The organism is Pantoea sp. (assembly GCF_039594315.1).
Lineage (GTDB): Bacteria > Pseudomonadota > Gammaproteobacteria > Enterobacterales > Enterobacteriaceae > Pantoea.
On sequence record NZ_JBCNNP010000022.1, the window covers coordinates 1 to 56,268 of the forward strand.

The window sequence follows — 56,268 nt, forward strand, 5'->3', positions numbered from 1 at the left end:
ACAAGAGATTGTTGACAGCACTCCTCGCTTTATCGGGACCGCCGCACCAGAATCAATTATCTATGCGTGGGACGCAGGTAATTTGTTGGGTTCAACCGTTTCAGATGAGGACGGCAATTGGTCATTTGAAACGAATCTGGAAGATGGGCAGCATGCCTTAACCTTTGGTGTGTATGAGAACGACACAACATTACCATTCGGATTTATCGTCAATTCCGCAGCAGCAATCCCCGTCCAGGTTCAAGAGGGTTATACCGACAATTTGGGCTATGACATAGGCATATGGCCCGGACAAGAAATTGTCGATAATACGCCGCGCTTCATCGGCACAGCGGCTCCAGAGGCGATCATTTATGCTTGGGATCATGGTGTTCTGCTGGGTTCTACCGTGTCTGAACTTGATGGTACATGGTCATTCACGATACCTGAACTGGCTTCAGGGGAACATGCTTTAACGTTCGGTTCTGAAGCCGAATTTGCTAGCCAACCCCTGCACTTCTCAGTGCAAGATGCCGTCATGCTGCCTGCAAGTGCGACTATCACCGACATTCTCATCGCCAGCGACTCATGGCTTTTAAGCGTCAATGAAATTGACGTTGAGGATGACGCCCCTAATATCTCCCTGACTCAACAAGATTTGTCCGTAGAGAGTATTAATGGCGTAAACGGTACCCTTGTGATGTTCTCGACAGCTTTAGAAGATCATTACGCATAAAGAGACCGTAACGTAGAGATGAAAATCTCTACATGACTGAATGTATGAGTAAATAAAGGACAGCGGTATTTTACGCTGCCCTTATTGCTTAGAAGAAGCCCAGCGGTTGCGTGCTGTAGCTCACCAGCAGATTTTTGGTTTGCTGATAATGATCGAGCATCATTTTGTGGGTTTCGCGGCCTATACCGGATTTCTTGTAGCCACCAAACGCCGCATGCGCCGGATAGAGGTGATAACAGTTGGTCCACACACGACCGGCTTTGATGGCGCGTCCCATGCGATAAGCGCGGTTGATGTCGCGCGTCCACACACCTGCGCCAAGTCCATAAATCGAGTCATTGGCGATGGCCAGTGCTTCCGCTTCATCTTTAAAGGTCAGCACACCGACTACCGGCCCAAAAATCTCCTCCTGGAACACGCGCATGCTGTTGTTGCCTTTCAACAGCGTTGGCTGGATGTAGTAGCCGTTGGCGAGTTCATCACCGACTTTCTCCACGCCGCCGCCATGCAGCACTTGCGCGCCCTCCTGCTGCGCAATCTCCAGATACGACAGAATCTTGTCGAACTGCTGCTGCGAGGCCTGCGCACCAATCATGGTTTCGGTATCCAGCGGATCGCCACGCTTGATGGTTTTGATACGCTTCATCACCGCTGCCATAAAGGGTTCGAAGATCGATTCCTGCACCAGCGCGCGTGATGGGCAAGTACAGACTTCGCCTTGGTTGAGGAAGCCAAGCACCACGCCTTCTGCCGCTTTCTCGATAAAGCTCTCTTCGGCATCCATGATGTCTTCGAAGAAGATATTTGGCGATTTTCCGCCCAACTCCACGGTAGACGGAATCAGGCTTTTCGCCGCCAGTTCCAGAATGTGACCGCCAGTAGCAGTTGAACCGGTAAAGGCGATTTTGGCGATGCCGGGATGCGACGCCAGCGCTTCGCCCGCTTCTTTACCGTAGCCGTGCACCACGTTAATCACGCCTGGCGGCAACAGATCTTTAATCACTTCCATAAACAGCGTGATCGACAATGGCGTCTGTTCCGCCGGTTTCAGCACCACGCAGTTACCAGCGCCGAGTGCGGGTGCCAGTTTCCACGCCGCCATTAACAGCGGGAAGTTCCATGGGATGATTTGCCCAACCACGCCCAACGGTTCGTGGAAGTGATAGGCAGCGGTAAATTCATCAATTTCAGCGGCGGTGCCTTCCTGCGCTCGCACGCAACCGGCGAAATAACGGAAGTGATCAACCGCCAGCGGCAGGTCAGCGGCCAACGTTTCACGTACCGGTTTGCCGTTATCCCAGGTTTCGTTAACGGCGATATATTCCAGATTCTCTTCGAGGCGATCGGCAATTTTCAGCAGCACCAGCGAGCGCGCCTGCGGTGAGGTTTTGCCCCACGCATCGGCCGCAGCCTGAGCTGCCGCCACCGCGTTATCAACATCCGCGCGGTCGGAACGTGGGAATTCGCCAATGGTCGAGGCGTTAATCGGTGAGGTGTTGACGAAGTAATTGCCGTTCACCGGCGCAACAAATTCGCCATTGATAAAGTTGCCATAACGCGATTGCAATGTGATGAGAGAACCTTGTTCTCCCGGAGCAGCGTAACGCATGGTGTTTCTCCTTGCGGGACAGAGTGGCGATTAACAACTATGAAACTTGTTATTAACATTGAGCGATCATCGCCAGACTGTCAGATCGCAAAGCGGGAAACTGTGACCGCGCCGAAGGAAATCTGCGCGTCATATCTGTTTACGACTTTTCGCCTGCACCTAAGTTTCAGCCAGGTCTGCTATGTCTAGAATTCAACCTGTGTATCATTCGCCGTCGCGCTACGGATAATTCCGAGTTTTTCCGCTTATGCCGCAAAAAGCGGAACATGCGCGAAATATGTGGTCAATATGAAGCAGGATACTAACCAGGAGAGACAGATGTTGGCTTCAGCCCTGACGTTAATGCGCGCCAAAGCGAACTTTGTTCAGCAATTTATCCGCAACCCGCGCAAAATGGGCAGCATCACGCCCTCTTCCGCCGCGCTGTGCCGCACCATGTGCGATGCGGTGAATTGGGATCACAGCTTGCGCATCGCCGAACTCGGTGCCGGTGATGGTGTGTTAACCCGCCATATACTGGATCGCATGTCGCCCGAAGCACAGCTGGATGTGTTCGAAATCAGCCCGGAATTGGTGAAAAGTCTGCGCGGTTTACCCGATTCACGTATGCAAGTGCGCGCCTGTTCAGCGGAATACCTGTCTGGAGAATATGATGTGATTTTCTCTGGCTTGCCGCTGCTGTCATTGCCGCCCGCTACCCGCGATGCGATTCTCAGTGCAGTACATGATGCGCTGGGTCCACGCGGCGTATTTGTGCAATTCCAATACACCTCGTTTACCCAGCCGAACTTGTCGCGCTATTTCACGTGGGAACGCCAGCGCGTGCTAAAAAACATGCCACCAGCATGGGTTTATCGCTGCACACGTCATTACGCGCCTTGAGCCTGCACGCGCGGCTGCGGCCGCGTTTGCTGCCAGAAACGACGCAATAATTCGCGTGACCAATCTTCACCGCACAAGGTAACGCCATCATCGCTGACGCCCGCCGGCAAGCAGGCGGTCATAATCTGCTGGGTAAATTCGGGATGGAATTGCATCGACAGTGCCTGATCGGAGTAACGCAAAATCTGGCAGTCATCCTGCGCCGAGCTGGCTAACACCTGCGCATGCGGCGGCGGCGCTAATACCGATTGTCGATGCGACAACCACGCCTGAAACTCGCCCGGCAGCGCACCCAGCCACGCATCATTTTTCGCCTGCGCACTGCGCGTCAGCGGCTTGAGTCCGCGCTCCCAGCCATTCGGGTTATCCCCCACTTTGCCACCCAGCGCATACGCCATCAGTTGATGGCCGTAACACACGCCAAGTAGCGGTAAATCGGCATCCAGCGCACCACGAATCCACGCAGCGGTGCGTTCGCTCCAGTCAGCGTGATCGGTGACCATCGCCCACGAACCGCTGAGAATCGCGCCGCTGACGCGGTCAAACGCCGGTAAATCATCACCTAAATGCGGACGCACAATCACATAGTCATTGGGCTGCAATTGCAACGCATCAATAAACCAGCGGGGTTGTTCACCAATTTGCGCCACAACTGACGGTGGCGGCACTTCGAGTTGAATCAGAGCAAGGGGTAACGCGCGGGTGTTTGTCATGCCGAACACGGTCCTCAAAATGGTCCTCTTTCGGAAATCCACTTTGACAGTAAATTTGCGTCATGTCTTATTTTTTTCCTGCATAAGCAAAGACTCAAACAAAAATAATTTCACCAGACACCTCCGAAGTCACTGGCTTCATGCCATGATTAGCCAGTAATAATCCTCGACTCTCCATGAAGGAAGGCATTGTGGCAGCGCGGCATTTTTTTCTGGTTCTGATGGTGGTTTCTATCTGGGCTTTCAATAACGTAGCGGTGAAATGGGGATTATTGGAACTTCCGCCGCTATTTCTCACCTGGATGCGCTTTGTGGTGGTGGCGATTGTGCTGGTGCCGTTTTGCCGCATCACGCGTGAACAACTGCCGTGGCTGCTGACGCTGGCCTTCACCTTCGGCTTTATGCACTTTTCTTTGCTGTTTGTAGGCATGCGTTACACCGATGCCGGGACCGGCGCGATCGTGGTGCAGCTCGGCACGCCAATTGCCATGCTGCTGGCAATGGTGGTGCTCAAGGAAAAACTGCGCTTGATTCAATTGCTGGGCATTGCGATTTCGCTGAGTGGCGTTGCGGTACTCTCCGGTAGCCCGACCATTCCAGCGTGGTGGGTGCTGTGTATTTTACTGTGCAGCGCTTTTGGTTGGGCGGTGAGCAACATGATCGTAAAGAAATCGCCGCCAATCAAACCGCTGACGCTCACCGGTTGGATCTCTTTCCTCGCGGTGCCGATTGTCGGTGCTGCCTCGTGGTTAACCGAATCCCAGCAATTCTATGCATTGAGTCACGCCGGATGGCGCGGCTGGTTTGGCATTTTGTACAGCGCGCTGGCCTCCTCGATTGTCGCTTATACGCTGTGGTATTCGCTGTTGAAGAAGTACAACGTCAATCTGATCATGCCCTATTCGCTGCTGACGCCGGTGCTGGCGGTGTTAATGGGCGTGTTCGTGCTCGGCGATAGCATGAACAGCTTCAAAATCCTCGGCGCGTCCTTAGTGGTGCTGGGTACCGCCATTGCGGTGATTAATCTGCGCAACCTGCGTATGCATGCGAGATTCCCGCGGTTGCGTCGTCGTTAAATCCGCTCTGCTATGCTTGAGTCTCGCGCGTTTCCCGGAGACTCAACATGGACTCTCAATGTGCTGCCGCGCTTTGGCAGCAAATGTGGCAAGGATTGCGTGGCACGGACCCGCTTCCCACGCCGACTTTTCTTGAACCCGATACCTTCTCATCTGCCTTTGCCGTCAGCGAATTGGCGGCCACCAGCATTGGCCTCGCAAGCCAAGCCCTGAGCGATTTGCTCGGCCACGCCACGCCGCTGAGCGTCAATGTGCGACTGGCGTCGCGCTGGTTTCAACACAGTGTCATTCCGCTAAATCGTCCGCCCGCCACATTGTGGGATCCGTTTGCCGGTGATTACGCCTGCGCCGACGGCTGGATTCGTTTGCACACCAATGCCGCTCACCACCGCACGGCGATGGAAAGCGTGCTCGGACTTCATGCCGATCGCGTGGCGTTGGCGCAAACTGTCGCAGGTTGGCCTGCCGCTAAACTGGAACAAGCAGTGATCGATGCAGGCGGATGCGCCGCACAAATGCGCAGCGAAGCGCAATGGTTGCAGCATCCGCAAGGTTTGGCGTTACAACAGGAAGCGCTGATTGACCAGCAGGCTAACGGTGAAGCACCGGTCCCCAACTGGCCAATGCCCACGGCGCGCCCGCTGCTCGGCGTGCGCGTGCTGGATTTGACGCGCATTATCGCTGGGCCAGTTGCGACACGTTTTCTCGCCAGCCTTGGCGCGCAAGTGTTGCGCATCGATCCGCCGGATTGGCAAGAGCCGACGCTGGAAGAGGAGATCACCTGCGGTAAACGCTGTGCGCGCTTGGATCTCAAAACTGCCGCCGGTCGTGAACAGTTGCGTGAGTTATTGCATCACAGCGATGTGCTGGTGCACGGTTATCGCGCTGATGCATTGGACAAACTGGGGCTGGATGCCGACACACGCCGCAAACTGGCGCCGGGTTTGGTGGATGTCAGTTTGAATGCGTGGGGCTGGCACGGACCGTGGCGCAATCGCCGTGGCTACGACAGTTTGGTGCAAATGGGTTGTGGCATTGCTGAACAAGGGCTGCATTGGAGCGGCAAGGCACAGCCGACCCCGCTGCCGGTACAAGCGCTCGATCACGCCACTGGCTATATGATGGCCGCGGCGGTGCTGGAAGGCCTGCGTCAGCGTTTAATCAATGGCGTCGGCTGGCAAGCACGTTTGTCGTTGGCGCGCACCGCGCGGCTGTTGCAGCAATACGGTGCCGCGCCCGCCAACAGCCAAAGCGGCATTCACGCTGAGCGCGATGATGTGCTTAGTGAACTGGAGATCAATCCCTGGGGCATTGCGCAGAGGTTGCGTGCCGCAGCGTATCTGCCCGGCACACCGATGATCTGCGCGACCTCCGGCGTTAAGCTCGGTAGCCACGCAGCACGTTGGCAAGATTAAGCGTCGTCGCCCGCTTCTTCATTCAACTCATCGTACATCGCCTGAATCGCTTCACGGCTCAGCGCGGCCAGCGTGCGGTAAAACGCCGTGGTCGCGTGCGCTTCCACTTTGCCAAGGAATGCGCCGCACCACGGCAACAGGAACTCATCGAACAGCGCCAGTTGCGCCGCTGATTCATCTTCTGCCGACTGGTCTTCCAACCATGATGCCGCCAGCAGCAATACGCCAAAGTGATCGGCTGGCGCTTCGCTCAACGGCATGCCGCGCTCGCTGAGAAACGCGCGTACTTCCGCTTCCTGCGGGCCATTTGGCCACTGCGATGCATAAGGCGGCACGCTGCATTCACTGCCGACAAACAGTGCGTTGTAGTCGGCGGCCAGCGCCTGCGGATCGCTATTCTGCTGCAAGCGCGTCAACAGTTCGTCCTGCTCCAGCGGCCACTGTGATTGCAATTTGCCTTCACGCAGCAGAGTGAACAGCGGCACCAGCAGCGGATCTTGTGGCTGGCGATTGAACAACGAGCCGATGACGCGGCAGAGGATGGAAAACTCATTCATGCAACAGAATTCCTTGTAGCAATAACGTTAAAAATCAGCAAATTCAGGGATGTGCTTGCCGGTGCGCGCTTCGAGGAAATCGAGCAGGCGACGCGGCGTGACATTTAACACGCGTTCTTCCGGAAAATCCACTTCGCGGGTGATACGAATGCAATGTTCGAAATGCCCCAGCGTGAAGGCGGTATGCGAATCGGAGCCAAATGCCAATTTACCACCGGCATCACGCACCGCTTCGGCAATCGCACGGCAGTTCGGTTCGCTACCTGGACGCGAATGGGTGAATGAGGAGTTATTGATCTCCAGCGCCACATCGTAATGCGCGGCGGCTTCAGCAATCGCGCGGATATCTACCGGGAATTTCGGATTGCCCGGATGGCTAATGATGTGGACCAATCCGCCCGCCATCGCCGCAATCATCGCTTCGGTGTGATGCGCTTTATCACGCGGCGCATAAACTGGCTCGTGGAAGCCGGCCACGATCAAATCCAGCGCATCCAGCATTGGACCGCTGCAATCAATTTCGCCCTGCTGATTTTTGATGTTGGCTTCAATACCACGCAGCACACCCACGCCATCAATCACGCGCGGCCAGATGCGCATATTAACGAAGTGCCAGTAGTGCGGTGCATCGGCCATATCCGGGCCGTGATCGGTAATCGCAAACAGTTTCAAACCGTTCTGTTTCGCCTGCACCACGTAATCGTGCAAGGTGCTGTAAGCGTGGGTACTGGCAACGGTGTGCATATGTAAATCAACCGGATACATCTTTATCTCCTGTCGCAAAATGAATTAATAACCGCGCTGGCGATCGACCAAGCCGTTCGGCTGTTGCCCTGTTTCCAAAGCAAGTATGGCAGCCGAAATGTAATCCATCGCCTCGCCCGGCAAGGTCATGGCAGCAGTATGTGGCGTAATTGTGACATGTGGATGAGACCACAACGGATGATCGTGCGGTAACGGCTCGGTTTGGAACACGTCTAACGCCGCTGCCGCCAGTTGGCCGCTGTTGAGCGCCGCCAGCAGATCGGCTTCCACCACGTGCGCGCCGCGCGCCAGATTGAGGAAATAGGCACCGCGCGGCAACGCGTTTAACAGGCGGCTATCGATGAGGTTAGTGGTTTCCGGCGTGGTGGGCAGCAAATCGATCAGCACTTGCGTGCCATCGAGAAACGCGTTGAGTTGCTCGCGCCCGTGGAAACTTTGCACGCCATCCATCTGCTTCGGCGAACGGCTCCAGCTGCGCAGCGGAAAGCCCCACTGCCGCAAACTTTCCAGCACGCTGCGACCTAACACGCCCGCACCAAGCACACCAATGGTGAAGTTTTCACGATTCAGTGCGGGGAGTTCTTGCCACGTTGCCTGCTGCTGCAATTGGCGGTATTCGGCAAAACGGCGGAACCAGCCCAACACGCACCAGTTGGCATACTCCTGCATCTGGCGCGCCATGCCGGTATCTTCCAGGCGGAATAACGGGATGTGCTGGTGCAGCATCTGCGGATTATCGCGCAGTTGTTTGAGGATCTCATCAACGCCTGCGCCCATGGCAAATACGCCTTTTAGCTGGCGCCCCGCCAACATCTCCACCGGCGGTGAACGCACCACCGCGTAATCGCCTGGCGCGTTATCGCCTGGCTGCCAGTGACGAACATTGGCCTGCGGCAAACGCTGACGCAATCCTTCCAGCCAGCCCTGCGGTGCCAACGACGGGTGATACCAAATAATCTCCATACGGCTCTCCTTTTTTTGCTTCAGCCTCAGGCAAATGGCGTTACAGGGCAAGCAAAAAACATTGCGCTAATACAATTTCTCACGTGATTAATTCCGGGCGCTTCACATTTCCGCCGCTGTGTGCGGCTAAGCGATGCGATAACGACTAAAGTTGACTGAGTGGTCAATGCGTTAGCACACCACCTTTTCGGACAAGGAGAAAAACCGATGATAAAAACTGCCGTATTGACGCCTGCGCGTCTCACTTTGTTACTGAGCGCTGCGCTGTTTGCCAGCACCGTTCAGGCCGACGATAACAGCCGCATGCTGAGCAATCAGCCGCAGCCACCTGATGTACGTCTGGGACCGTTATTCAACGCGGTGCAGCAGGCTAAGTTTTATCCGGATCAAAAAACCTTTGCCGATGCGGTGCCTAAATATAATCCGTCGTCGATTTTGGCGGATTGGCAGATGCAAAAAGGCCAACGTAATTTCGACCTCAAACACTTCGTTGATAGTAATTTCACGCTGCCAAAAGAGCAGGACAAATATGTGCCACCGGCCGGGCAAAGCCTGCGCGAGCACATTAACGGCTTGTGGCCAGTGTTAACCCGCACCGCGCAGAGCGCCAGCCAGTACGATTCATTGCTGCCGCTGCCGAAGCCTTACGTGGTGCCGGGTGGACGTTTCCGCGAAGTCTATTACTGGGATAGCTATTTCACCATGCTCGGTTTGGCGGAGAGCAATCACTGGGATCGCGTGCAAGACATGGTGGATAACTTCGCCACCGAATTGGATAAATATGGCCACATTCCTAACGGCAACCGCAGCTATTATCTCAGCCGCTCGCAGCCGCCGTTCTTTAGCTTAATGGTCGATTTGCTGGCGACGCACAAAGGTGATGATGTTTACCGCCAATACTTGCCGCAATTGCAGAAAGAGTACGATTACTGGATGGCCGACAGCGACAAAGTGGCGGCCGGACAAGCCAGCAAGCGGGTGATTAAACTCAGCGACGGCACGCTACTCAATCGCTATTGGGACGATCGCGATGCACCGCGTACCGAATCGTGGCTGGATGATATCAACACCGCCAACAAAGCACCGGAGCGCAATAAGCAACAGGTGTATCGCGATCTGCGTGCGGGCGCGGCGTCGGGCTGGGATTTCAGCTCGCGCTGGTTTACCGATGCGCACAATCTGGCCTCAATCCGCACCACGCAGTTGGCGCCGGTTGATCTGAATAGCCTGCTGTTCCATCTGGAGCAAACGCTGTCTAAAGCGTCAAAACTGGCGAAGCAGGATGATAAGGCGCAACAGTTTGCCGCTGACGCCGAGAAGCGTCAGGCGGCGATCAACCGTTATCTGTGGGATGACAAGCAAGGTTGGTACGCCGACTACGATTTCCAGAAAAAGCACGTTCATCCGCAGTTAACCGCCGCGACGCTGTTCCCGCTGTACATGCAAGTGGCGAGTGAAAAACAAGCCGATCGCACCGCCAAAGCAGTGGAGAAGCAGCTGCTGAAACCGGGCGGATTGGTGACCACCACGGTGAATAATGGTCAGCAATGGGATGCGCCGAATGGTTGGGCACCGTTGCAATGGGTGGCGGTGGAAGGTCTGGAGCATTACAAACAACCGCAACTGGCGCAGCAAATTGGTCAGCGCTTCCTGCAAAACGTGCAGGCCACTTACGACAAGGAGCACAAACTGGTCGAGAAATATGTGGTGGAAGGCGCGCAATTGGGCGGCGGAGGCGGCGGTGAATATCCGTTGCAGGATGGCTTTGGCTGGACCAACGGTGTGACGCTGAAGCTGTTGGATAAGTATTGCCCGAAAGATAAAACCTGTAATAGCGCCAGCGATATTCCGAATATGCCAGCGTTGAGTGCCGCGAAATAATTTCCAATTTTAAGCCGGGCAACGATGCCCGGCGTGCGCACATTTCCGTAGCGGCGCGATTTATCGCGTTCTGTTGATTTTAAGAGGTCAAAACAACGCGATAAATCGCGCCGCTACGAATCGTGCAAACCATCAGTAAATTTCTCACACCCTTCATACAAAAAACTCACACCTTGAAACACCTCGCTCAAAAGATAATAATTCTCAATATTATATTGATAGCTATTCCCACTAAAATAACAGGAACCCTCATGACCTCGCTGTTTTCCCTTAATCGTGGGCGCGTGTTGTGCGCGCTGGCGTTGGCTTTACCTGCCGCGACTTTCGCTGAAGAGTCAATTGTGGTTAGCGCGCAGCCGCAAGAGAGCGCCACTTCGCCAACGCAAGGTTATCTTGCGACCCACAGCAGCGGTGCCAGCAAAACCGATCAGCCGCTAATCACTACGCCGCAATCCATTTCGGTGGTGACGCGTCAGCAAATGGAAGATCAGGGAGCGCAGGATCTCAATCAGGCATTAGGTTATACGCCTGGTGTGTTCACCAACTTTGGCGGTGCAGCGACGCGCTACGACACCATCGCGCTGCGCGGTTTCCACGGCGGCGATGTCGATAACACCTTCCTTGATGGCCTGCGCGTAATGAGCGACGGCGGCAGCTTCAACATCCTGCAAGTGGATAACTGGTTCCTCGATCGCGTTGATGTGATTAAAGGCCCCTCCTCCGCACTGTATGGTCAAACCGTGCCCGGCGGCTTGGTGAATATGGTCAGCAAGCGGCCACAATTTGCCGAAGAAGGTCATTTCCGCTTGTCCACCGGCACCAACGCCACTAACAGCGCGGCTTTTGATTACACCAACGCGATTAACGATCAGTGGGCGTTTCGACTCACCGGTATTACGCGCAACAGCGACACCCAATACGATCATACGCGCGAAGAAAAATACGCTATTTCGCCACAATTGATGTGGCAGCCAAGCGAAGATACCAGCTTGCTGCTGCGTGCCTACTTGCAAAAAGATCCGTCCGGCGGCTATCACGGTTCGGTACCGGCAGAAGGTACACTTTACAACCATAACGGCCGCAAGCTGAGCGATGGCTTCTATGAAGGCGACAGCGCACTCGATCAGTTCAAACGCCACGAACAGATTTATAGCTACGATTTCACCCATCGCTTCAATGATAATTGGTCGGTGCATTCCACCGGCAGCTACAGCCACTCCAATACCGCGCTGGATCAGGTGTATCAAATTGGTTGGAATACGGCGAATCCAGACCTGCTAAACCGCTACTTCTCCGGCGAGCGTTCATCGCTGACTTCATGGGCCAACGATAACCAACTGCAAGCTGATTTCGCCACCGGCGCGGTACAGCATCGCGTGACGCTGGGCGCTGAATATCATCGCTACAAAAATGACATCACCGAGGCTAGCGGCTTAGCCAGTTCGCTCAATGCGTGGAATGGCGAAGAAGTGGGCACCATGCCGGACTTCGCCTGGACCGCGCAAACTCGCCGTTATTATCAAACCGGACTCTATTTGCAGGATGAGTTGCAATTGGATCGCTGGCATCTGGATCTGTCCGGCCGCTATGACCGCATCGTGTCGGAAAACGGCACCAGCCGTCGTCAGGACGATCACATCAGCGGACGCGCGGCGCTGCTGTATGCCTTCGATAATGGCATCTCTCCGTACGCCAGCTGGAGCCAGGCGATCACGCCAGCTTCCCTGACCGATCCTGCTGGCAATCAGCTAAAACCCACCACTTCTGAACAGTATGAAGCTGGTGTGAAATACCAACCGGTTGGCACGCGCGATATGTACTCGATTGCGGTGTACGATTTGACCCAGGATGATGTCGCCAATCGTAATGTGCTTGATGGCACCTACACGCCATCGGGCAAAGTGCATTCGCAAGGCATTGAACTGGAAGCACGTAATCAGCTGACGTCCCGCTTCAGCACTATCGCCGGCTACACGCTGAATCATCTGCGCTTTAAAGATTCAGTCGATGGCAACGACGGCCATACGCCGTATGTGACGCCGAACAGCATGGCGTCTTTATGGGGACATTATCAATTTGATTACGGCTTGAGCGCCGGTGCGGGTGTGCGTTACATCGGCAAGCAATGGGCGGATAACGAGAACACCACGCGTTTGCCATCGGTAACGCTGTTGGATGCCTCGGTGCGCGCCGATTTGGGTGCATGGAATTCACAGTTGAAAGGGGCGTGGTTGCAGGTTAATGCCAATAACCTGACCGATAAAAAGTATCTGGCGGCCTGCTACGGCACCGGATATTGCTATCGCGGCGCAGAACGTACGGTGATGGCCACTGTGGGATATGATTTTTAATCGCGCATAAAAAAAGCCGCCATCCTTGCAGATGGCGGCTCTCATTGAATCACTGTGCGCTGCTACGATTTAACTTTGCGATAAATCCACAGCACCACGATGGCACCAATAACCGCCACCACAAAGCTGCCAAAGTTGAAACCATCAACTTTACCGAATCCGAACAGGGTACTGATCCAGCCGCCTACTACCGCACCGACGATACCTAACACCACGGTGATGATGAATCCGCCGCCATCTTTACCCGGCATAATCCACTTCGCGATAATCCCGGCAATCAGACCAAAAATAATCCATGAAAGAATACCCATGTACTGCTCCTTACGTTATTAATCAAGGTGTTCACCGCATCAAGTATAGCCGCAATATTTTGAACTGCATCGCAAGTTAGCATCTGAAAAAATGATTAGCAGGCTAAAGCTTATCGCGCTGACGCCGATAATTGACGGATAACATTGGCAGTCGTGAATTTAACACTCGGATAAGTGGAGTAGGACGTGGGAGAAGCCGATAAAGAACAGTACCTCAAGCGCGGCACCTTAGCGGTTTTGGGCGTAATGAAAGATCTGTTGCGTTTTCAAACTCCGCTGATGGTGAATTTTTCGCGCGGCCAGTTTATCAGCCGTTTGTTGGCGTGTGATGAAGATCAGGTGATCTTCGATCTCGGCAGCAACGCGCAGGATAACGATTTAGCGCTGCAAGGCGGTGAAGTGAATATCGCCGCCGAAACCCACGGGGCAAAAGTCGAATTCGGTCTGGAAGGGTTAACCCGCGTCGAATTCGAAGGATTGCCGGCGTTTGCCGCCTCGCTGCCGCAACTGTTATGGCAGATTCAGCGTCGCGAATTCTTCCGCGTCAATGCGCCGATTGATCCGGTATTTTATTGCCACAGCCAATGGCCCGATGGCAGCACCGCGCGCTTTCGCTTGCAGGATTTGTCGTTGGGTGGCGTCGGCGTACTACTCGACGAGGCATTGCCAGAAGGCCTGAATCGCGGCGATACCTTTAAAAAGCTGCGTGTGGATTTGGCCGAGTACGGTCATTTTGAAGTGACGGCGCAATTGCTGCACATTGGTGAACGTACCGTGGTTACCAGCAAGAGCGAAACCCGCGTCACGCCGCGTCTTAGCTTCCGCTTTACTGCCATCGAGCCGATTCAGGAACGCCAGTTGCAGCAGGTGATTTTTGCCCTGGAGCGTTTGGCGCGCGATAAGGCGAACCGTTTTCAGTAAAAATCTTTGGCGCCGCACATTTCGTAGCGGCGCAATTTATTGCGCAATTTTGCAGCAATGGTAGGGCAAAAGAGCGCGATAAATCGCGCCGCTACGATACGTGCGCGATGGATGTTGAGCAAATTAATGCGGTTGATAGCGGCAACGCGCTACCGCGTCCAGCCAGCCGTGATAATTGTCCTGCATGCTGTTAGCCAGATTCTCACGCGGCATAATCACACTGCCGCCCTGCAATGCCTGCATTTCACTGCCCTGCTGCCACCAACCTAACTGACGACCGGCCAACAGCGCTGCCCCTAACGCGGAGACTTCCGGCGTCGGCACGCGTTTTAACGGCCGCTGCAACACATCGGCTTGCAACTGCATTAACCAGGCATTTTCGGTGGCGCTGCCATCCACGCACAACGCAGGCAGTTGCACGCCGCTGGCCTGTTCCATAGCAAAAAACACGTCGGCGATTTGGAAAGTGATCGATTCCAATGCCACGCGCGCCAGCACCTCGGGCGTGGCCGCATCAGTCAGACCGCATACCATGCCGCGTGCTTTGAGATCCCACCATGGCGCGCCTAAACCCGAAAGCGCTGGCACAAAATAGATGCCCTGATTGTGTTCGCTGCGCTGCGCCATGGCGGTCAATTCGCGGGGATCGCTGATGCCCAACATGCGCCCTAACCACGCCGCGCCGGAACCGGTGTGGGTGATGTTGCCTTCAAAAGCAAAGCGCAGTGTGCCGTCATGCCACGCCACGGTGGTGCTGAGGCCATTTTCGGTCAGCAACGGCGTCGCCATCGACATCATCAGTGACGATCCGGTGCCGTAAGTGGCTTTCACCACCTCTTCGCTGCCGCTGCGTTGTGCTTGCAACGCGGCGTGCGAATCGCCAATACGCGCCATAATCGGCGTGCCGGGCGCTAAACCGGGAATATCATTTAATGCCACCACGCCCTGCGTGCTGGCCGAAGGCACAATCTGTGGCAGCGCCGCACGCGGGATGTGAAACAGCGTCAGCAGTTCGTCGTCCCAGTCGCCGCTATGCAGATTGTAGAGTTGCGTGCGTGCAGCGTTGGCGTGATCGGTCACAAAACTTTCGCCGCCGCTTAATTGCCAACTCAGCCAGCAATCCACCGTGCCAATGCACAGCTCTCCCGCCTGGGCGCGCGCCATACCATTCGGCAGTGAGGCCAGCATGCCGGTGAGTTTGGCCGCCGGGAACATCGGGTCAACCGCCAAGCCGGTTAAACCAGTAATGCGCGGCGCTTTGCCCGCTATACGCAAATCACGGCAAAACGCTTCCGAACGCCGATCCTGCCAGCTCACCAACGGCGTCAGCGGCTGGCCGTTAAGGCGTTGCCAGATCAGCACCGATTCGCGCTGATTACTGATCGCCACCGCGGCAACCTGCGCGCCGTCGCACTGCGCCAAACAGCTGCTCACCGCCTGCTTTACCGCCTGCCAGATCGCCAGCGGATCTTGCTCTGCCAGGCCGGGCTGCGGATGCGCTAAGGTCAGCGGCTGGCTGCCGCGCGCCACCACATTGCCATCACGATCCACCGCAATCGCCTTGGCGTTGGTGGTCCCTTCATCAATCGCCAGTATCAACGAACCTGCCATATTTACGCTCCTGCACAGATGCGTACTGCACTCTTCACCACGCTGGCCGCATCAATCCCATGACGGGCGCGCGTTGAGGCACGATCGCCGGCAATGGCGTATTCACCATCCGCAATACCCAAACGCAACAGCGGAATACCACAGCCGCCTTCCGCCAGCACTTCTGCCACCAGGCTGCCGACGCCGCCGTTGACGTTATGTTCTTCCACGGTAATCACCGCCGGATAATGATTTAACAGCTCTTGCAGCCGTTGGGTATCACAAGGTCGAATCGATGGAATGCTGATCACACCTGCTGTGATTCCTTGTTCATGCAGTTGCTCGGCGGCGTGAACGGCCTCGTGAACCGTTGAGCCCATCGCCACCAGCACAATGTCGCTGCCTTCACGCAGCACATCAATCTGGCCAGGACGGAATTGGTAGCTTTCATCGTGCAGCTGCGGCAGATCTTTGCCGTCCAGACGGATATACACCGGGCCAACATGATCCAGCGCGTAATCAATGATTTGACGGCACTCCAGCGGGCAAGACGGCGCATAGATTTCGATGTTGCCGAAACCGCGCATCACCGAAATATCGTCGATGCTGTGATGGGTACTGGCGAGCGGGCCATAGCTGGCACCAGCATTCAGACCAAACAGTTTGACGTTGGTGTTGTTGTAGCAAACATCGACTTTCACCTGTTCGTTGGCGCGGGAAATCAGGAACGGCGCGGCGTTACAGGTGACCGCCACTTTGCCGCCAATCGCCAGGCCAGCCGCGGTGCCGACCAGCGTTTGTTCGGCAATGCCGACGTTGATCAAGCGATCGGGGAACGCTTTGATGAACGGGGCGATTTTGGCGGTGGACGTGGAATCCGCCACTACCGGCACCAGATCGATGCCACGATTAACCGCATCGATAAAAGCTTCCACCATCACCGTTGCCAGGTGTTTTGCATTACTCATCTTTCAACTCCTCCAGTGCCAATTCGATTTCTTCCCCTTTCGGCACGCGGTGATGCCACTCTGGTTTACCCTGAATAAAGGAGATGCCGAAGCCTTTTTCGGTGTGCGCCACAATCACCTGCGGTTTGCCATTACGCGGTAGGCTTTCAATCGCTTCAACCACCGATGCCATGTCGTTGCCGTTGCATTCGCTGACTTCCAAACCAAAGGCGCGCCATTTTTCCGGCAGCGGATCGGTGTTCATGATGTCGCGCGTGTGGCCCGCCAGTTGCAGCTTGTTCTTGTCGTTGATGATCACCAGGTTATCGAGGCCGTAATGCGCTGCCACCAGCGCTGCTTCCCAGTTGCTGCCTTCCGCCAATTCGCCGTCGCCGGTCACGACGAAAATGCGGCGATTGCTGTTATCTTTTTTCGCAGCCAAAGCGATGCCGACCGCCACCGGCAAACCGTGTCCCAGCGCGCCGGTATTCAGTTCTACGCCCGGCGTTTTCTGGCGCACCGGATGGCCCGGCAGATGCGAATCTGAATGCTGATAGGTCGGCAACCAGTCGGTGGGGAAATAACCCGCTTCCGCCAACACGCAGTAATAACCGCCCACCGCATGACCTTTGGACTGGATATAGATGTCACGCTGCGGATCGTTGGTGCGATCGGGCGCGCAATTCAGGATGCGGAAATAGAGCGCGGTGAGGATCTCCACCTGCGACAGATCGGCGCCGGTATGTCCGCCCGCCGGGCTGCCGGCGTTTAGCTGGATAATGCGGCGGCGTACGGCGCGCGCTTTGGCGGCCAGATCCGCCACCGAGTATTTGAAAGGATTCATAGACACCTCTGAATTTTAAAGCACTAATGAATATTTATTCACGCTTGAGAAAAAAAGGTGCAGACAATCAGCGCCTGCACCCAACCGATTAACTTTTTGCTGTGTCTTCAATCAGCGCTTTCTGCGCCACTACCGCCGCTTTTTGCTGCATGCGGCTTTGCATTTGGTCGATGATCACCGCCACGATAATCACGATGCCTTTGATCACCATTTGCCAGAATTCGCTGACGCCCATCATGATCAAACCGTCAGCAAGGAAACCGATAACAAAGGCACCAATCAATGTGCCGAGAATGGTGCCGCGTCCACCGGCCAGCGAAGTACCGCCCAGCACCACCGCCGCAATCGCGTTCATTTCAAATGAAGTGCCGTTAGCCGGATGGCTCGCCACCAATTGCGAAGAGACCACGATGCCAGCAATCGCCGCGCAGAAACCGGAGATGGCGTACACCCAGATTTTCACTGACTTCACTTTCACGCCGGAGAGTTCCGCCGCACGTTCGTTGTCACCAATCGCATATACCTGACGACCAAACGGCAGGCGACGCGCGACGTAGGCAATCACCAGTGCCAGCACCACCATCATCCAGATCGCCCACGGCAAACCGAGGAAATAACCGGCACCAATTTTGTCGAAACCGGTATTGCCGAGCAGTTCGTTGCCCTGTAAGCCGGGGAACGTTTCACCGCCGGAGGTCAGCATTGCCGTGCCGCGCAAGATATACATGGTGCCAAGCGTGCAGATGAACGGTGCGACGTTATAGCGGGTGATGATCCAGCCGTTGACCGCACCAATCAGCCCGCCAATCAGTAACACCACGGGCACAATCACCCACACGCTGGGGAAGATGGCGATGCCAAACATCGGCAGCACAATGCCTTTGGTGATCAGCCAACCGGCGATCATGCCGCACAGACCGAGCGTAGCGCCGATCGACAGATCGATACCGGCGGTAATGATGACAAAGGTGATGCCGAGCGCGAGGAAAGCGTTAATGGCGATGTGTTTCACCATGATCACCATGCTGCCGACCGCGAGGAAATCCGGCACCGTGATGGCAAAGAAGCCGACAATCAGGAACAGCGCAATAAAGGTGCGCAGTTTTAACAGCAACAGAATCAGGCTTTCGCGCGAGTTAAAGGCTTTACCTGGCGTTGCGAGCGCGAGTGCGCCGTGATTTTTCATATCAGAACCCTTGTGCGCTTGCTTTAACCAGCGCTGCCTCTTCCGCTTCCGCGCGCGGGAGATCAGCCGTCAATTTGCCGCCGGACATCACGATGATGCGATCGGCAACCGCCATGATTTCTTTTAAATCCGAGGTGGAGAACACCACCGCAATCCCCTGCTCCGACAGCTTCACCATCATGCGGAACACTTCGCCTTTCGCGCCCACGTCGATGCCACGGCTCGGCTCATCCAGCAGCAGCAAACGCGGATTGGTCAGCAACGAACGGCCAATCACCACTTTTTGCTGATTGCCGCCGCTCAAGGCGCTGATGGCAACGTCTGGTGACGAGATTTTGATCGCCAGATTGCCCACCGTGCTCGCCACCACTTCGCGTTCGGCCTGTTCGGAGATCACCGTGCGATGGGAAAGACGCCGCCACAAACTGGCGATGGTGAGATTGCTCGCCACCGAAGAGATAGGAAAAATGCCAGAACGTTTGCGATCTTCCGGCACCAAACTCATGCCCATACGGATGCGTTCCGCAGTCGGCAGACGCGTCGGCAGTGGTTTGCTGTCGAGCCACAGCTTGCCGAGATAGTTACGTTGGCTACCCAGCAAACACTCAAACAGTTCAGTGCGCCCCGCGCCCATCAAACCGTAAATGCCGACAATTTCACCGGATCGCACCTGGAAACTGACATCATCCACCAGCGTGTTACCGTTGGGGCTAACGCACGTGATGTGCTCGGCTTCCAGAATTGGCGCACCAAACTGGCGATTTGGCGGCAGGAAAGTGCTGATCGGCTCGCTGCCGAGCATTTCCCGCACGATCCACGGCACATCGATGTCGCTGACCTTGGCTTCGGCCTGAAAACGCCCGTCGCGCAGGATGGTGATCACATCGCCAATCGCCATCAACTCTTCCAGCCGATGCGAGATGTAGATGATAGAAACGTTCTGCCGTGTCAGTTCACGAATCACCCGGAACAGAATCTCCACTTCGGTTTTGCTTAATGCCGAAGTCGGTTCATCAAGGATCAAAATGTCAGCATCCTCGGCCAGCGCTTTAGCAATCTCCACTAGCTGTTGCTGACCTACTTTTAAGTTGCCGACTTTTTCATCCGGTGAAATCGGTTGATCGAGGCGCTGCATCAACGCCGCAGTGCGACGTTTCTGTTCTGCCTCATTGATCGGACGGATACCGCTTTGGATCTCACGACCGAGGAAAATGTTTTCCGCGACGCTGAGGTTTTCAAACAGATTCAGTTCCTGATGCACCATGCCAATGCCGTGGCGTGCGGCGTCACGCGTGCTGCTAAAGGCGACTTTCTGCCCATTCAGGAACATTTCGCCGCTGGTTGGTTGCTGCACGCCCGCCAGAATCTTCATCAACGTCGATTTGCCCGCGCCATTTTCGCCGATGATGACGTTGACCTTGCCGCGCCACACACGATAATCCACGCGATCCAGCGCTAAAGTGCCGGGAAACAACATCGACATCTGATTGGCTTGCAAGATAATGTCGTCGCTCATCATGGTTTCCCCTGCTGTAGCTGAATGGCCACCACGTCATCCACCGTGCCTGCGCCCATGCTCACCGCTAACAGCGCGCTGACCGGTTTGCCGACCCAACTGGCATCCACCGCAGGCAACTGTTTCACCGCATGACGGTTCAACGCTTTGGTCAGCTGCGCGTACTGCACCTGATTGGTGAACTCTTCAAAGCGGAAACCGGCAGCATCACGAATCGCATTACCGCGCAGTACCGGACCGATCAGCACTTTCACCGGTTTGCCGTTGATAGTGACGGTCAACGTGCGTTCACGATCGTTACTGTTATCAAATGCCGTTACCGTGCCCGACGCGCGGACAAACACGCTTTCGCTGCCGCCCGCTTTGACCGTGTGGCTTTTGGTTTCCATATCGGCCCAACTCAGCGCTTTCTGCTCTGCCGGTTGTTGCACGCGGCTAGACCAACTGGCTTCGGCGATCTGTTGCGGCGTTTGGTTGCTGTAACTCGGTTTCGCATTAGGATCTTTCGGCATGATGGGATTGCCGTTGGCATCGAGATCCACCACGGTGCAGGCGGCTAACAGCAACGTCAGCAGCGCGATACTCAGTTTGCCCGCCATTTTCCCCTTCATGCCGACCTCCATGTTATTGCGCCAGCTTGAAGGTTTTCAGCTTCGCCGCGTTGCTGTCGTCAATCAGCACGCAATCCATCAGCTGCTTCTCTTCTTTCTGCGCTTTGCCGTTTTTCAGGTAGTAATCAACCTGTTCAACTGCCATCTGCGCCTGATCCCAACCCGGCTGCAATACCGTGGCTTTGATGTTGCCTTTATTGATGATGGAGTCGCGGGTGTAATCGCTGCCGTCGAAGCCGACCACAATCACGTTGGTTTTACCGGCCGCTTTTAGCGCCGCTTCCGCACCCAGCGCCATGGTGTCGTTACCGGAGATCACACCGACGATGTTGGGATTTTTTTGCAGGATGGTTTCCATGCGGCTGAAGGCTTCGGTCTGGCTCCAGTTGGCACTTTGCTGCGCCACCATTTTCAGATCGGGATAATCATCCAATACATCGTGATAGCCCTGCGAACGCACGCCAGCGTTGGTATCCGACTCTTTGCCCAGCAGCTCAACGTAATCCCCTTTGCCGTTCAGCAGCTTGGCAAACTTCTCAGCCCCCAATTGCGCGCCTTGATAGTTGTTAGAAACGATCTGCGCCACGGCGATGCCGGTTTTGTTGATTTCACGGTCAATCAGGAACGTGGGAATGCCGGCATCTTTGGCTTTCTGCACCGGTCCTACCGTGGCGTCGGCACCGGCGTTATCGAGGATGATGGCTTTGGCTTTACGCGCAATCGCGGTTTCGATCAGTTGGTTTTGCTTGTTCACGTCATCGTCGTGCGAAGCCACCAGCGTGGTGTAGCCGAGCGCTTTGGCCTTTTCCTGCGCACCATCGGCTTCTGCTTTAAAGAAGGGGTTGTCGTGCGATGGCGTGATGATCGCCAGCAAGCCTTTATCCGCCGCCATTGAGGCAGCCGACATCATCATGATTGAAGCCAGTAGGGTGACTTTGAGGACAGATGCTTTCATTTATTTTCTCCGCTTGAATATATATTCAATTGCGATTTTATATGCATAATGACTATGCGCTGGCTTTTCGAGCACGTCCAATGCCCGATCCCGAAAAAGCGAAAACGATCACAAAATGTTCTGCGTTGTTATTTATGACCGGCTGATTAACAATACCAGGCAGGTTAAGAGAGAGAAAAAACCATGGCAAAACAGGATGAACAGCGGCTGATGGTGAAAATCGCCACGCTTTATTATGTGGAAGGCAGGAAGCAATCCGACATTGCCCAGTTGCTGAAATTGTCGCAATCCTTTGTCTCGCGCATTCTCAATCGCAGCGTGAAAGAAGGTGTGGTGAAGATCAGCGTGGTGCCGCCCGCCAATGTGTTTCCTGAACTGGAAAAAGCCATTGAGCAGACGTATAACCTGCCACAAGTGATTGTGGTGGATGTGCCAGAACAGGCTTCTGCGCTGCAAATTAAGCAATCCATTGGTTCTGCGGCGGCGCACTATCTGGAAACCCGCTTGCGTGCCGATGAGCTGATCGGCATCTCCTCGTGGAGCGGCACCATCCGCGCGATGGTCGATGCGCTGCATCCGCTGAGCGCGCCGTGCAAAGGCGTAATTCAACTGCTGGGCGGCGTCGGCGCTAACGGCAACGTGCAGGCGACGATTCTGACGCAAAATCTGGCGGCGCTGCTGGATTGCCCGGCGTGGCTGCTGCCGTCGCAGTCGATTGAACATTCAGTGCAGGATCGTCAGCGTTTATCGGTTAATCCGGATGTGGCGGTGGTACTGGAGAAATTTGATCAGGTGGATTTGGCGATTGTAGGCATCGGCGATCTCGAGCCATCTGCCCTGCTGCGCAATTCCGGCAACTATTACGACGGCGAGTTGCTACGCATGCTGGCGGAGCGTGGCGCGGTGGGCGATATTTGCCTGCACTACTTTGATGCCGATGGGCAGCCGGTGCTGAGCGCGGCGGAAGATCCGGTGATTGGTATGGAGCTGGCGCAGGTGAAACGTTGTCCGCAGGTGGTGGCGTTAGCCGGAGGCGTAGAAAAAGCGCAGGCGATTCGTGGGGCGTTACGCGGCGGCTATGTGCAGGTGTTGATTGTCGATTATCCGACGGCGAGATTGTTGGTGTAGCGGCGCAATTCATTGCGCTCAGTTGACCTTTTAAAGTCAACTGAGCGCGATAAATCGCGCCGCTACGGAATATCAGCCAATGGTGCGGTATGCGGTGGTGACTTTCCACAAGTAGCGTGGAGCTTGTGCCGCAGGATGTTTGTTCTGTACGTGTTGATAAAACTCATCTGGCGACATGGCGTTAATCATCGCAATGGCGCGATCGCGATCGCGTGAGAAGGTGCGCAGCAACGCGCCTGCGCCGTTGGCATACGACACAATGGTGGCGTAACGCAGCGTCAATGGATCGCGAATACCGGCTAACGCGGAATCTTGCAGAATCTTCAGATAGGCGGCGCCAATATCAATGTTTCTTGCCGGATCGCGCAACTCTGATGAACTTGGCTGACCATGCCGGCCCTGCGTGCGATAGACTTCGCGCCCCGCGGTTGACGCCTTAATCTGCATCAATCCTACCGCATTAGAACGGCTCACCACGGTAGGATTGCCCCCGGATTCGACACTAATAATGGCGCTGATTAACTTCTCATCAACGCCATAATGACTGGCGGCATCTTCGGTAAACATTGACCATGCATCATTCACTTTCGACGGCGGTGCCTGGGTTAATGGCGTATTTTTCTCGGGCATTACCGGTTTTTCTGGCTCGCTGGAACAACCAGCAAGCACCAGTGCAGACAGCATAAGTAGTCGAATTTTCACTGATTTTTGGTTCCGCAATAGGATTGGCGCAAGCTATCATACCTGGCGCAGCGCAATGCAAAATTACCGTTTATCCTAAATCGGTAAAAAACCTTGTGCAGTCGTGACATCAATAACGCATTTCGTCATCATCGGCAGGCCAATTTTTAGCAGGATGGAAGGTATGGTTACTCCTCGCACGCTACGTCTGATCGCCCCTTCGGGCTATTGTCACAATCAAGATGCCGCCCAACGCGCGGTGCACCGTTTACAGGCTGAAGGCCATCATCTGCAGAATCTCTCCGCGATTGAGCGTCGTTTTCAACGCTTTGCCGGTGACGATGCGCAGCGGCTGGATGATGTAAATGGCTTGGCCGCGCTGGAATCGCTGCCCGATATCGTGCTGGCGGTGCGTGGCGGTTACGGTGCTTCGCGTTTGCTCGATAAGATCGATTACATCGGCTTGCAACGCGCGTTGCTCAATCAACCGCTGGCATTGTGCGGTCACAGCGATTTCACCGCCATTCAGCTAGCCTTGCTGGCGCAAATTGGCCTCACCACCTTTAGCGGTCCGATGTTAGCGGGGAATTTTGGTGCAGAGACATTATCTGAATTTACCTACTCTCACTTTTGGCAGGCGCTAACTTCACCTACAGTCAAGGTAGGTTGGCCGAGTGCCAGCCCAGATCAAGGCCGCTGGCAAGGTACGTTGTGGGGCGGCAATCTGGCGATGATTTGCTCGCTGATTGGCACGCCGTGGATGCCACAGATCGAAGGCGGGATTCTGGTGATCGAGGATGTGAATGAACATCCGTTCCGCATCGAACGGATGCTGATTCAACTGCAGCAAAGTGGCATTTTGTCGCGCCAGCAGGCGATCATCACCGGTAGCTTTACCAGCACCTCGCTGACGGATTACGACAATGGTTTTGATTTTTCCACCGTTTGGCAGCGTATCCGTGATGAATGGCAGATTCCTGTCATCAGCGATTTGGCATTTGGTCACGGTGTCGATACCGTGACGTTGCCGCTCGGTGCCAGCAGCACCTTGCAGATTGAGAACGGAGAAGCACAGCTCGCCTTCACCGGCCATCCGACTTTGCGCTAACGTTTTGCCGCAGGAGACCGCCAATGAAGCCACTGTATGACGATTTGTGGATCTCCACGCCAGAATTCCCCGCCGAAGAAACGGCGAGTGATTTAATGATGCATGGGTTTATGCTGCGCCATCCGCGCGGCAACTTGCTGATTGGTCGCGTGGAGCATCCGCTCGATCATGAATTTCTCGACGATGCCGGTGGCATTATCCGTCACTATTTTACCCATTGGCATGAAGCTGCACCGGGCGCGCTGGCGATTCAGCAGCGTTTTAATAGCGCGCTTTATTGCCACAGCCGTTCGCTGGGGCCGGTGAGTTTGATTATCGAACCCGACGAAACCTTTACGCAGCAAGAGACGCATTTTGGCGATTTTCATCTGCTCCCCACACCGGGGCACACGCCTGGCAGCAGCAGCTTTTTGTATCACTCACCGCTCGGCCAAACCTACCTGTTTGTCGGCGATACCCTTACCCGTGATTACAATCGCTGGATTAGCGTGCTGATGCCGGAAAGCAATACCACGGAGTTGCAGCAATCGCTGGAACTGTATCGTTCGTTGCGGCCGGATGTGGTGTTGATGAGCACCACGCGCGGTCATTTGTCGTGGGCGAAGGTGAATTTGCAAAGTTGGCTGGCGGCGATTGATGAAGCCGAGCAGTCACCGCTAGATCTGCGGCAACGACAATTAATACCGAAATGAAATGCAGTCGGCCCGCTTAGTGCGGGCCGAAACGTCAAAGACAGACATCTAAAATCAGTTAATTGAGTTCATATCTTTGATCTGATTGCGATTGATCTGCTGTTCCTTACCATCAATATCTTTGTAAGTAATCATGCCGGTATCGTCATCAACCTTCGGTTTACCTTGGACCACAATGGTTTGGCCATCGGTGGTATGTAAGACGTGATCGGATGCGCAACCTGCCAGCAGTAGGCCAAGGCTAAAAGTTCCAACTAACAATAATGTCTTTTTCATCTCATCCTCCTTTTGGATTCACTGACAGGTTTAGCACATCTGACCAGAAAGGAAACCAGGAGAAATATTAATGCGAGAGGACATTGCTGCTGGGTATCGACCTCAGCAGCAATGTTTTAGACGGTGGGACGCGGGAATTACTCAGCGGCCACTTGCGCGGCGATAAGCATCAATGCCAAGCCAGCCTCTTCGCTGGAGTATCCCTGCATCACTTCCTGGATGGCCGCTACACAGTTCATGACCTGCTGTTTTTTGTCGGCTTCTAATTTATCGATCGCGTGCTGAAGAATCATTAAACTCGCTTCTTCTTCTTTCATTAATATGCCCTTGTTTTGCTTACCTGGTGCGCAACGCTGGCAAGAATACCGTTTATCTGCTACTAAAGTCACCCCTTTACATTCCTTCCGCTTAACGATTATACAAATGACAAATGGGAAGCGGCGTCAGACCTGCTATGATCCAATTATCAGTACGCATTGGCGTGCCATTGCAAACCAGGGAATGAGGCAGGTACTCATGTGGCGAATTACGGTTGTACTCACCTTTTTACTTTTGGCTGGCTGTAGTTCTGCGCCAAAGGGTGTCGATTGTCCCGGCGAAGTCTCGACCATTTATGGTCAGTCGATGGGCAATACGCAGGCGCGTATTTTTGATTTGGTGAGCGCATTTGCCGTCACGCGTGATGGCGTGAAAGTGGAGAGTGGCCCTTTGCACTCCACCGATCGCTTCCAATATGTGCCATCGGCGATCACCGCTGAAGGATTCTACGCACAACGTCTGTCGGACAAACAGTTCCGCCTGATTAATCCTTATCAGAACACCATGATTACCTGGACGTGCCCTTAAGCCGTGCGTCGCGGCGCGAGATGGTTTATTGTCAGGCAATCTCACGCTGCGGACCTGCATGATGGAAAAGAGTCTGGATAATAACGGCTATATCGATTTCCCCTTCCCTGCGACAACCAATGCCGATGGTTCTATCAATCCCTGTGGCTTTGATCTGACGCTGGAAACCGATCGCATTGATGAGATCGCCGTGGTTAAACATTCCGAAAATTTGCGCCGCTTGCTGGAAGAAGTGAATTTGCAGGACGGTTTGTTCATGACGCTGGCTTGCGATTGGCAGCAGCGAGACGATGGTGTATGCGGTTTTATCGATGTGGCGTTTCGCCCTTCACTCGCCAATATCAGCAGCGAAGAGACGCAGAGTTTGGATCAGGCGTTTGAGATGTACCTCAGCCGTCAGGAAAAGCAACACAACATGCAAAGCGGCACCTTGATCAACTATGCCCGCGCGGTGCTGGATTGGGGCTGGTCGCCGCTGCACCAGCGCCACATTCGTTATGAGAAAGTCACCGTGCGCTATTACTGCCAGCAAGCGGATGATGCCGAATGGTGTTTTGATCATCTGCGCCACTTTTTGGTCAGCTGGTATCCGGCCTTTCGCGGCAATCCGTAACTCGCCTACGGCCTGACCAGGCGGATGGCGTGTTCCAGCATGCGCTGTTCGTCGCGTTCATCATGCGCACGTTGATGGCGTGTGCGCTGCAATAGCTCGGTGATCTCCGCCCTTTTGGTTTCATGACCACATTCCGTCAGCACAATTACCGCATCGCCGATCACCCGGCACACTTCGTCATAATCATCTTCACTTAATACATCGCGTTTCATGACTCCTCCCGTTGGTAATGAACCGCCTGGCATGGGTGCAAAATGCATTTGACCACTTTTCAGTCTGGACAGGATTTTTGCTCCCTGCAAACTGCTGTTACATCCTTTGCTGCTGCGTGATTTGCTGACGGCAGTTTCTCTGACTACGCTATGTAATACATTCATCACGATCAGGGAGTTAACATGAGCGATAAAGCGGAAGCAAAATTGAATGAAGCAGCCGGTGCCGTTCAGGAAAAATTTGGTGAGGTGACGGGTTCACGCCGCCAGCAAGCAAAAGGTGCCGCGCGCCGTTATCCGGCTCAGGCCAGTTATGCCGTCCAGGATGCAGCAGATTGTGTGGTGAAATCAGTGCGGGATAACCCCGTTTCCGGCCTCGCTGTTGCCGCGAGCGTCGGCGTGATTATTGGGTTCCTATTGGGACGCAAATAATCCAGCAAAAAGGGGCCACACTGGCCCCATTTTTATTGGTGATAACCGACATCGTCAGTGCGTTCCTTAATATGCTCATCTGGCGTTTCTGCCACATCCACCGTATTATTCCCTTCCTGCAAATGCCGCCCCTGATGCGTTGGCAGAGTGATTGAACTCTCAGGTAATTGCGCACAGGCACCAAACGACAGCAGCAGAAAAAACCACGCAGCAATATTCGTCTTTCCCATCGTTCACATTCCAGCAAGCTGATTTAAGTTGGCTCAGATTGCCCGAACGAGTGCAAATTAGCGTCAGCGTCCCGCAAAGCTGTGTGGGCAGTTGTGAACAATCAAACCTGTGAACGCCGCGCTTTGTAACGCGCTACCATCGTCATTAAAGCCTGATATATCAGCCCCGCGTATAAGCTCATCACCATCACCATGCCGAACTCTTTGCCCTGCGCCTTCCAGGAAACAAACCACATGAAGATGCCCCACAACAAGGAAAACAGCAGCCAGCCTTTAACGAACTTGATTACACCTTGCATATCACCTCCTGAAACTGAAGCGCTGAAGATAGCGGTTTGCGGCGCATTAAACACCGCTGTCAGTGCATAAATGCTAAGTGATTCAAAATTCCGTGCAATGGATTGTAAATATAAATTCAGCGCCAACAAAACACCGCTCAAAACGAGTAATTGCGCACCCATCGCATACCATCCACGACCAATTTATGGTTGAATTCCCGCTAACTTGGTCCGGCATGTGGTTGAAATGAATTACTTGAGTACGATTCAAAATTTTATTGAAGGCAATACGGTGTTGTCTGCCGGTTTTAGCCTGATATTGCTGATGATCGCGGGCATGTTTGCTCACCTGATCTGCAAATTCTTTGTGGTGAAAGTGGTGAGAAAAGTGTTCTTCAGCACGCATAAGAATCAGGTGCCGCTGGATAAAGACGTGCGACTGTCGGAAAAGCTCTCCAACTTTATTCCGGTTATCACCGTCTATTATCTGCTGCAATTTATGCCGGACTTGCCCGAGCATCTATTGATTGCGATAAAAACCATTTGCGGCATTCTGTTTTTCGTCTATTTGTCGCTGTTCTTTACCGAAGTGCTGGAGATCGTCAACAACTCGTACTCGAAAAAAGCCAAGCGGAAGAACCACTCGATCAAAGGATATATTCAGGTCGGCAAAATTCTGGTGCATATTATTTCAGCGATTATGATTCTGGCCATTATGTCGAATAAATCGCCGGTGATTATTATCTCCAGTTTGGGTGCGGTCGCGGCGGTATTAATGTTGGTATTCCAGCATACGCTGATGTCGCTGGTGGCGAATATTCAGGTGTCATCCAATGACGTGCTGCAACTCGGCGATTGGATTGAAATGCCGGATAACGGCATCAGCGGCGAAGTGATCGATATCGCGCTGCACACCATCACCATTCGCAACTGGGACAATACGCTGTCGCGCATCCCCACCAAAAACTTCCTTACCGAGACCTACACCAACTGGCAAGCGATGTTCTCTTCCGGCGCACGCCGCATTATGCGCAGCTTCCATCTCGATCAGATGTCGATACGTTTCCTTGATCACGAAATGGTGCAGCAAATGAGCCAGATTCGCGGTGTCAACGAGCAGCTTTCCGCGCTGATGGATGGCCGCGATACCAATGCAGTCGGCGAGCGTTGGTTCGCCGAAAACGGCATCACAAATCTCACGGTGTTTCGTAAATATCTCACGGCGTGGTTGTCGCAGCGTGACGATATCAAGAAAGATATGTACATCGTGGTACGTGCGATGAAGCCGTCGCCAGAAGGCTTGCCGGTGGAAGTGTACTGCTTTACGTCTTCGGTATTGTGGGTGGATTACGAGAACTCGCAGTCGGCGATATTCGAGTACATCTACGCGATTGTTGGCCAATTTTCGCTGCGCATGTACCAACATCCCGGCGGCAGTGATTTTTGGCGTCTGTCGCAACCACGTGAAACTTCCGTCAGCCAGGCTGATTCTTCACAAGGCTGACCCCAATCAATGCGTTTAAAACAGGAACTTTTGCTTCCTGTTTTGCGCTTTGTCCTGCAGTGATAAGGTTTTTTCTCCAGGTTCGTTCTGATACCATTTCTGGCAATTTGGCTATTGCCGTTTATCATTTCATTTATTTTGAGAAGTATTTGTTGCGTGCTAGTTGCGCCGAACATAATCATCTTTTCGCCAGGATAACACTGCCTTTTCATGATACTTAAACTGTTCGCGCGATATTCCTCGATTGGTGTCATCAACACGTTGTTGCATTGGGCGGTTTTTGCTCTGCTTTATGCATTGGGTTCAAGCCAGTCCATTGCCAACGTTGCTGCTTTTTGTCTCGCCGTGACTTTTTCTTTTTATGCCAATGCACGCTGGACATTTAATAGTGAGGCGACTGGTAAACGTTATTCTCTGTATGTCATTTTTATGGGTGCGGTCGCGCTGGGAATTGGCCATCTAGCTGATCGAATCGTCCTCAACCCACTGATCACCTTGATAACCTTTTCGCTAGTCAGTTTAATCGCTGGCTTTATCTACTCACATTTCATTGTTTTCAGGATTAAAAAGTGAAAATTTCTCTTGTCGTTCCCGTCTTCAATGAACAAGACGCGATTCCCATTTTTTATCGTGCAGTGAAAGAAAAACTTAGCGACTATGAAATCGAAATTCTGTTCGTCAATGATGGTAGTCGTGATGCGAGCGAACGCGTGATCAACGCGCTAGCTGATGCCGATCCTACAGTGAAAGCACTGAATTTTGTGCGTAACTTCGGTAAGGAACCGGCATTGCTGGCCGGGCTTGAACACGCAACGGGTGATGCGGTGGTACCGATTGACGTTGATTTGCAGGATCCGATTGAAGTGATCCCGGCGTTAATCAGTAAATGGCAAGAAGGCTGGCCGGTAGTGCTGGCAAAACGTACGGATCGTAGCAGCGACACCAATTTCAAACGTAAGAGTGCCGAATGGTTTTATCGACTGCACAATAAAATCAGTTCCCCAAAAATTGAGGAAAACGTTGGCGATTTCCGCTTATTGTCCCGTGAAACTGTCGAGAATATTAAACAGTTGCAAGAACGGAATCTGTTTATGAAAGGCCTTCTGAGTTGGGTCGAGGGCGAAGCTGCCATTGTGGAATATTCTCGTTCAGAACGTATAACCGGTGAAAGTAAATTCAATGGCTGGAGATTATGGAATCTGGCGCTGGAAGGACTGACCAGCTTTTCGACTTTCCCACTGCGTGTCTGGAGTTATATTGGTTTTAGCGTAGCGTTATTCTCGCTTCTATACGGCTTGTGGATGACGATTGATAAATTGATATGGGGAAATCCAGTACCCGGTTACTCATCCATATTGGTATCGATTCTGTTTCTGGGTGGCGTGCAATTAATTGGCATCGGTGTATTAGGTGAATATATCGGCCGCATTTATGTCGAGACCAAAAGAAGACCTCGTTATTTAGTTAAAAATTCAAAAGGATTTAAGAAATGATAGCTTCACAATTGACGAACCGGCTAATGTGGTTGTTCGTTATAATAGTTACCTTTGCGGCTTCGTGGTTTTTAACTTTCCGTTATTTCCCTTTTGAGCCAGATGTTGCTAACAGCCCGTTAGTGTGGCGCGCTTTTCTGGATGAAGGCTTTTCGGTATTGCGCGACTGGAAGCCAACACCCGATAACTGGTACTTCACCGTTTATCCCATCAACTTTTTATTTTATACCCTTTTTTCCAGTGATGACCGTTTCGTCCTGACGCTCTCCACGCTATTTTTTGTATTTCTGACACCCTTAATTGTGGCCGCAATCACCCAGTCAACGCAGCGCAAAATTACCGCCTTCATTGCTCCGATGTTGATCGTCTTGCTGCCTGCCTATTGCTACATTTATGGTTTTATCGCCCACCCGTTTTCCCACTATTCCACCAACTTTTATGGCGTGGTTATCTTTGCTCTGAGCTTTTATAACCTGAAAAAAAAATCAACCGCAATAACCGCCTTATATAGCCTACTTTCTCTGCTAACGGCGGTGTCCGATCCGTGGTTTTCAGCGACCTGGTTCCTGCCATTATTACTGGTTCATGGCTACTTTAGTTGGCAGAACATCATCAGTAAAAAGACCACCATTATTTATCTACTGACGTTTATCTTCACCATGATTCAGGCGGTGCCGCGCTGGTTGCATATTCCAGTGCAGCATTTCAAACTCGTTCCGATGGATCAATGGTTGGGTAATGCTGAGTGGGCAGTGCATATTCTTGGCCGTAGCTTGAATTTGTTCTTCATTGATAATGATATTGCGTATTTCACGTCGTTAGCGATTTGGGTAGCGGTATTTTTGCGCGCAGCAGTGGTTTGCTGGCAACTGGGAGAGAAGGCACGTTTTATCGCCCTGTTCTCATTCCTGAGTATCGCGGCGATTATTACCTCCTTCGTTATTGGCTATGACATGGCATCTGAAGGAAGCGCGCGATTTTTCCTGAATGTTTTCTGCTGTCTGGTCATGGTTGTCACATTATATTTGGGTGCTAAAAAGAATGTTGTCCTCAGTGGCATTCTGGCGCTGTTTGTCGCCTCATCTTGCTATTCTTATACGCAAAATCCTGGCCCGTACGCCGATGATGAGGCGCAAACCCGTGCGTATATCACCTTCCTTAATCAAAACAACCTAAGTTTTGGCTATGGTGACTTCTGGAAGTGGTCAAATAACGTTAACTGGCTTTCGGAGAATAAAATCCACATTACGCCAGTAATATGGGAAGACGATTATAAAATTATGTTCTCTAGTTCTCGCGGGCAAACGATGCGTTCGTGGCTGGAAACAGAGTTTGTTGCGCGATCTCCAGAGCGGCAATTTGTGGCTATTCCGGCTATTGCAACTAATGATGATAGCGGCGACGCCAACCGTCGTCTGGAGGCGATACGCCAGCAATTTGGCACACCAGATGAAGTACTAACCTTCTCTGGTATGACGATTTTTGTTTATAACCATCGTCTGCCAATTAATTAAAGCTGATTCTTACGCATAAAAAACGGGAGCCATTGGCTCCCGTTATGCATTCTGCCGTAACAGCAAATTACATGTTGTTGATGATCGCGTCACCAAACTCTGAACATTTCAGCAGTTTAGCGCCATCCATCAGACGTTCGAAATCGTAGGTCACGGTTTTGTTAGCGATAGCGCCTTCAACACCTTTCACGATCAGGTCAGCCGCTTCAAACCACTCCAGGTGACGCAGCATCATTTCTGCTGACAGAATCACTGAACCTGGGTTCACTTTATCCTGACCGGCATACTTAGGTGCAGTACCGTGAGTCGCTTCGAACAGTGCGCATTCGTCACCGATGTTCGCGCCCGGTGCGATACCGATACCGCCAACCTGTGCCGCAAGGGCATCAGAGATGTAGTCACCGTTCAGGTTCATACACGCGATAACGTCGTATTCAGCTGGACGCAGCAAAATCTGCTGCAGGAAGGCATCCGCGATCACGTCTTTAACGATGATCTCTTTACCGGTGTTCGGATTCTTGAACTTCATCCACGGGCCGCCATCGATCAGCTCGCCGCCGAACTCTTCTTTCACCAACTGGTATCCCCAGTCTTTGAAAGAGCCTTCGGTGAACTTCATGATGTTGCCTTTGTGAACCAGGGTCAGAGAATCACGATCATTGGTGATGGTGTATTCAACCGCTGCACGCACCAGACGCTTAGTACCCTCTTCCGAGCAAGGCTTAACGCCGATACCGCACTGCTCAGGGAAGCGAATTTTCTTCACGCCCATCTCTTCGCGCAGGAACTTGATCACTTTGTCGGCTTCTGGCGTACCCGCTTTCCACTCGATACCGGCATAGATATCTTCTGAGTTTTCGCGGAAGATCACCATATCGGTATCTTCTGGACGCTTAACCGGGCTTGGCGTGCCTTTGTAGTAGCGAACCGGACGCAGACATACGTACAGATCCAGCTCCTGACGCAGTGCAACGTTCAGAGAACGAATACCGCCGCCAACTGGCGTAGTCAGTGGGCCTTTGATGGCAACGCGATATTCTTTGATTAAATCGAGGGTTTCTTGCGGCAGCCAGACGTCCTGGCCGTAAAGTTCTACTGATTTCTCACCAGTATAAATTTCCATCCAGGAAATTTTACGCTCGCCGTTGTAGGCTTTCTTCACAGCGGCATCAACCACTTTCAACATTACCGGGGAAACATCAACACCGATACCGTCACCTTCAATGTAAGGAATAATCGGGTTATTCGGAACTGTAAGTTTTCCCTGAGCCAGGGTGATTTTTTGACCTTCCGCCGGAACAACTACTTTGCTTTCCATCAACCTCTCCTTCGAGCGATTTTTTGTTAATGATTTGTAAGATGCGGGTCAATACTACTTGATAATTTCCGCTACGCCAATCACCGTAGTTTCGCGCTATAATGCGCCGAATGTTTCCGACTGCAAAGCCCATGCGAAAAACTTCTCAACGAATTCACCAGGATAAGCGTGCAAACGCCACGGTGCGTAAGCCTGTGCGCCGCGATACCCGACCTAAAGGTCCCAGACGCGTCATACTCTTTAACAAACCTTTCGATGTTTTACCGCAATTCAGTGATGAGGCCGGACGCCGTACTTTGAAGGATTTCGTGCCGGTAACCGACGTCTATGCCGCAGGACGCCTCGATCGTGACAGCGAAGGGTTGATGATTTTGACCAATGACGGCGCGCTGCAAGCGCAGTTAACGCAGCCCGGCAAACGCACCGGAAAAATCTATTTTGTGCAGGTGGAAGGCGCACCGCAGGAATCAGATTTATCCCTGCTGCGCAACGGCGTGACGCTCAACGACGGTCCCACGTTGCCCGCAGGTGTTGAGTTAATGCCTGAACCCGAGTGGTTGTGGCCGCGTCAGCCGCCCATCCGCGAGCGCAAAGCGATCCCCACAAGTTGGTTGAAAATCACCTTGTACGAAGGGCGTAATCGCCAGGTACGCCGCATGACCGCGCACATCGGTTTTCCTACGCTGCGCTTGATTCGTTTCGCTATGGGCGAGCATCAATTGGGCGATTTAGCGCCAGGCGAATGGCGCGATATCAGCGCGGCCGTTTAATAACTTTTAGTTAACAATTTCGGAGGAAGGATGTTTAAACCTCATGTAACGGTCGCTTGCATTGTGCAGGCTGAGGGTGAATTGCTGGTGGTGGAAGAGCGCGTACACGGTCGCATTACCTGGAATCAACCCGCCGGACATCTTGAAGCCAACGAAACCATTATTGAAGCCGCGCAACGTGAGCTGTTCGAAGAAACCGGCATTGATGCGCAACCCGAATATTTCCTTGGCGTGCAGCAGTGGATTGCGCCGGACGATACACCTTTTGTGCGTTTCCTGTTTGGCCTCGATCTGACCAAAAAACTGGCAACCTCGCCGCACGATCGCGACATTGATTGCTGCTGGTGGCTGCCGCCAGAGCAGATTCTCACGGCCAATCGCCTGCGTTCGCCGCTAGTCGCTGAAAGCGTGCGATTGTGGCAACAAGGTGAACGCTATCCGCTGCATCTGGTCGCGCCGTTCCAATGGCCGTTTCACGAGGGTGCGCGCCCCGCTTCTGCATGATAGAATGCGCCGCCTGTTTTTATCGTAATTTAAGAGTGCGTCATGTCTGACAACAGCCAGAAAAAAGTGATCGTCGGAATGTCCGGCGGCGTCGATTCTTCCGTTTCCGCCTGGTTACTGCAACAGCAGGGCTACCAGGTTGAAGGCCTGTTCATGAAGAACTGGGAGGAAGACGATGGCGAGGAGTATTGCACCGCCGCCGATGATCTGGCTGACGCACAAGCCGTGTGTGACAAACTCGGCATTAAGCTGCACAAAATCAACTTCGCCGCTGAGTACTGGGATAACGTGTTCGAGCATTTCCTCGAAGAGTACAAAGCCGGCCGCACGCCGAATCCCGATATCCTGTGCAACAAAGAGATCAAGTTCAAAGCCTTCCTCGAATTCGCGGCAGACGATCTCGGCGCAGATTACATCGCCACCGGCCACTATGTGCGCCGCCAGGACGTTGACGGTCAAAGCCGCCTGCTGCGCGGCCTCGACGGCAATAAAGACCAGAGCTACTTCCTCTACACGCTCAGCCACCAGCAGATTGCACAAAGTCTGTTCCCGGTTGGCGAGTTGGAAAAACCCGAAGTGCGTCGCATCGCCGAAGAACTCGATCTGATCACCGCCAAGAAAAAAGACTCCACTGGCATCTGCTTTATCGGTGAGCGCAAATTCCGCGACTTCCTGGGCCGCTACCTGCCAGCTCAGCCAGGCGAGATTGAAACCGTTGACGGCGAAATTGTCGGTGAACATCAGGGTTTGATGTACCACACGCTGGGTCAACGTAAAGGTTTGGGCATCGGCGGACGCAAAGAGAGCAATGACGATCCGTGGTATGTGGTGGACAAAGATGTGGCGCGCAATCGCCTGATTGTGGCGCAAGGCGGCGAACATCCGCGTTTGATGTCAGTTGGCCTGATTGCACAACAACTGCATTGGGTGGATCGCCAGCCGATCACCGCGCCGCTGCGCTGCACGGTGAAAACCCGTTATCGCCAAACCGACATTCCTTGCGAGATTATTCCGCATGGCGATGATCGTATCGAAGTGCGTTTTGACGAGCCAGTTGCAGCCGTCACGCCAGGCCAATCCGCGGTATTTTATCTTGGCGATGTCTGCCTCGGCGGTGGCATTATTGAACAACGCCTGCCTCTGGCAGAAGCCTAAGGTCGGCGCTGCCCGACGCGATGACAGGAGTTAAGCGTGGCTAAGAACTATTATGAGATTACGCTGGCGCTGGCTGGAGTTTGCCAGGCCGCACATGTGGTACAGCAACTGGCGCATCAAGGGCACTGCAACAACGACGCATTGAACGTGTCGCTGCGCAGTTTGCTCGATCTCAATCCAGGTTCGACGCTGGCAGTATATGGCAATGATGAAGCCAATCTGCGTCTGGGATTAGAAACCTTGATGGCGGTGCTCAACAGCAGTAACCGTCAAGGTGCCAGTGCGGAACTGACGCGTTACACCCTCAGCATGATGGTGCTGGAGCGTAAACTGCACGGCAATAAAACCGCGATGAATACGCTGGCGCAACGCATCAGCCAACTCGATCGCCAGTTGGCGCATTATGAGCTGGAATCCGACACCATCATCAGCGCGATGGCCGGCATTTATGTGGATGTGATTAGCCCGCTGGGGCCGCGTATTCAGGTCACCGGTTCGCCGCAGGTGCTACAAAATTCACAAGTGCAGAGTAAAGTGCGCGCCGCCCTGCTGGCCGGCATTCGCTCTGCGGTGTTATGGCAGCAAGTTGGCGGTGGCCGCTTGCAGCTGATGTTCTCGCGCCAGCGTTTGCTGGGCGAAGCCAAAACCCTTTTATCCCGCCTGGGCCCGGCGTACTAAGCGCCGCCCCGGCATAATTGTTAAACGATTCAGGAGTTGCACTGATGGAATTATCCTCTCTGACCGCCGTTTCACCTGTTGATGGTCGTTATGGCGATAAAGTCAGCCCACTGCGCGCTATCTTCAGCGAATTCGGTTTGCTGAAATTCCGCGTTGAGGTTGAGGTTCGTTGGTTACAAAAATTGGCCACGACTGTCGAGATCAAGGAAGTTCCTGCATTTGATGCCGACGCAAACGCTTTCCTTGATGCTATTGTCGCCAATTTCAGCGAAGAAGACGCTGCGCGTATCAAAACCATCGAGCGCACCACCAACCACGACGTGAAAGCGGTGGAATATTTCCTGAAAGAGAAAGTGGAAAATGTGCCTGCGCTGCACGCAGTGTCCGAGTTCATCCACTTCGCTTGTACCTCCGAAGACATCAACAACCTGTCACATGCATTGATGCTGGAAACCGCGCGTCGTGATGTCATCGTGCCATTCTGGAACAAGCTGATTGATGCGGTGAAAGGCCTGGCGCACGAATATCGCGACATTCCGCTGTTGTCACGTACCCACGGTCAGCCGGCAACGCCTTCGACCATGGGCAAAGAGATGGCGAACGTCGCCTATCGTCTAGAGCGTCAATTGCGTCAGCTGAGCAAGATTGAAGTGCTGGGCAAAATCAACGGTGCGGTAGGAAACTATAACGCCCATATCTCGGCGTATCCGGAAGTGGATTGGCACCAGCTGAGCGAGCAGTTTGTCACCTCGCTGGGCATTACCTGGAACCCGTACACCACGCAGATTGAGCCGCACGATTACATCGCTGAGTTGTTTGATTGCATCGCGCGTTTCAACACCATTCTGATCGACTTTGACCGTGATATTTGGGGCTATGTCGCGCTGAATCACTTCAAACAGAAAACCATCGCCGGTGAAATTGGTTCCTCAACCATGCCGCACAAAGTGAACCCGATCGACTTCGAGAACTCCGAAGGCAACCTCGGTCTGGCGAACGCGATGATGCAGCATCTGGCCAGCAAACTGCCGGTTTCCCGCTGGCAGCGCGATCTGACCGATTCTACCGTGCTGCGTAACCTCGGTGTTGGTATCGGCTATGCGCTGATTGCCTATCAAGCCACGCTGAAAGGCATCTCTAAGCTGGAAGTGAACCGCGATCGTCTGTTGGACGAACTGGATCACAACTGGGAAGTGCTGGCTGAGCCAATCCAGACCGTGATGCGTCGTTATGGCATCGAGAAACCGTACGAGAAGCTGAAAGAGTTGACACGCGGCAAACGCGTTGATGCGGCAGGCATGCAAACCTTTATCGATAGCCTTGAGCTGCCGGAAGAGGAAAAAGTGCGTCTGAAGCAGATGACGCCAGCCAACTACATTGGCCGCGCGATTCAGATGGTTGATGATTTGAAGTAATGGTTTGTTAGGGCGGCCAAATGGCCGCCCTAACAATGAACCATAACGTTAAACTGCGGTTTAGTTGTCTTCGCATATACTCATTCCATCATCACTACGTTGGAAGCTAAGGAAATACTATGCGTGTACTGGTTGTGGAAGATAATGCGCTGTTGCGCCATCACCTCGCCGTGCAGCTGCGTGAAATGGGCCATCAGGTCGATGCCGCAGAAGATGCCAAAGAAGCCGATTATTTCCTGCAAGAGCACATCCCCGATATCGCCTTGGTTGATCTCGGTTTGCCCGACGAAGACGGCATGTCGCTAATTCGCCGCTGGCGCACCGATGCCGTACGTCAACCGATTCTGGTTTTGACCGCGCGTGAAGGTTGGCAGGCCAAAGTGGAAGCGCTGGAAGCCGGTGCCGATGACTACGTGACCAAACCGTTCCACATTGAAGAAGTGGCTGCACGCTTGCAGGCGCTGATGCGTCGCAACAGCGGGCACGCCTCGCAGATTATCTCAATGCCGCCGTTCCAGGTGGATCTGTCGCGCCGCGAACTAACAGTGGAAGATGCGCCGGTTAAACTGACCGCGTTTGAATACACCATTGTCGAGACGCTGATCCGTAACGCGGGCAAAGTGGTGAGCAAAGATTCGTTGATGTTGCAGCTTTATCCCGATGCGGAACTGCGCGAAAGCCACACCATCGACGTACTGATGGGCCGCCTGCGCAAAAAGATTCTTTCACTCTATCCGACCGAAGTTATCAACACGGTACGCGGCCAGGGATACCGATTTGATCTCTGATTTATGACGTTGTTTCGTCGCTTTCGCCCTTTCTCTTTACGCGCCCGTTTCCTGTTGGCGACGGCTGCGATCGTGCTGTTTTTGTCGCTCTCCTACGGCATGGTTGCCGTGGTCGGTTATGTGGTCAGCTTCGATAAAAATACCTATCGCGTGATGCGCGGCGAGAGCAACCTGTTCTTTACGCTGGCGCAATGGCAAGACAATAAACTGACCATCGCACAGCCCGAACGCATGACGCTCAATTTTCCGACGCTGGTGTTTATCTACGATGAGCACGGCAAGTTGTTGTGGCAGCAGCGCGACGTGCCGGATATCCGCAAAAAAATCCACCGCGAGTGGCTACTCAAACCCGATTTTTACGAAATCGATACCAGCAATCGCACCAGCCAGGCGGCGATCGGCAATAACTCGCAGGCCAAAGAACGTTTGCACGCGCTGGATAGCGATAATAACGATACTTTCACCCACTCGGTCGCGGTCAATCGCTATGATGCCACCACCAATTTGCCGGCGCTGACGATTGTGGTGGTGGATTCAATTCCGCAAGAGTTGCAGCACTCCGATGTGGTGTGGTCGTGGTTTAGCTATGTGCTGGCCGCCAATCTGCTGCTGATCATTCCCCTGCTGTGGCTGGCGGCGCATTGGAGCTTGCGGCCAATTGGCGATCTCACCACCCAAGTGCGCGAGCTGGAAAAGGGGCAACGCGACAGTATTGATGATAACCCGCCGCAAGAGCTACGCAGCCTGGTGCGTAATCTGAATTTGCTGTTGACCAACGAACGTCAGCGTTATACGCGCTATCGCACCACGCTTTCTGACGTCACGCACAGCCTGAAAACCCCGCTGGCGGTGCTGCAAAGTACATTACGTTCATTGCGCAGTGGCAAAGAGATCACCGTGGAACAGGCGGAACCGGTGATGCTGGAGCAAATCAGCCGGATTTCACAACAGATTGGCTATTATCTGCATCGCGCCAGCATGCAAGCCGATCACAATCCGTTGCAGCGCGATTTGCACTCGGTCTCCGCGTTGCTGGATAGTCTGTGTTCCGCGTTGAATAAGGTTTATCAGCGTAAAGGTGTCGAGATCACGCTGGATATCTCGCCGGAACTGACCTTTGTCGGCGATAAGAATGATTTTATGGAAGTGCTCGGCAACGTGCTGGATAACGCCTGCAAATATTGCCTCGAATTTATTGAAGTCACTGCCCGCCAAACCGACAATACGCTGCATCTGTTTATCGACGATGATGGCCCCGGCATTCCGGTCAGCAAGCGCGATCTGATCTTCGTGCGCGGTCAACGCGCCGATACATTGCGTCCCGGTCAAGGCTTGGGTTTAGCGGTGGTGCGCGACATCCTCGAACAGTACGCGGGGCAAGTGATCGCCACCACCAGCCCACTCGGTGGCGCGCGCATGGAAGTGATATTCCAGCGTCAGGAAGTCGAGCATCACCGCGAGTAGAAACAGGCGCGGGCTGTTATACTTGCCAACATTCTTTGCCGCATACGGACTCCCCATATGGACTATCAGCTCGACATCAACTGGCCCGATTTTATTCAGCGCTACTGGCAAAAACGCCCGGTGGTGCTTAAACGTGGTTTTAAAAATTTCATCGATCCTATTTCCCCTGATGAGCTGGCCGGTTTGGCGATGGAAAATGAGGTGGATAGCCGCCTCGTCAGCCATAACAACGGCAAATGGCAAGTAAGTCACGGCCCATTCGAGAGCTATGATCATCTGGGTGAAAGCAATTGGTCGCTGCTGGTACAAGCGGTGAATCATTGGCATGAACCGTCCGCCGCGCTGATGCGCCCTTTCCGTTTCCTGCCTGATTGGCGCATTGACGATCTGATGATCTCTTTCGCAGTACCGGGCGGCGGCGTGGGTCCGCATTTCGATCAGTACGATGTATTCATCATTCAGGGCACCGGCCGTCGTCGCTGGCGCGTAGGCGAAAAAGTGGCGCTGAAACAGCATTGTCCGCACCCGGACCTGCTTCAGGTTGAGCCGTTCGACGCCATCATTGATGAAGAGATGGAGCCCGGCGATATTCTGTATATTCCGCCTGGATTCCCGCATGAAGGTTATTCGCTGGAAAATGCCATCAACTATTCGGTGGGCTTCCGCGCGCCAAATGGCCGTGAGTTGATCAGCGGTTTTGCCGACCATATGTTGGCGAACGAGTTGGGCAGCTACCGTTATAGCGACCCAGATGTGCCATCACGTGATTGCCCGTCACAGATTTTGCCGTCTGAAATCGAAGGCATCCGCAAAGTGATGATGGATGTGATTAATCAGCCGGAGCAGTTTAATCAGTGGTTCGGTGAGTTTATTTCGCAATCGCGTCACGAGTTGGATATCGCGCCGCCGGAGCCACCGTATCAGCCGGATGAAATCTACGATGCGTTGCAGCAAGGTGATGCGCTGACGCGTCTCGGTGGCTTGCGTGTCTTAACGCTAGGCGACGCGGTGTTTGTCAACGGTGAATCGATCACCTGCAACCATCCAGCAGTGCTGGCGGCATTGGCACATAATCACGTATTGACGTTAGAAGATTTCGGCGATGCGCTGGATGATCCATCGATGCTGGCACAGCTAGCGGCGTTGGTGAATAGCGGCTATTGGTTCTTCGGCGAGTAAGCTGATTAAGCGGTCGCCATAAATGGCGACCCTACGAAATATCATGTTGTAGGGTGCGCATTTATGCGCACCGCGTTGTGGCTACTTCTTCTGCCCCGCCAATTCACACAAACGGACAATCACATCCACCGATTGCGCCATCACATTGAGCGAGGCGAATTCGTGCTTGCCGTGATAGTTGTAGCCGCCGGTAAACAGGTTCGGGCACGGCAAACCTTTCCATGACAATGCCGAGCCATCGGTGCCACCGCGAATCGGTTTCACGTTAGGTTCAATGCCGCAATCGCGCATCGCCTGCAAGGCCAACTCAATGATGTGCGGATGCGGTTCGACTTTCTCGCGCATGTTGCGATAACTGTCCGTGATTTCGACTTTAATCGAGCATTCACTTTGCAGCCCTTTACCTACACGCTGACCAATCTCTTCCAACAGCTGTTTACGCTGCGCATAGCTATCGGCATCAAAGTCACGAATCAAATACATCAGCTCGGCATTTTCCACTGTGCCTTTAATGGTGTGCAGATGGAAAAAGCCTTCGTAGCCATCGGTGAACTGCGGTTTCTCTTTCGCTGGCAGTTCTGCGTGGAAGCGCATCGCCAGATCCAGCGCATTGACCATGACATTTTTGGCGCTGCCGGGATGCACATTGTTGCCGGTGATTTTCACCATGGCGGTAGCGGCGTTGAAGTTTTCGAATTCAAACTCGCCAAGATCGCTGCCATCCACGGTATACGCCCAATCGGCGGCAAAACCTTCGACGTCAAAGTGCGATGCACCACGACCAATCTCTTCATCAGGCGTGAATGCCACGCGAATCGCGCCGTGCGGAATATCGCCTTGTGCGAGGCGCGCCATGGCGGTCATGATTTCGGCGATGCCGGCTTTATCATCCGCGCCAAGCAAGGTTTTGCCATCAGTGGTGATCAGCGTATGGCCGATTAGCTTATGCAAAATTGGGAACATCACCGGCGACAAAATTTCATCGCCGTTGCCCAGCGCAATGTCGCCGCCGCGATAGTTTTCAATAATCTGCGGATTGACGTTTTTGGCGGTGAAATCGGGCGAGGTGTCCATATGCGAAATGAAACCGATCACCGGCGTGGGCCAATCGACGTTCGCCGGTAACGTGCCCATCACGCAGCAATGATCGCTCAGCGAGACATCAACAAAACCCAACGCAATCAACTCTTCCTGTAATTGACGCGCCAGCGTCCACTGCCCTTCGCTGCTCGGCACCTGTCGCGCCTGAGGTTTTGACTGAGTTTCTACTGCGACATAACTGAGAAAACGCTCAAGTAATTGATCCATCTGTCATCCCTCTAAAGAACCTGCGTCATTATCATGGTGGCGTAACGCCGCCATGTTGCGTCAAATCATTATCCTTCAGGTTAGCTTCCGTGACGCGAAATGCAGAGTCAGGCGTGCATCCTACAAAGGTTTATTTATACAAGCCGCGCAAGAAAGTATGCACAAATTCCGGCACCACTTCGCTTGCCAGGCCGTATTGGCTCTCGGCGAACTCGTTGCCCACCTGGCTTGGCTCCAGATTCAATTCAACGGTATGCGCGCCCTGCAATTTGGCCTCATGAACAAAACCGGCCGCCGGATAAACGTGTCCAGACGTGCCGATGGCGATAAACAGATTGGCCTGCTCAATCGCCTGATAAATCTCTTCCATACCCAGCGGCATTTCACCGAACCACACCACATGCGGGCGCAGCATTGACGGGAACTGGCAGCAAGTGCAGCGATCGTCTGGCGTGAGATCTTCGGTCCAATCCAGCACCTGGCCGCTGCTGACACAGCGCACTTTCAGTAATTCGCCGTGCATGTGCAACACACGCTGGCTGCCCGCGCGTTCGTGCAAATTATCGATATTCTGCGTCACCAGCAGGAAGTTATCGCCAAGTACTTGCTCAAGTTCAGCTAACGCTTTATGTGCTTCGTTGGGCTGAATTTCCGGCTGCTGCAACTGACGACGGCGCGCATTGTAAAACGCCTGAACCAGCGCCGGATCGCGATGGAAACCTTCTGGCGTGGCTACATCCTCAACGCGATGCTCTTCCCACAAACCATCCGCGGCACGGAAGGTGCGAATGCCGGACTCAGCGGAAATCCCGGCCCCAGTCAGCACCACCACACGCGGCTGCGGATGCGCGGCCAGTTCTGCTTTGCGATCGCGCTCGAAGATACGCTGGCGAAAGCGCTGATGCACTTTGCGGCGGTTTTTTTTGTCGCGGGCAAGTCGTAGACGGCGGCGCGGTATGCGCATAAAAGCTCCTTAATCTGCGGCGATTGTCGCCGCGCTTCGGGTATTTTTCGGGTTAATTTGCCCGATAATAGCGGCTGCACGTTACGGCTGCATGCGACAGACGCTGAAAATGTGCGCAGCCGCTAAGGCGGCTGCGCGGTTAACACTTATTGCCCGCTTAATACGCGGGCCGGATCGATACGGCTGGCGCGCCGCGCCGGATACCAGCTGGCAATCAGACTCAGCACAATTGCCGTTGCCAGCACCGAAATCACATCAATCCAATGCAATTCCGAGGGCAGAAAATCGATAAAGTAGATATCGCCCGCCAACAGCTGATGGCCGGTGATATGCTCAAACACCCGCATCACCGGCGTGAGATTTAGCGCCACCAGCACGCCAACCACCACGCCGCTGACGCTGCCAAGCAGGCCAGCCAGCAAACCGTACCAGATAAAGATGGCGCGAATCAGACCATCTTTCGCCCCCAACGTACGCAACACCGCAATGTCGCTGCTCTTGTCTTTCACCGCCATTACCAGCGTTGACACGATGTTGAAGCAGGCCACGCCAATCACCAGCACCATGGCTAAATACATAATGGCGCGGATCATCTGAATGTCGCGATACATGTAACCGTAAGTGCCGATCCAGCTTTTGATGTACACGTATGAATGCGTCACTTCACCGGCATCACGCACCAGCTTTTGCGCCTGGAACGGATCGTTCATTTTCAGCGCAATGCCGCTCACGCTGTCACCCATATCCAGATATTTCTGCGCATCCGCCAACGGCACCAGCGCCAAACTATGATCGAGCATGCCGCTCAATTGCAGCACGCCGCTCACCTGCAAGCGGATACGCTTTGGCTGTAACAGCTTATTTTCGCCGTCATTGTTGGGGATCATGATGGTGATCCAATCGCCTTGTTTGACGTTCAGCGATTTGGCGATGCCGCCACCCAAAATGATCTGCTGCTTACCGGCGGCAAACTGCGACCACGCATCACCAGCTACAAAGCTTGGTAAGGCGCTGAGACGCGATTCCTGTTGCGGATCGACGCCTTTCACCTGCAACGCCTGCAATTTGGCGCCGCTTTCAATCAATCCAGTGAAATTAACGTAAGGCGCGGCCGCCGCGATGCCCGCCACATGCTCAATTGGCTTAATCATCGGCTGCCAGTTGCGGAATGGCTGATTCACCGGCTCGATTTCACCGTGCGGCACCACCGCCAAAATACGGTTGTTCAACTCACGTTCGAAACCGTTCATCGCGCTGAGGCCGATGATTAACACCGCTACGCCCAACGCAATACCAATGGTTGAAATGATGGAGATCAGCGAGACCATGCCACCACGCCGCCGACCGCGGCTAAAACGCAGCCCGAGCAGCAGGGATAATGACGAAGCCATTAGATCACTCCCAGCGTCAGTTGATCGCTCAATTCACCGTCGCGCATTTCCATTTGGCGGCTCAGGCGCTTCGCCAACTGCAAATCGTGCGTCACCACAAGGAACGCGGTGCCTTGCTTGACGTTGAGTTCGCCCAGCAGTTCAAAGATCGCATCGGCATTGCGCGCATCGAGGTTACCGGTCGGTTCATCGGCCATCACCAAACGTGGGCGATTCACCAGCGCGCGCGCAATCGCCACACGCTGACGTTCGCCGCCCGACAGTTCGGAAGGACGATGCGCCGCGCGTTTTTCCAGTCCAACCGCCGCTAGCATTTCACGCGCGCGTGATTCCGCTTCCGCTTTGCCGGTTTTGCCAATCAGCAACGGCATCGCCACATTTTCCATCGCGCTGAAGTCGGGCAGCAAATGGTGGAACTGATAGATAAAGCCCAGCTCACGGTTGCGCAGTTCCGCTTTAGCGGCGGATGACATCGCGTTCAGCGATTTGCCATCAAAAATCACGTCGCCGGAAGTGGGCGCATCCAGGCCACCTAATAGGTGCAGCAGCGTACTTTTACCGGAGCCGGAGCTACCGACAATCGCCGTCAGTTCACCCGGCTGCAGGCTGAAAGCCACATTGCGCAGCACATCGGTCTGCACGCTGCCTTCCTGATAGCGTTTGCACAGGTCACGACACTGCAACAAAGGAGTATTACTCATAACGTAAAGCCTCAGCGGGTTGAACGGCGGCAGCGCGCCATGACGGATAAAGAGTGGAAAGCAACGCGACAGCCATTGAGACCAGCGCAATGGTGATCACCTGCCACACGTTGATGTCGACCGGCAGCGCCGCGCCATCAAGGAACAGCCCAATCACCGGCATCAAATTATTCAGTTGGCTCGCCAGCAGCACGCCGAGCACGGTGCCGAGCAGCGCGCCAATAATCCCCGCGCTGGCGCCCTGCACCATAAACACTGCGACAATCTGGCGACGGGTTAAGCCCAGCGTTTGCAGAATCGCCACTTCGCCCTGCTTCTCCATGATCAGCAAACCCAGCGAGGTGATGATGTTAAACGCGGCAACGGCGATGATCAGGCTTAGCAGCAAGCCCATCATGTTTTTCTCCATACGCACCGCCTGGAACAGATCGCCTTTACGCTCGCGCCAATCTTTCCACGTCAAGCCATCCGGCAGTTTCTGCTGGCTCAGCGCATCCACGTCCAGCGGTTTGTCGAGCCACAAGCGCCAGCCAGTGACATTGCCCAGCGGATAACGCATCACGCGTGAGGCATCTTGCTGATTGACCAGAATTTGATAGCCATCGACTTCACTGTTCGCCGCATAGGTTCCGGCCACGGTGAAAATACGCTGGCTTGGTAAGCGGCCAACCGGCGTGAACTGGCTGACCGATGGCACCATTAAACGCAACTGATCGCCGCGCTTGACGCCAAGCTGTGAGGCCAACTGTTCGCCGAGAATCACGTTGTATTGGCCCGCTTGCAGCACGCTTTGCTGAGTGTTGACCAGAAACGGCGTCAGCGGATCCTGTTCGTCGGGATTGATGCCGAGCATCACACCCACCGAGACGTTACGCGCGCTCTGCAACACCACATCGGCGGTGGTGAGCGGCGCCATGCGGGTTACGCCTTGCAGTTTGAGATCCTGCGCCGGTAATTGTTGCGGATTGATGCTGCCTTTATCGCTGGTCACCAGCGCTTGCGGCATCAGGCCGAGGATATTGCCTTCCAGCTCACGCTCGAAGCCGTTCATCACCGATAACACGGTGACCAGCGCCAATACGCCGAGCGTGATGCCGATGGTTGAAAGCCAGGAGACGAAGCGACCAAAGCGGTCTGAGGCACGTCCACGCATGTAGCGCAAACCGATGAATAACGCGACTGGTTGATACATGAGATCCGTCTTGGCAGTTGCCTGAAAATAAGTAGTGGGATGATAAAGGAGGTGCCTGCTTTATGAAACCTCTAACCCTCTGAGTCTGCGGCAAAGTTGTGTCAAAAACCGTCCCGAAACGCGTCTATGCATAAATTTGCGACAAATTAATGATGTTATTTGTACGTTTATTGTTCATTCATTATCGTAGACTTGAGGTGGTGTTATTCAAGATGTTAGCCAGGCGCAGAGGTACTCACTATGTTCAGATTTCCCAAAGGCAGTATCGTGAAACACAAATCGGGAGAGATCAAAGGCGAGATTGTTAACGTTTTTGAGCAGGGAGATGCGCCAACCGGTTATTACGTGAAGTGGGACGACGGCAACCACAGTTACCATGTCGAGCGGGAGCTGCTTTGGGCTAACGTTGATCGTCCGCGCATGCACTATACACAGCAATCGACTAAGTAAATTCAGCTATTCGGTCACCATAAATGGCGCGCCTGTGAAATTTGTCAGATGCACATCTGGCAGAAACTCCGAAACGACAGATGATCCTCAGGGCGGATTATGGAATGATGACGCCCTGTAATCCAAGGAGAGAATGTCGAGATCCCATGTCGGAACAGAGTCGTTATACCCTGCCAGTGAAAGCCGGCGACCATCGTCAGCTTGGGCAATTAGTCGGTGCCGCGCAAGCCCTTGAATGCGCCAGCATCACCGAACGCCACAGCGGTCCGGTGTTGATGATTACCCCGGATATGCAATCTGCCCTGCGTTTGCAGGAGGAGATTCGCCAGTTTACCGATCTGCCGGTCACCAATCTCGCTGACTGGGAAACGCTGCCGTACGACAGCTTCTCGCCGCATCAGGACATTATCTCCGCTCGCCTTTCTACGCTGTATCAATTACCTAATTTAACGCGCGGCATGCTGATTATGCCGGTCAACACGCTGATGCAGCGCGTCTGTCCGCATAGCTTCTTGCATGGGCATGCGTTGGTGATGCAGCAAGGACAAAAACTGTCGCGCGATGCGCTACGCGATCAGCTGGAACAAGCCGGTTATCGCCACGTCGATCAGGTGATGGAGCATGGCGAATACGCCACGCGCGGTGCGCTGCTTGATCTGTTCCCAATGGGCAGCGATCAACCTTATCGCATCGACTTCTTTGATGATGAAATCGACAGCCTGCGTTTGTTTGATGTCGATTCCCAGCGCACGCTGGAAGCGGTTAACGCCATCAATTTGCTGCCCGCGCATGAATTCCCCACCGATAAAGCCGCCATCGAACTGTTCCGTAGCCGCTGGCGCGAAACCTTTGATGTGCGTCGCGAACCGGAACACGTTTATCAGCAGGTCAGCAAAGGCACGTTGCCCGCTGGTATCGAATATTGGCAACCGCTGTTCTTCGAACAAGAGCTGCCCACGCTGTTCAGCTATCTGCCCGCTAATACGCTGCTGCTCAACATTGGTGATGTGCTAACCAGCGCCGATCGTTTCTGGCTGGATGCCAATGCGCGCTTCGAAAACCGTCGTATCGATCCGATGCGCCCGCTGCTGGAACCGCAAACGCTGTGGCTGCGCCCGGAAGCGCTGATGAGCGAATTAAAAGCCTGGCCGCGCATGCAGCTCAGCAGCGAAACGCTGCCGGAAAAAGCCGCCAACACCAATCTCGGTTATCAGCCGCTGCCGGAACTTACCGTACAAGCGCAAGCCAAAGCGCCGCTTGATCTGCTGCGCCAGTTCCTCGAACAGTTCAGCGGCCAGGTGATTTTCTCGGTGGAGAGCGAAGGCCGCCGCGAAAGCCTGCAAGAGCTACTGACGCGCATCAAACTGCGCCCGCAGCCTATCGATCATTTTGATCAAGCCGCGCAACAGCCGCACAGCTTGATGATTGGTGCCAGCGAACGTGGATTTATCGATACGCAACGCCAATTAGCGCTGATTTGCGAAAGTGATTTGCTTGGCGAACGCGTTAGCCGTCGTCGTCAGGATAATCGCCGCACCATCAATCCAGATGTGCTGATTCGCAACCTCGCCGAGCTGCATCCTGGTCAGCCGGTGGTGCATCTGGAGCATGGCGTCGGACGTTACATCGGCTTAACCACGCTGGAAGCCGGCGGTATTGTGGCGGAATATCTGATGCTGTCGTATGCCGGTGATGCCAAGCTGTATGTACCGGTTTCGTCGCTGCACCTGATTAGCCGCTATGCCGGTGGCGCCGATGAGAATGCGCCGCTACACAAATTGGGCAGTGATGCCTGGTCACGTGCGCGGCAGAAAGCGGCGGAGAAAGTGCGTGATGTGGCGGCAGAATTGCTGGATATCTACGCCCAGCGCGCCGCCAAAACCGGCTTCGCCTTCAAGCACGATCGCGATCAATATCAACTGTTCTGCGAAGGCTTCCCGTTTGAAACCACGCCAGACCAAGGTCAGGCGATTAACGCTGTATTAAGCGATATGTGTCAGCCGCTGGCGATGGACCGTTTGGTATGCGGCGACGTCGGTTTTGGTAAAACCGAAGTGGCGATGCGCGCCGCCTTCCTCGCGGTGGAAAACAGCAAGCAAGTGGCGGTGCTGGTGCCCACCACCTTGCTAGCGCAGCAGCACTACGATAACTTCCGCGACCGCTTCGCCAACTGGCCGGTACGCATCGAGATGCTTTCCCGCTTCCGAACTGCTAAAGAGCAAAATCAGGTGCTGGAAGAGGCGCGCGAGGGCAAAGTCGATATTCTGATTGGCACGCATAAATTGCTGTCGAACGACCTTAAATGGCACGATCTAGGCCTGCTGATCGTCGATGAAGAGCACCGCTTCGGCGTGCGCCACAAAGAACGTATCAAAGCGATGCGCGCTGATGTCGATATTCTGACACTTACCGCCACGCCGATTCCACGCACATTGAATATGGCAATGAGCGGCATGCGTGATCTGTCAATCATCGCCACGCCACCGGCGCGTCGTATGGCGGTAAAAACCTTCGTGCGCGAGTACGATAGTTTGGTGGTGCGCGAAGCGATTCTGCGTGAAGTGCTGCGCGGCGGACAGGTTTACTATCTCTACAATGACGTGGAAAACATCGAAAAAGCCGCGCAGCGTCTAGCCGAATTGGTTCCGGAAGCGCGCATCGCCATTGGTCACGGCCAAATGCGTGAACGCGATTTGGAACGGGTGATGAATGATTTCCACCATCAACGTTTCAACGTGTTGGTGTGTACCACCATCATCGAAACCGGCATCGATGTGCCGAGCGCCAACACCATTATTATCGAACGCGCTGATCACTTTGGTTTGGCGCAGCTGCATCAGTTGCGCGGCCGCGTCGGACGTTCACACCACCAAGCCTATGCGTGGCTGTTGACGCCACATCCAAAAGCCATGACCACCGATGCGCAGAAGCGTTTGGAAGCGATAGCTTCGTTGGAAGATTTGGGCGCCGGTTTCGCGCTGGCGACCCACGATCTGGAGATTCGCGGTGCCGGTGAACTGCTCGGCGAAGATCAGAGCGGGCAGATGGAAACCATTGGTTTCACGCTGTATATGGAGCTGCTGGAGAACGCAGTTGATGCGTTGAAAGCGGGTCGCGAGCCGTCGCTGGAAGATCTCACCAACAATCAAACCGAAATCGAGCTGCGCATGCCTGCCCTGCTGCCGGATGATTTTATCCCGGACGTGAATACCCGTTTGTCACTCTACAAGCGCGTTGCCAGCGCGGCAGATGAACAAGATTTGGCGGAACTGAAAGTGGAGATGATTGATCGCTTCGGCAAGCTGCCGGATGCGGCGCGCAATTTGCTGGATATCGCCGGTTTACGTCTAGTGGCGCGCGAGTTGGGTATTCGCAAGATTGAAGCCAGCGAGAAAGGCGGATTCTTCGAGTTTGCGCCACAGAACAAAGCCGATCCTGGCTGGTTGATTGGCTTGCTGCAAAAAGATCCGAAACAGTGGAAGCTGGATGGCCCAACGCGGCTGAAATTCACCCGCGAAATGGCGGATCGCAAGATTCGTATGGAGTGGGTGCAGAGTTTTGTCAGCGAATTGGCGAAAAAACGCGCGTAACACCGAAGGATCGTGCGCCTCTACACATAAAAAAAAGCGCCTTGCGGCGCTTTTTTCGTTACTGCTGCTGTGTCGTATCTTTGCCCAATTAGGCCTGATTCGAATTCAGGATAAGCTGACCATTTCGGTCGAGCGGAATGCGGGTGCCAGGGTCATTTTCCATGCGGATTTTGCCCTGCTGGTCGCCTATTTTATAGGTCACATCATAACCCAGCATTTTTTCCTGCTTGTCGTATACCGTTTTGCAACGCTGCTCGTTGGTGGTGTAAGTGTCGCGATCCTGCATGGCACCCTGCACCTGATTACCGCCGTAACCACCGGCCAGCGCACCGGCAACGGTAGCAACATCACGACCGCGTCCGCCGCCAAACTGGTGACCCAACACGCCACCGGCAACCGCACCCAACACCGAACCGGCGATGCGGTTTTCATCCTGTACCGGACGACGATGGGTTAGCGTCACATTGCGGCACTCCTGACGCGGCTGTTTGATACTCTCTTTGATCGGCGTGGCCGACAACACTTGTGCATACTGCGGGCCGCGATCAAACACATCCATGCTGGCGACGGCGGCAACGCCTAACGCTGCTGCTACGCCAATACCGATACCCGCTAACATTGATTTATTCACAGGAATATCCTCCTGAAGGTTGTTACCGCGCAATCCTGCCGCTACAAGACCCTGTGTAGCCGAGGCATAACCGGCGTGCGCGCCGCGCCGTGTTCGTTGGTAATAAGTTTTACAGATGGACCGTAATTGCAACATCAGATTAATGGAGGAAACGCAGCGGAAAGGCGTCAGGGCCAGTTTTTAGGAGAGTTCCGAGAGCGGATGAAATGGCGCCGTAACCTTGAGCTGAAACAGGGCTTTTCAGCAGGTTACGGCGCGTCAGGCGGCGTTATCGCGCCGAAGACGGATTAGTGCAGCTTGAGACGTGGGCGCAGTACGCGGTTCAAACTGCCGACCAACATCATCAGGGCGGTTTTGAAGTATCCGTGGAGCGCAATCTGGTGCATACGATATAGGGAGATGTAGACAAAACGGGCAATGCGCCCTTCTACCATCATCGAGCCGCGCATCAGGTTGCCCATCAAACTGCCGACGGTGCTAAAGCGTGACAGCGACACCAGCGAACCGTGATCTTTATAGACGTAAGCTTTCAGCGGTTTGCCTTTACGCTGCGCCAGAATATTCTCCAGTGCGCGCGACGCCATTTGGTGCGCCGACTGCGCACGCGGTGGCACAAATCCGCCGCCCGGCAAGGCGCAAGACGCACAATCGCCAATCGCGTAGATATCATCATCCAGGGTGGTTTGCAGCGTATCTTTCACCACCAGCTGATTGATACGGTTGGTTTCCAGGCCGCCAATCTCTTTCATGAAATCTGGCGCTTTGATGCCCGCCGCCCACACCATCAAATCAGCATTGATGAATTCGCCGCCTTTGGTGTTAAGGCCGTCTGCGGTGGCGCTGGTGACCATGGTTTGCGTCAACACGCGCACGCCAAGTTTGGTCAGTTCCTGATGCGCAGCAGCAGAGATGCGCGGCGGTAAGGCCGGCAGAATACGTTCACCGGCTTCCACCAGCGTCACGTTCAGCGAGGTGCTATCCAGACCTTTGTAGCCGTAGCTGTGCAGCTGTTTCACCGCGTTATACAGCTCAGCCGACAATTCAACGCCGGTAGCACCACCGCCCACGATGGCGATATTCACTTTTTCCAGGCTGCCTTCGCTAGCCGAGAAGCGCAGGAACAGGTTGAGCATTTCGTTATGGAAACGACGTGCTTGATGCGGATTATCGAGGAAGATGCAGTGATCTTTGACGCCCGGCGTGCCGAAATCGTTGGACGCACTGCCCAACGCCACCACCAGACGATCGTAAGCCAGTTCACGCTGCGGCACTAACAACGCGCCTTCGGCATCGCGAATCTCTGCCAACTCAAGGGTTTTGGCTTCACGGTTAATTTGCGTCAGCGATCCCAGCTGGAACTGGAAACCGTGATTACGCGCGTGCGCCAGATAACTCAGCGCATCGATACCTTCATCCATCGAACCGGTCGCCACTTCATGCAGCAGCGGTTTCCATAAATGGCTGTGGTTGCGATCGACCAATATGATCTCGGCTTTCTTGCTGCGTCCCAGCTTGTGACCGAGCTGTGTTGCCAGCTCTAAGCCGCCAGCACCACCGCCGATGATAACGATTTTTTCCATAGATGTAGTCAACAAAGACCCCCTCAAAGTTGTAAACCAATAGTTAATTAATGGTTAATAAAAACCTTAATAAACATAGGGTTGGCGACGTTAAATCGCGAGCTGAGGGCAGAATATCACGGCCTCGGAGACATATCATAAGAAAATTGATGTACATCAATCTTTGCACTGCATTATCAGAATGTTACACGTTTTGTGCGCCGCATCACGCGGCGCGTTTATCGTTACGCGAGGAGTTTGAAGGCTTTAATGCGTTGCAAATGCGGGGCAATATTCTTGAATTTATGGCTGGCTTCATCATCCCAAATGATTTCATAGAACGGCTCAAGCACGGATGCGCTGCGTTGATTGTCCAGCGCTTCATCCTGACGCGAGAGGATCGCCAGGCAGCGATCGCGGTTCTTTTCGCGGAAATCGCTGACGCACTTAGTGGCAATATCAAGATACTCTTCCGGGCGATCGATCTTGCCTTCCATGTTTTCAAACGGGAACAGGTTGGGATTAAAGATTGCCTGGCGCATATCGCAGAGAAAACCGATGCGCTCAGCCCAATAACCGCCTAAGCCTACGCCGCAAATTAGCGGATGTGCATCGTCGCCTTGTTGCAGCAGCTTGTCGCACTCTTTCAGCAGAAACTGCATGTCGTGTTTCGGATGACGGGTGCTGTAACTGACTAATCTGACGTCCGGGTCAATAAATTGCAGTTGCAGCACTTTTTCATGGTTGCCCGGACTGTTGGAATCAAAACCGTGCAGATAGATGATCATGATGTTCCTTAGCGTGGTATGAAATCCGGGCAGCGCGGCTTATCTGCCCGAAGCTTTATGCGCCAGCCAACGCTCTTGCAGTGCGCTGAGTTGACGCTGATTTTGCCGCCAGCGCTCGCTTGCCAGCAGATTTTGACGGGTAAAACGGCCTTGATGGTATAACTGCGTCACGCGCTCTGCCCCGATCGGCGTCAAGTTATCCAGCACGCTGACCGCACCGGCGCGTTGATTGCACACCAGGATCATATCGCAACCGGCATTCAGTGATTGCTGCGCGCGCTCGGCATAACTGCCCATCACCGCGGCACCTTCCATCGATAAATCGTCGGAGAAAATCACGCCGTTGAAAGCCAGCTCTTTGCGTAGCACGGTTTGCAGCCAATATGGCGAACCGCTGGCTGGCAACGGATCCACCTCAGTATAGATAACGTGCGCGGGCATCACCGCATCCAGCAGCTGCTCATCAATCAGTTGCTTGAAGATTGCCATATCATGCTGGCGCAGCGTGGCGGCGTCGCGGTTATCACGCGGCGTCTCTTTATGTGAATCGGCACTGACGGCACCGTGGCCGGGGAAATGTTTGCCGGTGGTTTTCATGCCCGCTTCATGCATGCCGTTGATGAAACGGCGCGCCACCTGCAAAGCAATTGCCGGATCTTCATGGAATGAGCGATCGCCAATCGCTGCGCTGATATGACCAATATCCAGCACCGGCGCGAAGCTGATGTCGATGTCCATGGCGATCATCTCGGACGCCATTTGCCAACCAGCCTGCTGCGCCAGTTCACCGGCTTGCGGCAGATCGTGCAGCGCGGCAAAGGATTGCATTGCGGGCAACTGGGTAAAACCGTCACGGAAACGCTGCACGCGACCGCCTTCCTGATCCACCGCCACCACCAGACGATGACGCGACGCCGCACGAATCTGCCGCACCAGTTCCGCCAATTGCTCGACATCGTGGAAGTTGCGCGCAAACAGAATCAGCCCGCCGACCAGCGGATGTTGCAGAATTTCGCGTTCTTCGGCGTCGAGCTCGTAGCTTGCGACGTCCAGCATCAGCGGTCCGGGAGTGTTCATGGTCATAATTAAATCCTGAGTTAAAGATCCTGCCAGCTGGCCTGCGCCAACTGTTGTAATGTCTCGTCGTGGCTTTGCTCGGCGCGCAGTTGATACCAGCTCGCCATTAACAGATGCAGCCACGGCTGCCAGCACTGCATCTGACGCGCCAACTGATGTTCATCAAGATGCGCGCGCTCGGCGTAACCGGCAATCCACGCCGTTCGCGTATCGCCATCAACCGCGCAGACTGCCGCCAGCTCCAGCGCCACATCGCCATCGGCGGCATATTCCCAGTCGATCAGGCGTAAACCGGCAGGCGTGGCAATCAGGTTTCCGGCATGCACATCCATATGTAATGGCGCGAGGCGCAGCGGGTGCGGCTCGCCTTGTTGTAACAAGCGCTGCAAACGGCGCTGCCAGCGCCAATGACGTTGCTGGCAAAGTTGCCAATAACGCTGCAACAGCGGCGCCAGACGTAAACGATAGCCGGTGAGCGGCTGCTGATGCAGACGCTGCAACAGCACCAAAACGTCTTCACGATGCTGGTTA

Annotated in this window: 57 protein-coding genes (1 of these 57 only partly in view); 27 read left to right on the forward strand and 30 right to left on the reverse strand. The window is 54.0% G+C overall.

What is annotated here, in order from left to right; all coding sequences use genetic code 11:
* A partial coding sequence (locus ABDW13_RS13895; protein WP_343553148.1) for an Ig-like domain-containing protein occupies positions 1-715 on the forward strand: 715 nt, incomplete at its 5' end.
* Between the two features lie 88 nt (positions 716-803).
* On the opposite strand, the gene ABDW13_RS13900 is transcribed toward ABDW13_RS13895, so the two are convergent.
* Complete coding sequence (locus ABDW13_RS13900; RefSeq protein ID WP_343553149.1) at positions 804-2,324, reverse strand: aldehyde dehydrogenase family protein; 1,521 nt, start codon at positions 2,322-2,324, stop codon at positions 804-806.
* A 318-nt stretch (positions 2,325-2,642) separates the two neighbouring features.
* On the opposite strand from ABDW13_RS13900, the gene ABDW13_RS13905 reads away from it, so the two are divergent.
* The gene (locus tag ABDW13_RS13905; RefSeq protein ID WP_343553150.1) at positions 2,643-3,206 is read left to right on the forward strand and encodes a methyltransferase; all 564 of its coding nucleotides are present in this window, start codon (positions 2,643-2,645) and stop codon (positions 3,204-3,206) included.
* Here the strand turns inward: ABDW13_RS13905 and ABDW13_RS13910 are convergent.
* Positions 3,194-3,919, reverse strand: coding sequence for a glutamine amidotransferase (locus ABDW13_RS13910; RefSeq protein WP_343553151.1), 726 nt, complete (start codon positions 3,917-3,919; stop codon positions 3,194-3,196). The genes ABDW13_RS13905 and ABDW13_RS13910 overlap by 13 nt on opposite strands.
* Before the next feature lie 191 nt (positions 3,920-4,110).
* Here ABDW13_RS13910 and ABDW13_RS13915 point away from each other — a divergent pair, with 191 nt between their 5' ends.
* Positions 4,111-4,995 carry an EamA family transporter gene (locus ABDW13_RS13915; RefSeq protein ID WP_343553152.1) on the forward strand — a complete coding sequence of 295 codons (885 nt, stop codon included), beginning with the start codon at positions 4,111-4,113 and terminating at the stop codon, positions 4,993-4,995.
* Between the two features lie 47 nt (positions 4,996-5,042).
* Positions 5,043-6,410 (forward strand): CoA transferase, encoded by a 1,368-nt coding sequence (locus tag ABDW13_RS13920; RefSeq protein ID WP_343553153.1) that lies wholly within the window; start codon positions 5,043-5,045, stop codon positions 6,408-6,410.
* Here the strand turns inward: ABDW13_RS13920 and ABDW13_RS13925 are convergent.
* Genes ABDW13_RS13925 through ghrA form a run of 3 tightly spaced genes read right to left on the reverse strand, consistent with a single transcriptional unit; the run spans position 6,407 to position 8,695 of the window.
* Positions 6,407-6,967 carry a molecular chaperone gene (locus ABDW13_RS13925; protein ID WP_343553154.1) on the reverse strand — a complete coding sequence of 187 codons (561 nt, stop codon included), beginning with the start codon at positions 6,965-6,967 and terminating at the stop codon, positions 6,407-6,409. The two genes, ABDW13_RS13920 and ABDW13_RS13925, sit on opposite strands and share 4 nt — an antisense overlap.
* Positions 6,968-6,994: 27 nt before the next feature.
* Complete coding sequence (locus ABDW13_RS13930) at positions 6,995-7,732, reverse strand: phosphatase (RefSeq protein ID WP_343553155.1); 738 nt, start codon at positions 7,730-7,732, stop codon at positions 6,995-6,997.
* A gap of 24 nt (positions 7,733-7,756) precedes the next feature.
* Complete coding sequence (gene ghrA, locus ABDW13_RS13935) at positions 7,757-8,695, reverse strand: glyoxylate/hydroxypyruvate reductase GhrA (RefSeq protein ID WP_343553156.1); 939 nt, start codon at positions 8,693-8,695, stop codon at positions 7,757-7,759.
* A 207-nt stretch (positions 8,696-8,902) separates the two neighbouring features.
* Between ghrA and treA the strand changes: the two genes are divergently transcribed.
* Both treA and ABDW13_RS13945 read left to right on the forward strand, forming a co-directional pair.
* The gene (gene treA, locus ABDW13_RS13940) at positions 8,903-10,576 is read left to right on the forward strand and encodes an alpha,alpha-trehalase TreA (RefSeq protein ID WP_343553157.1); all 1,674 of its coding nucleotides are present in this window, start codon (positions 8,903-8,905) and stop codon (positions 10,574-10,576) included.
* 251 nt (positions 10,577-10,827) lie between these two features.
* Entirely contained in the window at positions 10,828-12,927 is a 2,100-nt protein-coding gene (locus ABDW13_RS13945) for a TonB-dependent siderophore receptor (protein WP_343553158.1), read from the forward strand.
* A 62-nt stretch (positions 12,928-12,989) separates the two neighbouring features.
* Here the strand turns inward: ABDW13_RS13945 and ABDW13_RS13950 are convergent, their stop codons facing one another.
* Positions 12,990-13,238 carry a GlsB/YeaQ/YmgE family stress response membrane protein gene (locus ABDW13_RS13950; RefSeq protein WP_343553159.1) on the reverse strand — a complete coding sequence of 83 codons (249 nt, stop codon included), beginning with the start codon at positions 13,236-13,238 and terminating at the stop codon, positions 12,990-12,992.
* A gap of 186 nt (positions 13,239-13,424) precedes the next feature.
* Here ABDW13_RS13950 and ABDW13_RS13955 point away from each other — a divergent pair, with 186 nt between their 5' ends.
* Entirely contained in the window at positions 13,425-14,159 is a 735-nt protein-coding gene (locus ABDW13_RS13955) for a flagellar regulator YcgR PilZN domain-containing protein (RefSeq protein ID WP_343553160.1), read from the forward strand.
* A gap of 123 nt (positions 14,160-14,282) precedes the next feature.
* On the opposite strand, the gene ABDW13_RS13960 is transcribed toward ABDW13_RS13955, so the two are convergent.
* The 7 genes from ABDW13_RS13960 to ABDW13_RS13990 form a co-directional block, all read right to left on the reverse strand.
* Positions 14,283-15,770, reverse strand: a complete 1,488-nt coding sequence (locus ABDW13_RS13960) for an FGGY-family carbohydrate kinase (protein ID WP_343553161.1) — start codon at positions 15,768-15,770, stop codon at positions 14,283-14,285.
* A gap of 2 nt (positions 15,771-15,772) precedes the next feature.
* Complete coding sequence (locus tag ABDW13_RS13965; protein ID WP_343553162.1) at positions 15,773-16,717, reverse strand: transketolase C-terminal domain-containing protein; 945 nt, start codon at positions 16,715-16,717, stop codon at positions 15,773-15,775.
* Positions 16,710-17,540 carry a transketolase gene (locus ABDW13_RS13970; protein WP_343553163.1) on the reverse strand — a complete coding sequence of 277 codons (831 nt, stop codon included), beginning with the start codon at positions 17,538-17,540 and terminating at the stop codon, positions 16,710-16,712. Before ABDW13_RS13970 ends, ABDW13_RS13965 begins: the two co-directional genes overlap by 8 nt.
* A gap of 88 nt (positions 17,541-17,628) precedes the next feature.
* Positions 17,629-18,726 carry an ABC transporter permease gene (locus tag ABDW13_RS13975; protein WP_343553164.1) on the reverse strand — a complete coding sequence of 366 codons (1,098 nt, stop codon included), beginning with the start codon at positions 18,724-18,726 and terminating at the stop codon, positions 17,629-17,631.
* Between the two features lies 1 nt (position 18,727).
* Positions 18,728-20,242: a sugar ABC transporter ATP-binding protein gene (locus ABDW13_RS13980; RefSeq protein ID WP_343553165.1), complete on the reverse strand. Its 1,515-nt coding sequence runs from the start codon at positions 20,240-20,242 to the stop codon at positions 18,728-18,730.
* Positions 20,242-20,841: a DUF2291 family protein gene (locus ABDW13_RS13985; protein ID WP_343553210.1), complete on the reverse strand. Its 600-nt coding sequence runs from the start codon at positions 20,839-20,841 to the stop codon at positions 20,242-20,244. The genes ABDW13_RS13980 and ABDW13_RS13985 overlap by 1 nt, the downstream gene beginning before the upstream one ends.
* 25 nt (positions 20,842-20,866) lie before the next feature.
* Positions 20,867-21,808, reverse strand: a complete 942-nt coding sequence (locus ABDW13_RS13990) for a D-ribose ABC transporter substrate-binding protein (RefSeq protein WP_343553166.1) — start codon at positions 21,806-21,808, stop codon at positions 20,867-20,869.
* A 183-nt stretch (positions 21,809-21,991) separates the two neighbouring features.
* Between ABDW13_RS13990 and ABDW13_RS13995 the strand changes: the two genes are divergently transcribed.
* Positions 21,992-22,936 carry a sugar-binding transcriptional regulator gene (locus ABDW13_RS13995; RefSeq protein ID WP_343553167.1) on the forward strand — a complete coding sequence of 315 codons (945 nt, stop codon included), beginning with the start codon at positions 21,992-21,994 and terminating at the stop codon, positions 22,934-22,936.
* A 72-nt stretch (positions 22,937-23,008) separates the two neighbouring features.
* Here ABDW13_RS13995 and emtA read toward each other — a convergent pair whose 3' ends face one another.
* Positions 23,009-23,638, reverse strand: a complete 630-nt coding sequence (gene emtA / locus ABDW13_RS14000; protein WP_343553168.1) for a membrane-bound lytic murein transglycosylase EmtA — start codon at positions 23,636-23,638, stop codon at positions 23,009-23,011.
* Between the two features lie 163 nt (positions 23,639-23,801).
* Between emtA and ldcA the strand changes: the two genes are divergently transcribed.
* Both ldcA and ABDW13_RS14010 read left to right on the forward strand, forming a co-directional pair.
* A complete protein-coding gene (ldcA, locus tag ABDW13_RS14005) occupies positions 23,802-24,725 on the forward strand; it encodes a muramoyltetrapeptide carboxypeptidase (RefSeq protein WP_343553169.1) in 924 nt (307 codons plus the stop codon).
* A gap of 23 nt (positions 24,726-24,748) precedes the next feature.
* The gene (locus ABDW13_RS14010) at positions 24,749-25,417 is read left to right on the forward strand and encodes an MBL fold metallo-hydrolase (RefSeq protein ID WP_343553170.1); all 669 of its coding nucleotides are present in this window, start codon (positions 24,749-24,751) and stop codon (positions 25,415-25,417) included.
* Positions 25,418-25,471: 54 nt separating this feature from the next.
* On the opposite strand, the gene ABDW13_RS14015 is transcribed toward ABDW13_RS14010, so the two are convergent.
* Both ABDW13_RS14015 and ABDW13_RS14020 read right to left on the reverse strand, forming a co-directional pair.
* Positions 25,472-25,693: a YgdI/YgdR family lipoprotein gene (locus ABDW13_RS14015; RefSeq protein WP_343553171.1), complete on the reverse strand. Its 222-nt coding sequence runs from the start codon at positions 25,691-25,693 to the stop codon at positions 25,472-25,474.
* Positions 25,694-25,830: 137 nt separating this feature from the next.
* Positions 25,831-26,010 carry a hypothetical protein gene (locus ABDW13_RS14020; protein WP_343553172.1) on the reverse strand — a complete coding sequence of 60 codons (180 nt, stop codon included), beginning with the start codon at positions 26,008-26,010 and terminating at the stop codon, positions 25,831-25,833.
* 199 nt (positions 26,011-26,209) lie between these two features.
* Between ABDW13_RS14020 and ABDW13_RS14025 the strand changes: the two genes are divergently transcribed.
* Positions 26,210-26,539, forward strand: a complete 330-nt coding sequence (locus ABDW13_RS14025) for a hypothetical protein (RefSeq protein ID WP_343553173.1) — start codon at positions 26,210-26,212, stop codon at positions 26,537-26,539.
* Positions 26,540-26,600: 61 nt separating this feature from the next.
* Positions 26,601-27,152: a hypothetical protein gene (locus tag ABDW13_RS14030; protein WP_343553174.1), complete on the forward strand. Its 552-nt coding sequence runs from the start codon at positions 26,601-26,603 to the stop codon at positions 27,150-27,152.
* 5 nt (positions 27,153-27,157) lie between these two features.
* Here the strand turns inward: ABDW13_RS14030 and ABDW13_RS14035 are convergent, their stop codons facing one another.
* Complete coding sequence (locus ABDW13_RS14035) at positions 27,158-27,364, reverse strand: DUF2767 family protein (protein ID WP_343553175.1); 207 nt, start codon at positions 27,362-27,364, stop codon at positions 27,158-27,160.
* A gap of 183 nt (positions 27,365-27,547) precedes the next feature.
* Here ABDW13_RS14035 and ABDW13_RS14040 point away from each other — a divergent pair, with 183 nt between their 5' ends.
* Positions 27,548-27,796 (forward strand): CsbD family protein, encoded by a 249-nt coding sequence (locus ABDW13_RS14040; protein WP_343553176.1) that lies wholly within the window; start codon positions 27,548-27,550, stop codon positions 27,794-27,796.
* A gap of 32 nt (positions 27,797-27,828) precedes the next feature.
* On the opposite strand, the gene ABDW13_RS14045 is transcribed toward ABDW13_RS14040, so the two are convergent.
* Together ABDW13_RS14045 and ABDW13_RS14050 are read right to left on the reverse strand one after the other, a co-directional pair.
* On the reverse strand, positions 27,829-28,026 hold the full coding sequence (locus ABDW13_RS14045; RefSeq protein WP_343553177.1) for a hypothetical protein: 198 nt from the start codon (positions 28,024-28,026) through the stop codon (positions 27,829-27,831).
* Between the two features lie 101 nt (positions 28,027-28,127).
* Positions 28,128-28,325, reverse strand: a complete 198-nt coding sequence (locus tag ABDW13_RS14050; RefSeq protein ID WP_343553211.1) for a DUF6404 family protein — start codon at positions 28,323-28,325, stop codon at positions 28,128-28,130.
* Between the two features lie 226 nt (positions 28,326-28,551).
* Between ABDW13_RS14050 and ABDW13_RS14055 the strand changes: the two genes are divergently transcribed.
* The 4 genes from ABDW13_RS14055 (at position 28,552) to ABDW13_RS14070 (ending at position 32,815) form a co-directional block, all read left to right on the forward strand.
* Positions 28,552-29,808: a mechanosensitive ion channel domain-containing protein gene (locus ABDW13_RS14055; RefSeq protein WP_343553178.1), complete on the forward strand. Its 1,257-nt coding sequence runs from the start codon at positions 28,552-28,554 to the stop codon at positions 29,806-29,808.
* A gap of 213 nt (positions 29,809-30,021) precedes the next feature.
* A complete protein-coding gene (locus ABDW13_RS14060) occupies positions 30,022-30,381 on the forward strand; it encodes a GtrA family protein (RefSeq protein WP_343553212.1) in 360 nt (119 codons plus the stop codon).
* Positions 30,378-31,301 carry a glycosyltransferase family 2 protein gene (locus ABDW13_RS14065; protein WP_343553179.1) on the forward strand — a complete coding sequence of 308 codons (924 nt, stop codon included), beginning with the start codon at positions 30,378-30,380 and terminating at the stop codon, positions 31,299-31,301. Before ABDW13_RS14060 ends, ABDW13_RS14065 begins: the two co-directional genes overlap by 4 nt.
* Positions 31,298-32,815, forward strand: coding sequence for a hypothetical protein (locus ABDW13_RS14070; protein WP_343553180.1), 1,518 nt, complete (start codon positions 31,298-31,300; stop codon positions 32,813-32,815). The genes ABDW13_RS14065 and ABDW13_RS14070 overlap by 4 nt, the downstream gene beginning before the upstream one ends.
* A 67-nt stretch (positions 32,816-32,882) precedes the next feature.
* On the opposite strand, the gene icd is transcribed toward ABDW13_RS14070, so the two are convergent.
* Positions 32,883-34,133, reverse strand: coding sequence for an NADP-dependent isocitrate dehydrogenase (gene icd / locus ABDW13_RS14075; protein ID WP_343553181.1), 1,251 nt, complete (start codon positions 34,131-34,133; stop codon positions 32,883-32,885).
* A 110-nt stretch (positions 34,134-34,243) separates the two neighbouring features.
* Between icd and rluE the strand changes: the two genes are divergently transcribed.
* The 8 genes from rluE (at position 34,244) to ABDW13_RS14115 (ending at position 42,086) form a co-directional block, all read left to right on the forward strand.
* Positions 34,244-34,903, forward strand: a complete 660-nt coding sequence (gene rluE / locus ABDW13_RS14080) for a 23S rRNA pseudouridine(2457) synthase RluE (RefSeq protein ID WP_343553182.1) — start codon at positions 34,244-34,246, stop codon at positions 34,901-34,903.
* A 30-nt stretch (positions 34,904-34,933) separates the two neighbouring features.
* Entirely contained in the window at positions 34,934-35,407 is a 474-nt protein-coding gene (locus ABDW13_RS14085) for an NUDIX hydrolase (protein ID WP_343553183.1), read from the forward strand.
* 42 nt (positions 35,408-35,449) lie between these two features.
* Positions 35,450-36,562 carry a tRNA 2-thiouridine(34) synthase MnmA gene (gene mnmA / locus ABDW13_RS14090; protein ID WP_343553184.1) on the forward strand — a complete coding sequence of 371 codons (1,113 nt, stop codon included), beginning with the start codon at positions 35,450-35,452 and terminating at the stop codon, positions 36,560-36,562.
* Between the two features lie 36 nt (positions 36,563-36,598).
* Positions 36,599-37,240, forward strand: a complete 642-nt coding sequence (gene hflD / locus ABDW13_RS14095; protein WP_343553185.1) for a high frequency lysogenization protein HflD — start codon at positions 36,599-36,601, stop codon at positions 37,238-37,240.
* 44 nt (positions 37,241-37,284) lie between these two features.
* Positions 37,285-38,655 (forward strand): adenylosuccinate lyase, encoded by a 1,371-nt coding sequence (purB, locus tag ABDW13_RS14100; protein ID WP_343553186.1) that lies wholly within the window; start codon positions 37,285-37,287, stop codon positions 38,653-38,655.
* 119 nt (positions 38,656-38,774) lie between these two features.
* Positions 38,775-39,443, forward strand: a complete 669-nt coding sequence (gene phoP / locus ABDW13_RS14105) for a two-component system response regulator PhoP (RefSeq protein WP_343553187.1) — start codon at positions 38,775-38,777, stop codon at positions 39,441-39,443.
* A gap of 3 nt (positions 39,444-39,446) precedes the next feature.
* Positions 39,447-40,907 carry a two-component system sensor histidine kinase PhoQ gene (gene phoQ, locus ABDW13_RS14110; RefSeq protein WP_343553188.1) on the forward strand — a complete coding sequence of 487 codons (1,461 nt, stop codon included), beginning with the start codon at positions 39,447-39,449 and terminating at the stop codon, positions 40,905-40,907.
* A gap of 57 nt (positions 40,908-40,964) precedes the next feature.
* Positions 40,965-42,086, forward strand: a complete 1,122-nt coding sequence (locus tag ABDW13_RS14115) for a cupin domain-containing protein (protein ID WP_343553189.1) — start codon at positions 40,965-40,967, stop codon at positions 42,084-42,086.
* Between the two features lie 81 nt (positions 42,087-42,167).
* Here the strand turns inward: ABDW13_RS14115 and pepT are convergent, their stop codons facing one another.
* From pepT to lolC, 5 genes are all read right to left on the reverse strand, one after another.
* Entirely contained in the window at positions 42,168-43,394 is a 1,227-nt protein-coding gene (pepT, locus tag ABDW13_RS14120; RefSeq protein ID WP_343553190.1) for a peptidase T, read from the reverse strand.
* A gap of 130 nt (positions 43,395-43,524) precedes the next feature.
* A complete protein-coding gene (gene cobB / locus ABDW13_RS14125) occupies positions 43,525-44,358 on the reverse strand; it encodes a Sir2 family NAD+-dependent deacetylase (protein WP_343553191.1) in 834 nt (277 codons plus the stop codon).
* Positions 44,359-44,504: 146 nt separating this feature from the next.
* The gene (lolE, locus tag ABDW13_RS14130) at positions 44,505-45,749 is read right to left on the reverse strand and encodes a lipoprotein-releasing ABC transporter permease subunit LolE (protein WP_343553192.1); all 1,245 of its coding nucleotides are present in this window, start codon (positions 45,747-45,749) and stop codon (positions 44,505-44,507) included.
* A complete protein-coding gene (gene lolD, locus ABDW13_RS14135) occupies positions 45,749-46,450 on the reverse strand; it encodes a lipoprotein-releasing ABC transporter ATP-binding protein LolD (protein WP_343553193.1) in 702 nt (233 codons plus the stop codon). The genes lolE and lolD overlap by 1 nt, the downstream gene beginning before the upstream one ends.
* Positions 46,443-47,642, reverse strand: coding sequence for a lipoprotein-releasing ABC transporter permease subunit LolC (lolC, locus tag ABDW13_RS14140; protein WP_343553194.1), 1,200 nt, complete (start codon positions 47,640-47,642; stop codon positions 46,443-46,445). Before lolC ends, lolD begins: the two co-directional genes overlap by 8 nt.
* 240 nt (positions 47,643-47,882) lie before the next feature.
* Between lolC and ABDW13_RS14145 the strand changes: the two genes are divergently transcribed.
* On the forward strand, positions 47,883-48,092 hold the full coding sequence (locus ABDW13_RS14145) for a hypothetical protein (protein ID WP_343553195.1): 210 nt from the start codon (positions 47,883-47,885) through the stop codon (positions 48,090-48,092).
* Positions 48,093-48,238: 146 nt separating this feature from the next.
* On the forward strand, positions 48,239-51,682 hold the full coding sequence (mfd, locus tag ABDW13_RS14150) for a transcription-repair coupling factor (protein WP_343553196.1): 3,444 nt from the start codon (positions 48,239-48,241) through the stop codon (positions 51,680-51,682).
* An 88-nt stretch (positions 51,683-51,770) separates the two neighbouring features.
* Here the strand turns inward: mfd and ABDW13_RS14155 are convergent, their stop codons facing one another.
* The 5 genes from ABDW13_RS14155 to thiK form a co-directional block, all read right to left on the reverse strand.
* The gene (locus ABDW13_RS14155) at positions 51,771-52,313 is read right to left on the reverse strand and encodes a glycine zipper 2TM domain-containing protein (RefSeq protein WP_200571330.1); all 543 of its coding nucleotides are present in this window, start codon (positions 52,311-52,313) and stop codon (positions 51,771-51,773) included.
* A 287-nt stretch (positions 52,314-52,600) separates the two neighbouring features.
* Positions 52,601-53,905, reverse strand: coding sequence for an NAD(P)/FAD-dependent oxidoreductase (locus ABDW13_RS14160; RefSeq protein WP_343553198.1), 1,305 nt, complete (start codon positions 53,903-53,905; stop codon positions 52,601-52,603).
* A gap of 212 nt (positions 53,906-54,117) precedes the next feature.
* Entirely contained in the window at positions 54,118-54,660 is a 543-nt protein-coding gene (gene ycfP / locus ABDW13_RS14165; RefSeq protein ID WP_343553200.1) for an alpha/beta hydrolase YcfP, read from the reverse strand.
* A gap of 39 nt (positions 54,661-54,699) precedes the next feature.
* Positions 54,700-55,743: a beta-N-acetylhexosaminidase gene (gene nagZ / locus ABDW13_RS14170; RefSeq protein ID WP_343553201.1), complete on the reverse strand. Its 1,044-nt coding sequence runs from the start codon at positions 55,741-55,743 to the stop codon at positions 54,700-54,702.
* A 14-nt stretch (positions 55,744-55,757) separates the two neighbouring features.
* Positions 55,758-56,268 carry the 3' portion of a thiamine kinase gene (thiK, locus tag ABDW13_RS14175; protein WP_343553213.1) on the reverse strand. The gene runs 305 nt beyond the window's last position, so the window shows 511 of its 816 coding nt (coding positions 306-816); the start codon falls outside the window, past its right edge; the stop codon is at positions 55,758-55,760.

What these genes read in the sequence shown, in the direction of transcription:
- nagZ (WP_343553201.1), bottom strand. Translation starts at nt 55,743, where the DNA reads ATGACCATGAACACTCCCGGACCGCTGATGCTGGACGTCGCAAGCTAC.
- rluE (WP_343553182.1), top strand. Translation starts at nt 34,244, where the DNA reads ATGTTTCCGACTGCAAAGCCCATGCGAAAAACTTCTCAACGAATTCAC.
- ABDW13_RS14050 (WP_343553211.1), bottom strand. Translation starts at nt 28,325, where the DNA reads ATGCAAGGTGTAATCAAGTTCGTTAAAGGCTGGCTGCTGTTTTCCTTG.
- ABDW13_RS14025 (WP_343553173.1), top strand. Translation starts at nt 26,210, where the DNA reads ATGTGGCGAATTACGGTTGTACTCACCTTTTTACTTTTGGCTGGCTGT.
- ABDW13_RS14030 (WP_343553174.1), top strand. Translation starts at nt 26,601, where the DNA reads ATGGAAAAGAGTCTGGATAATAACGGCTATATCGATTTCCCCTTCCCT.
- ABDW13_RS14010 (WP_343553170.1), top strand. Translation starts at nt 24,749, where the DNA reads ATGAAGCCACTGTATGACGATTTGTGGATCTCCACGCCAGAATTCCCC.
- ABDW13_RS13965 (WP_343553162.1), bottom strand. Translation starts at nt 16,717, where the DNA reads ATGAGTAATGCAAAACACCTGGCAACGGTGATGGTGGAAGCTTTTATC.
- ABDW13_RS14040 (WP_343553176.1), top strand. Translation starts at nt 27,548, where the DNA reads ATGAGCGATAAAGCGGAAGCAAAATTGAATGAAGCAGCCGGTGCCGTT.
- ABDW13_RS13950 (WP_343553159.1), bottom strand. Translation starts at nt 13,238, where the DNA reads ATGGGTATTCTTTCATGGATTATTTTTGGTCTGATTGCCGGGATTATC.
- ghrA (WP_343553156.1), bottom strand. Translation starts at nt 8,695, where the DNA reads ATGGAGATTATTTGGTATCACCCGTCGTTGGCACCGCAGGGCTGGCTG.
- ABDW13_RS13975 (WP_343553164.1), bottom strand. Translation starts at nt 18,726, where the DNA reads ATGAAAAATCACGGCGCACTCGCGCTCGCAACGCCAGGTAAAGCCTTT.
- cobB (WP_343553191.1), bottom strand. Translation starts at nt 44,358, where the DNA reads ATGCGCATACCGCGCCGCCGTCTACGACTTGCCCGCGACAAAAAAAAC.
- ABDW13_RS13925 (WP_343553154.1), bottom strand. Translation starts at nt 6,967, where the DNA reads ATGAATGAGTTTTCCATCCTCTGCCGCGTCATCGGCTCGTTGTTCAAT.
- ABDW13_RS13930 (WP_343553155.1), bottom strand. Translation starts at nt 7,732, where the DNA reads ATGTATCCGGTTGATTTACATATGCACACCGTTGCCAGTACCCACGCT.
- ABDW13_RS14070 (WP_343553180.1), top strand. Translation starts at nt 31,298, where the DNA reads ATGATAGCTTCACAATTGACGAACCGGCTAATGTGGTTGTTCGTTATA.
- lolD (WP_343553193.1), bottom strand. Translation starts at nt 46,450, where the DNA reads ATGAGTAATACTCCTTTGTTGCAGTGTCGTGACCTGTGCAAACGCTAT.
- ABDW13_RS14055 (WP_343553178.1), top strand. Translation starts at nt 28,552, where the DNA reads ATGAATTACTTGAGTACGATTCAAAATTTTATTGAAGGCAATACGGTG.
- ABDW13_RS14115 (WP_343553189.1), top strand. Translation starts at nt 40,965, where the DNA reads ATGGACTATCAGCTCGACATCAACTGGCCCGATTTTATTCAGCGCTAC.
- treA (WP_343553157.1), top strand. Translation starts at nt 8,903, where the DNA reads ATGATAAAAACTGCCGTATTGACGCCTGCGCGTCTCACTTTGTTACTG.
- mnmA (WP_343553184.1), top strand. Translation starts at nt 35,450, where the DNA reads ATGTCTGACAACAGCCAGAAAAAAGTGATCGTCGGAATGTCCGGCGGC.
- ABDW13_RS13900 (WP_343553149.1), bottom strand. Translation starts at nt 2,324, where the DNA reads ATGCGTTACGCTGCTCCGGGAGAACAAGGTTCTCTCATCACATTGCAA.
- ABDW13_RS13945 (WP_343553158.1), top strand. Translation starts at nt 10,828, where the DNA reads ATGACCTCGCTGTTTTCCCTTAATCGTGGGCGCGTGTTGTGCGCGCTG.
- ABDW13_RS14020 (WP_343553172.1), bottom strand. Translation starts at nt 26,010, where the DNA reads ATGAAAGAAGAAGAAGCGAGTTTAATGATTCTTCAGCACGCGATCGAT.
- purB (WP_343553186.1), top strand. Translation starts at nt 37,285, where the DNA reads ATGGAATTATCCTCTCTGACCGCCGTTTCACCTGTTGATGGTCGTTAT.
- ABDW13_RS13960 (WP_343553161.1), bottom strand. Translation starts at nt 15,770, where the DNA reads ATGGCAGGTTCGTTGATACTGGCGATTGATGAAGGGACCACCAACGCC.
- pepT (WP_343553190.1), bottom strand. Translation starts at nt 43,394, where the DNA reads ATGGATCAATTACTTGAGCGTTTTCTCAGTTATGTCGCAGTAGAAACT.
- ABDW13_RS14085 (WP_343553183.1), top strand. Translation starts at nt 34,934, where the DNA reads ATGTTTAAACCTCATGTAACGGTCGCTTGCATTGTGCAGGCTGAGGGT.
- icd (WP_343553181.1), bottom strand. Translation starts at nt 34,133, where the DNA reads ATGGAAAGCAAAGTAGTTGTTCCGGCGGAAGGTCAAAAAATCACCCTG.
- ABDW13_RS13990 (WP_343553166.1), bottom strand. Translation starts at nt 21,808, where the DNA reads ATGAAAGCATCTGTCCTCAAAGTCACCCTACTGGCTTCAATCATGATG.
- ABDW13_RS14015 (WP_343553171.1), bottom strand. Translation starts at nt 25,693, where the DNA reads ATGAAAAAGACATTATTGTTAGTTGGAACTTTTAGCCTTGGCCTACTG.
- lolE (WP_343553192.1), bottom strand. Translation starts at nt 45,749, where the DNA reads ATGGCTTCGTCATTATCCCTGCTGCTCGGGCTGCGTTTTAGCCGCGGT.
- ABDW13_RS14045 (WP_343553177.1), bottom strand. Translation starts at nt 28,026, where the DNA reads ATGGGAAAGACGAATATTGCTGCGTGGTTTTTTCTGCTGCTGTCGTTT.
- ABDW13_RS13970 (WP_343553163.1), bottom strand. Translation starts at nt 17,540, where the DNA reads ATGAATCCTTTCAAATACTCGGTGGCGGATCTGGCCGCCAAAGCGCGC.
- ABDW13_RS14035 (WP_343553175.1), bottom strand. Translation starts at nt 27,364, where the DNA reads ATGAAACGCGATGTATTAAGTGAAGATGATTATGACGAAGTGTGCCGG.
- ABDW13_RS14145 (WP_343553195.1), top strand. Translation starts at nt 47,883, where the DNA reads ATGTTCAGATTTCCCAAAGGCAGTATCGTGAAACACAAATCGGGAGAG.
- ABDW13_RS13910 (WP_343553151.1), bottom strand. Translation starts at nt 3,919, where the DNA reads ATGACAAACACCCGCGCGTTACCCCTTGCTCTGATTCAACTCGAAGTG.
- lolC (WP_343553194.1), bottom strand. Translation starts at nt 47,642, where the DNA reads ATGTATCAACCAGTCGCGTTATTCATCGGTTTGCGCTACATGCGTGGA.
- mfd (WP_343553196.1), top strand. Translation starts at nt 48,239, where the DNA reads ATGTCGGAACAGAGTCGTTATACCCTGCCAGTGAAAGCCGGCGACCAT.
- phoP (WP_343553187.1), top strand. Translation starts at nt 38,775, where the DNA reads ATGCGTGTACTGGTTGTGGAAGATAATGCGCTGTTGCGCCATCACCTC.
- ABDW13_RS13920 (WP_343553153.1), top strand. Translation starts at nt 5,043, where the DNA reads ATGGACTCTCAATGTGCTGCCGCGCTTTGGCAGCAAATGTGGCAAGGA.
- ABDW13_RS13980 (WP_343553165.1), bottom strand. Translation starts at nt 20,242, where the DNA reads ATGAGCGACGACATTATCTTGCAAGCCAATCAGATGTCGATGTTGTTT.
- ABDW13_RS13995 (WP_343553167.1), top strand. Translation starts at nt 21,992, where the DNA reads ATGGCAAAACAGGATGAACAGCGGCTGATGGTGAAAATCGCCACGCTT.
- ycfP (WP_343553200.1), bottom strand. Translation starts at nt 54,660, where the DNA reads ATGATCATCTATCTGCACGGTTTTGATTCCAACAGTCCGGGCAACCAT.
- ABDW13_RS13985 (WP_343553210.1), bottom strand. Translation starts at nt 20,841, where the DNA reads ATGGCGGGCAAACTGAGTATCGCGCTGCTGACGTTGCTGTTAGCCGCC.
- ldcA (WP_343553169.1), top strand. Translation starts at nt 23,802, where the DNA reads ATGGTTACTCCTCGCACGCTACGTCTGATCGCCCCTTCGGGCTATTGT.
- ABDW13_RS13905 (WP_343553150.1), top strand. Translation starts at nt 2,643, where the DNA reads ATGTTGGCTTCAGCCCTGACGTTAATGCGCGCCAAAGCGAACTTTGTT.
- phoQ (WP_343553188.1), top strand. Translation starts at nt 39,447, where the DNA reads ATGACGTTGTTTCGTCGCTTTCGCCCTTTCTCTTTACGCGCCCGTTTC.